The organism is Eubacterium ramulus ATCC 29099, from assembly GCF_000469345.1.
GTDB lineage: Bacteria > Bacillota > Clostridia > Lachnospirales > Lachnospiraceae > Eubacterium_I > Eubacterium_I ramulus.
On sequence record NZ_KI271185.1, the window covers coordinates 5058 to 62728 of the forward strand.

Here is a 57671-nt window from a genome sequence, read left to right on the forward strand (position 1 = left end):
CTGACCGTTCTGTACATACCACCAGCCATACTGGTTCTGTACAAGTCCGTTGTGTGTGAAATCAACTTTACCGTTTTCTACATACCACCAGCCGTACTCATTCTGAGCAAGTCCGGAGATACCGTAAGCAATTTCACCCTCAAGGTAGTAGTACCATGTACCATCTTCTGCCTGAGCAAGTCCTGTGTATGCAGGAGTCTCATCCGGCTGATCAGATACTGTAATGTTCTCGTATGTTTTGCCGGCTTCCAGTTTGATTGCTTTGCCGTTTGCATCTTTTGCGGAACCGTATGTTACAGTTGCGCCGTCTGCAATGGTCAGTTTTGTGATGATAGAGGTACCATCAGCTACCCATGTACCACCTTTTTCTACGTTTACAACTACATCGTTGCCGCCGTTGTAGTAAGGTGTGTTCATTACATGACCGATCTGGTTGTAATCAGCTTCTTTGATCGATGTGTTCTGTGTCTTGCCGCCATCCGTTGTATGTTTGATGGTTGTAGCACTGATTGCACCTGTTACGGAAGCGCCATCCTCGATGTTAACCGTCAGCTTGTTCGCTGCTCCGTAGTAACCGGATCCGTTGTAAATATTACCCTGCAGATCTTTATCTGCGATGTTTAATACAGAAGTATTTGTTCTCTCAGATTTGTTTGCCTCACTCATCCAGCCTTCTGCCTCAGAATACTCAGCATCGCTGAATACAGGACCTGCATATCCTTCCGGGAAGGAAATACCTTTTGCTGCTGCATCTTCGTTATCGATGATCTGGTAAACAACACCGTTCTCTGTTCCGTTGAGTTCTTTCTCTGCCTGAGCATTTACATCTGTTGCTGCATTTACAGTAACGTCTGCACCAAGATTTACCGTAGAGTCTGCGCTCTTAATCAGGAATGCTGCTGATTTTGTATTCATTGTTGTAGCATCGTTTACATTAACAGTAGCCTGCCCCCAGATATCTACACCGAAGTTTTCGGAATTGATAACGGTTTCTCTTGTCTCAGATGCTGTTACTTTATTGTAATCGATGATGGACTGTGTATTGTCTTTCCATACAGCTTTCTGTGTTGTGATCTCCTGCCCTTTTGTTGTAGCACCCATTGTGATAGTATTGTTATCGCCGTTTGCTGCGATGGTCAGGTAAGTCGGTACGTCAAAGGTTGATCCAAGGAAATATTCCTGGGCGTTACCGATTGCATATGTACCGTATCCACTTGCATCCTTGGATGTAGTATCCATAGTGATGTTACTGTTAATTGCATACAGATATGGATTGCTTCCGGAGTCTGTGGATAATGCGCCCCAGCTCTTAGCATATACATCAGAATCCTGAACGATCATAGTAGATCCTTTACCAAGCATATTGGTTGCACGGGAGTTTCCTACAACACCAAGTACCCATGGCGGAGATACCATCTTAACTGTATCCGCTGTATTCTTAAATCCATCGTACAGTGTACCACCGTTTACAGAGATTTCCTGTGTTTTGGAATTGCCATCACCCTTGATGAGAACATCACCACCGTTATCTACTGCTACAGCCGGTCTTGCTACACCATAAGTTGTGATGGATCCTCCATTGGAAAGATCAATATCTGTCTTATAAGTTGCATTTGTATTGGTTGTTCCACCCATCTGGCCGTTTGCATCAGCACCACCGCCAGTTGTTACAGAATCACCGTAAATATTAACTGCAGTACCGTATCCAACGAAGTCGTTGACATCTGCACTACCGTCAGAGTTATTTTTGCCGTTTGCATTACCAACTACGATCACCGGATTATCCAGTGTTGCGTCTGCTTTGTTTACAACAACCGGGTTGAAGTTCTTTGATGTGGATGTTAATACCAGATCAGATAATGTGTTTCCTGTTAATTTACCACCAACACCCGCTGTTCCGATTGCAGCACCGCTGTTCTCACCGATCTGGATACCTGTACGATAATCTGTGTAGGTATAGTTGCTGTTCCATACAGAACCGTAGCCTTCTTTATGGGATAATGTGTAAACTTTTACTGCTTTTTTCGCTTTAACAGCTGTCTTTGCGTCGGAAAGTGAAAGTTCTTTATATCCGTTGCCGTCTTTCATTGTGAAAGTGATGTTGCTGTCATATGCGATCTTGCTTCCGTCTGCTGTTGTAATCAGATTGCTGTTGCTGATACTCTTTACAGTTGTTCCGCTTGTTGCTGCAGTTACTGTGATATTCTCATAAGTATTTCCTGCTTTCAGCTGAATTGCCTGTCCATCTGCGTCGACAGCTGTACCATATGCAACACTTGCACCATCTGCAATGGTCAGTTTTGTGATGATAGAGGTACCATCAGCTACCCATGTACCACCTTTTTCTACATTTACGATTACATCGTTAGAACCGTTGTAGGAAGGTTTATTCATTACATGACCAATCTGATCATAATCAGCTTCTTTGATAGATGTATTCTGCGTCTTACCACCATCTGTTGTATGTTTGATGGTTGTTGCACTGATCGCACCTGTTATAGATGCACCATTTTTAATGTTGACTGTCAGTTCCTGACCATCCCCATAGTAACCAGATCCATTGTAGATGTTACCTTTCAGATCATCGTCAGAGATATTTAATACAGATGTAGTTTTCTGAGCCGCTCCACCCGGTGCTCCATCCGGTGCTCCGCCTGGCTGTCCGTCCGGTGCTTCACCCATGTCTCCGCCTGGTGCTCCGCCCGGCTGCTGTCCACCCTGATCACCGGATGCTGTACTTGCTTCTAACCAGCCTTCTGCCTCAGAATACTCAGCGTCACTGAACACAGGTCCTGCATAGCCTTCCGGGAAGGAGATTCCGGCTGCTGCTGAATCTTCGTTATCAATGATCTGGTATACAACACCATAAGATGTTCCGTTTAATTTGCTCTCTGCTTTTGCATTTGCATCAATAGAAGCATCAATGGTTGCATCTTTGCTGATATTTACAACAGAAGATGCACTCTTGATCAGAAACGCTGCCGATGTTGTATGGAACTCTGTTGCATCATTTACATTAACAGTTGCCTGACCCCAGATATCTACACCAAAGTTCTCGGAGTTTACAACGGTTTCTCTTGTCTCAGATGCGGTAACTGTACCATAGTCAATGATAGACTGTACATTGTCTTTCCATACTGCTTTCTGTGTTGTGATTTTCTGACCTTTCTTTGTAGCACCCAGTGTGATGTTGTTGTTATCACCGTTTGCTGCAATCGTCAGGTAAGTCGGTACATTGAACGTAGATCCAAGGAAATATTCCTGTGCGTTACCAATTGCATATGTACCATAACCACTTGCATCATCCGATGTAGTATCCATGCTGATGTTACTGTTGATGGCATACAGGAACGGATTGCTTCCGGAATCTGTGGATAATGCACCCCAGCTCTTAGCATATACGTCTGCATCCTGAACTACCATCGTAGATCCTTTGCCAAGCATGTTGGTTGCACGGGAGTTTCCTACAACTCCAAGTACCCATGGCGGTGATACCATTTTTACAGTATCTGCTGTATTTTTAAATCCATCGTAAAGAGTACCGCCGTTTACGGAGATTTCCTGTGTCTTGTCGTTTCCATCACCTTTGATGATAACGTCACCACCATTGTCTACCGCTACTGCCGGTCTCGCTACACCATAAGTTGTAATGGAGCCGCCCTCTGTCATATCAATGATTGTTTTATATGTAGCATTTGTCTCTGTCGTTCCACCCATCTGGCCGTTTGCATCAGCACCACCGCCTGTTGTTACAGAATCACCGTAAATATTAACGGCTGTACCATAACCTACGAAGTCATTAATGTCATTTCTTCCCTCAGAATTATCCTTGCCATCTGCATTACCTGCAACAATGGTTGCTCCTTTGATGGTTGCGTCAGATTTGTTGACTACGATCGGGTTAAAGTTTTTCGATGTGGAAACAAGGTTGAAATCCTCCAGCAATGTTCCTGTTAATTTACCACCAACGCCTTCGGTTCCGATTGCCACGTCACTGTCCTCACCGATCTGAACACCGGTACGGTAGTTTGTGTAATCATAACTCTCTGACCATACAGAACCATAGCCTTCTGCATGAGCTTTGGTGTAAACTTTTACTTCCTGTCCGTCCTTTACAGCAGTTTTTGCATCAGCAAGTGAAAGTTCGGAGTAACTTCCATCACTGTTTTTGGTTGTGAACGTTACACTGCTATCATAAGTTAATGACTTTCCATCATAAGTTTTGATGGTATTCTTACCAATGTAAGTTACACTGTTTGCAGCTTTTCCATCTGCGGCAAATGCCTGCGTTGACACTGCCGGAGCTGCCAGCATAATCGCCATTGCTACCGCGCTGACTGCGGATACTGCTTTTCGCATGAATTTTTTCATACTTCTGCTTTTCATATTTTCCTCCTCCACTTCTCTAGTGATTAACTGGTGCATTCATCATACATGTTATAGAACGAGTAGACAATGAAACTTTTTGGGATAAAAGTACCATTTTTTGTGTTTTTTCACATTTTAAACACATTTTTTATCCTTTTGTTTCTTTTCTAAATAGTTTGTCTACCCGTTCTTCCATTTACAAATCCATCGGAATCAGTGTCGCGATTGTCGTGCCATCTCCGGACAATTCCAGATTTCCGCCATTTTCTGCATATTCATAGCTGAATTCACGTTCAAAGGCATTTAAAGTCACTTTGTTTCCATCCAGGCTATAATTTTCTTCCAGAATCAGATAAAAACTTCCATCTGCATGAAACTCATAACGGTATACATCAGAACCATACACTGTATAAATCCCCTCAAACGGTTCCATTGCAGCAATCCCATCTGTTCCATCCATTAGATTCATTGCCACCTGCGTCTCTGCCTCTTTTCCGGAATAGGTGGTCCGGATCATCAGCTGACCATCTTCTTCATCAATAATGTAATTCGTAGGATTCTCCTGCACATCAAATTGCATGGATATCATATCCTCATCCGTACCATCCGTGCTGGCATCATGGGAAAAAGAATAGGTTCCCTTCTGCACGTAATAACAGGTACCCTCACCGTCAAAATAATAAAAAACACCATCCGCATCCTTCAGTCGGTATCGCCCGTAAGGCTGCTCCAAGCTGCCGGCCGCCGCATTTGCTCTCGTCTCATAAGAAGCATCATGTATATAACCTTCTGCATCTGCTCCGGTCAGATCGTGAGAAGGTTCTTTCTCCTCTTCCTGATCCGCAGGTGCATCAGTTTGACTATTATCTGCTTTCTGTGTAGTCTCTGCAGGAGAAGATTCCTCCGCTGCTACAGAACTGTCTGCATGCTGATTTCCGTTTGAAGCACCGCATCCTGTCACACTCAATACCATGCTCAGTACCACTATACTGAGTACATATTTAAATTTACTCATTTCCCTGTTCCTCCTTTATTCGCATTCTGTTTTCAGATCCTTCTGCCCTAACCGTTTCTTCCGAAAATGTCATTCCAATTCCACTTCACCTGATGCCATTTTCTCACACTTCTCTCCTTCCCTAAAGGCAACTTTTTTAGAAAAAAGTACCATTTTTTTTGATATCTGCGCTGAGAAAAAGAAAAAATCGAATAGGAGGGGATTTAATAAATCCCCGACCTCTCACACCATCGTGCGTACCGTTCGGTTCACGCGGTTCAATCAACTTAACAAGTAACACTCCTTTCGGCGTAGTAATCTAACATTGAGACTAATCCAAATTGAGTTATCCCCACTTGCTTTTTTTACATAATACACGCCCCCTTCCTATCTTTTCTTTCTCTTTCATAACAAATCGCTTTGTATTCTTTATGTACTCGGCGAAGAATATAGGAAATTGTGAAAATATATGGAAAAATTTTCCAAAAAATTCAGTCGTTTCACATTTGATATTCCTTGTGGGAAAATGTGGAAAGTTTTGTGTAAAAACACGTTTTTCAGAAAAGAAAAAACCAGCAAACCCTTGAGTTTACTGGCTTTAAGTGAGCGTGCCGGGGCGCTAGAGGTCTGGGAGACCTCTGTTTAGCGCCGACCGTAGCGGAGCGTAGACCGAACCTTGGTTCGAACCTCGGCACAAAAAAAGAACGCTACTGCGTTCTTTAAGAGTGAGCGTGCCGGGGTTCGAACCCGGGACAACTTGATTAAAAGTCAAGTGCTCTACCAACTGAGCTACACACCCATATGAATTTATTGAACTGGGCTAGCTGGATTCGAACCAGCGAATGCAGCAGTCAAAGTGCTGTGCCTTACCGCTTGGCGATAGCCCATTATTTACAACCAAGCAGGAGTGATTTTAAGGTGGATAAAGGGATTCGAACCCTTGGCCTCCAGAGCCACAATCTGGCGCGCTAACCAACTGCGCTATACCCACCATGTCCAAATTTCTTTGGGTATCAGGCAAAACTCCTGACAATGTGCTCGAAGGGATTCGAACCCCCGACCCACGGCTTAGAAGGCCGTTGCTCTATCCAGCTGAGCTACGAACACACATTGTTATGAGATTTTTCATAACAGAGCGGGTGATGGGAATCGAACCCACGTATCCAGCTTGGAAGGCTGGTGTTCTACCATTGAACTACACCCGCATATAAGTCGGGGTGACAGGATTCGAACCTGCGACCTCCTGGTCCCAAACCAGGCGCTCTAGCCAAGCTGAGCCACACCCCGTATTTTTCTTTCGCATCCGCTTCTGTATTACCCGCGACGCAAGAATTATTATATGGCAAACATCGTATTTTGTCAACAACTTTTTTTATTTTTTTTTTAAAACTTTTTTCACACCCACAAAGCCTTTATTTTGCGGCTTTGCGGGTATTTTAGACATATAAAAATCAAAGTATTTCAAAAAAATTTACAAAACTCAAGTTAATAATTATCGTTTTTGACAGTATCTATGGACCAATATTATCTGCTATTCATCCAGATAACGGATCTCGAATGTCGGCTTTTTCCCGTTTTCTTTTTCCATAACAATATAAGAACGCTGCCGCCCTTTTTGTCGCGGATAAGACAGGCTTCCCGGATTCAGCAAGATAAGATCCTCATCTTCCTCTAACATCGGCCGATGAGTATGTCCAAACATCACTGCATCCACGCCCCGTTCAAGTCCCTCTTCCCAAATACGCTGATACCCCATGGATACACCATACATATGACCATGCGTGATCAATGCGCGGAAATCATCGATAAATACGATTTTTTCATCCGGCAGATCAGAAAAGAAGTCATTGTTTCCGGAAACAATATCAATCGGACATTCTGCTAAATCAGCAATATAATCTTCGTATCCTTCTGCATCACCCAGATGGATCAGCCGCTGAAACGGAAATTCCCGCTGGATAGCCTCCTCAATCCCTGCATGTCTTCCATGTGTATCACTCACAATCAAAACTTTCATATATGCTCCATTCTACAACTTTTGCTCAATCTATTCAAGAATGCCCTCGGCATTCTTGTTGCTCACCATCTGCAAAGGGGAGAGTCATCTCACATCTGATATATACTGCTTTAATTCCTCACGCATCGCCCGAAGAGCGTTACCACGATGACTTCTTGCATTTTTCTCTTCCGGTGATAATTCCGCTGTAGAGCAGTTCAGATCCGGTACATAAAAAATCGGATCATAGCCAAATCCATTTTCTCCCGCCGGTTTATCTCCGATATACCCTTCAATGGTTCCACGTACTACAATCGGCTCATGTCCCGGAACAACAGCTGCAATGGCACAGACAAAACGTGCGGTACGTTTTTCCCTCGGTACGCCTTGCAGGCGATCCAGAAGCATCTGATTCTTAATGTCATAAGAAGTATCTTCCCCTGCATAGCGAGCGGAATAGATGCCCGGCTCTTTGTTCAAATAATCAATCTCCAGTCCGGAATCATCCGCCAGTACAATATCATTGCACTGTGCTGCCACTGCTTTTGCTTTGATCAATGCATTTTCTTCAAAGGTTGTTCCATCTTCCACGATATCCAGATCAATGCCGGCTTCTTTCATAGAAAGGATTTCCCAGCCAAGATCTCCCAGAATTTCATGGATTTCACGTATCTTATTTTTATTTCCTGTTGCAAATATAATTCTCTGTTTCATTCTGCCTGTCCTTCTTTTCTGTCGTAACTTCTGTATCATGCCGTGTTCATCCCTTTTTCCACACGCAAAAAAGCAATTATTTTCTACGCTTCCGGCCGTTTCTTCTTTGGCGGTTTCGGACCAATGTACTGATACAGATTGGTCCGCAACATACCATTATAAATTTTCCGTTTCTTGTCTGCTTTCTTACCAATACAACGTTCCGTATCTTCATAAGAAGTAATCAGATATTCTGACCAGCTGTCCAGACCGGCAAATGCTTCCCCAATCTCACGATACAGCTTCGGCAGTGCTTCCTTTTCCTCTAAACGCTCGCCATAAGGCGGATTGGTAATGACAAAACCATATTTTTTCGGATTCTTCAATTCACTCACCGGACGCTGTTGAAAATGGATCAGATGATCCACACCGGCACGCTTTGCATTATCACGGGCTGCACGGATAATCTCCCCGTCAATGTCATATCCCTGGATATTTGTCTCAATATCAGTAGTTACCAGCTCTTTTGCTTCCTCAAAGCTGTCATTCCACAGCTGCATCGGAACCAGATTGTTCCATGTCTGAGCCAGAAATGTCCGTGACATGCCCGGTGCGATATTTGCAGCGATCATCGCCGCCTCGATAGGAATCGTTCCACTTCCGCAAAACGGGTCCACCAGAATGCGGTCAGCTTTCCATGGTGTCAGCATGATCATAGCTGCTGCCAGTGTTTCTGTGATCGGTGCTTTGCTGCTCAACACACGATATCCACGCTTATGCAGAGATTCTCCGGAAGAATCAATTCCGATGGTCACTTCATCTTTATTCAAAAATACACGCAACGGGTAAGAAGAACCTGTCTCTTCAAACCAATTCACACCGTAGTGCTGCTTCAATCGTTCTACAATTGCTTTTTTTACAATAGACTGAATATCAGATGGACTAAACAGCTTGCTTTTTACAGAAGATGCCTTTGTCACCCAGAACTTTGCATCCACCGGCAGATAATTCTCCCATGGAATTGCTTTTACTGCTTCAAATAATTCATCAAAAGTCTCTGCATGGAACTCTCCAACCTTTAAAAGTACACGCTCCGTTGTCCGCAAATGAATATTTGCCCGGCAGATTGTCTCCATGTCACCTTCATATGTAACCCTGCCATCTTCTACTTTGACAATATCATATCCCAGATCATAAATTTCCCGTTTAAGAATTGCCTCCATACCGAAATGACAGGGCGAAATAAATTGCTGTAATTCCATCACTTTTCTCCTGCTATCTTTTGTTATTTGTAAATATTATAATCGTTTCTTATTTATGCTGTCAATATAACTCTTCTCCTCGTGTAATACTTTCCCCTTGTACAGTTGCAGTTCACACGCACGATACGCATCGATACCGCCTGCGACTGAACAGATCCGGTATCCACGTTTTACATACCGGCATCCTTCCTGAATGCTTGTATTACCATACTGGCAGTAAAAAATCACCAGTCTGCTTTTTGGAACCTGCTCCATAAATAATTCCAGTTCCTCCAATGGCACATTCTGTGCTTCCGGTATATGCCACTGGCGGTAAGCCTTTGGATTCCGCAGATCGACTAGCATGGCATTCCACCTGCGCCGATATTCACTGATTTCTTTCGAGCTGATCAGACATAATCCCATATCTCCTTTCCCCTTTCTATTTTTATGCTATAAAACTCGATTTATTTTCGTCAATGAACGAAAAAAAGGCAGACCGTCATGCAGCCCGCCTTTTCTCTGCTTTCTAACCGCCTTCGGTTATTTTATCATATGCCTTTTTTCAGCAGTTTGTACCTTGTCCTGACTAACGGCAGTTCCTGTTTGCATTAGAAGAATTCTTGCCACAGTTTTCGGAATAATTCGTACTGTTCTTGTTCTGAGATTTATTCTGAGCCTTATTCTGCCCCTTGTCAGTTGCCTTATCTGCCTCATTTTTGGCGTATCCATTTGTGTAGTCAGCATTTTTGTAATCATTTTCAGACATATATTTTTTTGCCATTGTATGATTCCTCCTGTTTTGTTTTTACAGGTGTAGTATGCTAACTTTTTCTTTTTCTATTCATGGAAAAATTTGCCTGAAATTTAAGTGAATTTCGCAGAAAAAGTTTGTTAAATTATTTGCAATTTCTTATCAAATGCTATATAATTCAAATTGAAAAGAATCTTCCCTTCAATATTCTTTTCAATTATACCCCTTATTAATTATTTATACTCCCCTTAAAATGACCAATGTTTCCCATTGGTCATTTTATTTTTCATTTTGTTATTTTATTAACATTTTGTAAAGCGGACATTCGCAATCCACTTTCGCTACTTGCTCATGAACGCAGTTGCTTTGCGACCTGTCAGTGGGAGCTTTTAACTCCCACTGACATAAGCATCCCCCTTACCCACCGCTTAGTGCTCTACGCACTTGAAGCGGGGGAATGCTTATTCTGCGTTCAATTTCTCGCTTATACACTATTTTCTATTTTTTAGTCATCATATGACATTTCATTCTATAAAAGCCACCAGATATTTTTTTCGATTTTAATGCATGATTTCTGATATCAGAATAGAAATTCCAAGAACTGCTCCTAAAATAATCAGTGTTCCATACCATGTATTTAGTTTTAGTTTTCCAATCCGGACATCCCATCCTTCATTTTCAATAAATTCTGCATGAAATCCATGTTCCGGATTCTGTACATTGGCATTGATCTCATCCGCGGTCATATTCCCAATGTTTTCCCGCTGCTGCTGTCTTTCCAGCTTCTCATAATGTTCTACGATCATATCCGCAACTTTTTCCGGATCTCCAAGTTTGCGCATAACCTGTTCCATTGTCTTGCCGCCTGCCAGCTGTTCCTGAATATAATCCTCATAAATATGCATCTGATCCGTAATCTGCTCATCACTCAGCCGTCCTTCCAGCTGCAGTTTCAAAATGTATAAAAAATCGTCCAATTTCTCTTCCTCTTTCTATTTCACTTTATCGCTTTGTTTGATATCTGTCAGCAAGTCTTGCAAAATATTTTCCTGATATCCGCACAGTCCTCTATTTTTCATCACTTTTGCTGTTGTTTTATATTACGTATCCACTTCGATATAATATAAGGTATCCGTATCCACATCATAAAGCGCAATTGAAAAATTAAGGGATGCCCGCTCCATGATCTGTGCATCGCTGTGCTGCATTTCTGATTCAGCCTGACGATCCACAAAATAATAATAACCGTTCTGAATCTGCGGCAGCTGCTCCTCAGAAAAATCAACACATGGACCAATTTCTGTTATAGATAACCCGGTATCATAAACTACGCCGTAAAGCAATGCTTCTAAGTTGTCCGTCATTGGCAATTCTTTCCAGTCAGGATCTGTCAAAATCTGTTCTAATATAGAATTATCATCAAACTTCCAGACTGTCAACGACTGTCCATCTCCATGAAAGCCACCATGCGTATCTATATTTTCAATCATTACCCCCTGCGCCAGTGCAACCTGTAAAGTCTGTGACATATTCGCCGTACTGAACTGATTTGCCAGCTGTCGACTGCCAGATATGCCCAAAAGCAAGGACAGTATTACTAAAATAAAAGCTCTCATCCCCTGTTTCCCCTTTCAGATTTCTAAAAATGTACAGACAAAACTTCTTCCCAACAGCGATTATTTTCTTTCACTTTTCCTCATCACCTGTAATAATGGAAGAAATCTTAGGCTGAAATTGTATTTTTCTTATAAATCATCTACATTATAGAAAATACAACTTAGATTTCATAAAGGAGAAAACTTAATTTTTCTTTAATTTTCAAAATATTCTGTCATTGGCACAAGTTTACATAATCATCAAACCGTTCTAATTGTTCCGTAAAATCGTTCATTCGCAATCCTCTTTACTACTGGTTCTTTAAGTCAAACACACATGAAACTTGGAGCGTGATTCCGGGAAGCGTATGTCAGCTTACGCTTCTCACAATCACTGCACATCTATACTTCGTTTGGCCGGTGCAAAACCATGCTCAAATTGCCAGCAGATTTTTAATAGCTTCCATATAAATCAGAACCGCTTCTTCCATTTCAGATACCAGAATAAATTCGTCAGCGCTGTGAATATGATAATCTATATCCAGTTTTTCCGGTCCAAACGCAATGATATTTTTCAGAGATTTTGCATAGGTTCCACCACCGATCACCATCGGTTCATGCTCTGTATCCCCTGTCACATCCACATATGCTTTGTACAGCGCTTCTACCAGTGGGGATTCCCGCGGGAAAAACAACGGATCACCGATTTCTTCTATCTCAATTCGACCATTTTCATCTTCTAATTTTCCTTCGCACATTTTGCGCACATCTGCCTCTTGTAAAGTAACCGGCACACGGATGTCAATGCTGCAGGAAATCACACCATTCTCTGTTTTTACAATTCCATTACAGAACGTCAGGTTGCCGTAGGCATCCTCACATTTCAAACCAACTCCGGCTCCATCACAGGAAGTTCCAAGGTGTGTATTATAGAATTTTACAAAATCATCTTCAAATCCGGCTTTTTCCAGACACTCAAATGTCACACCAGCTGCATTGATACCAAGTGCCGGTGTACTGGCATGCGCCGGAACACCTTTTGCATAAATTTCAATCTGACCATTCTCTTCCGTTACTTGATACTCCTGAAGCTTTGTATCAGCAAGTGCTGCTTCCAATTTTTCTTTCAGACCGATGTCTGCCGGGATCACGGTTGTACAACTATCGCACACCGCATTGGATACAAAGCCGCCATTCATAGAAATAATTTTGGTATGTTTTGAATATGCCATCATGGACATATGGCCCTTTTCACCATGGATACATGGGAAATTCGCATCCGGTGTAAAACCGCAGGATAACTCTTCGGCAACTTTATTATAATGTTCCATACATTTAGAACCGGTCTCCTCATTACAGCCCATGATCAGACGTACGCGTTTATTCAGCTTAACTCCGGAATCACGCAGCAATTTCATTGCATAAAGTGCCTCGATCACCGGACCTTTATCGTCTGTCGTTCCACGACCATACACATAATCCCCCTTACGCGTCAGCACAAAAGGATCATAACTCCAGTCTCCACCTACCGGTACAATATCCAGATGCCCTGCAATTCCTACAATTTCCTCGCCTTCGCCCATTTCCGCATAGCCACAATAGTTATCCAGATTTACAGTATAAAACCCGAGTTCTTCCGCTATTTTTAATCCTACACTGAGCACTTCAGCCGGTCCTTCTCCAAATGGCTTCCCTTCTTCCGGTGTGCCAAGTTGGGAATCAACCGCTACCAGCTTTCCTAAGTTTTCAATCATCTCTTCTGATAATACATGAATTTGTTCTTTGATATCCATAGTTCCTCCTACTATTTCAAAACTACGTTTGAATTTTTCCCTTTAGCAAAACAGACATTTGCAACCCGCTTTTGCTGCTTGCTCATATAATAATTTCCTGCAGAATTTTTTTCACTAATCTGCATTTTATTTTTATAAATTAAAATAATCATTTTGCTCTGCGCTTCTTACGTCTGATGCAAAGCAGTATTTATAACATAAAGTTTTATGCATCAAAATCTACTTCAAATGTGCCTTCCGGGGTGCGCATTGTCAGGATTCCAAGATTAAAATCCTCGTCACGGATTGTAATATGGTATTCAAAAATCACATCTTCCTCAAATTTTGATAAAAGGAGATATATGCCATTCTCCTTGCCCTCAATCTGATCACAGATATCATTGTATACCGCTTCCCCGGAAATCTCTCTCGGATAACCTGACTCCTTTATTTTTTGCTCAATCAATTCATATAATTCGTTCATACTTATCCTCTTTTCTATCTGTTTTTCCAAAACTACTTTTTGGTCAGCATACATTTTTCGTTTGTTACAATTGCAATTATATTGAAGTACAGAAATATTATGCTATATGCAAAACAGAGATTTGTAACATACTTTCACTACTTTCTTATTTCTTATAAATACAGTTGCTTGGCTTTCTCTATCAGTTTCGTATATACATGTTCCACGAACCACGGCTCCGTAGATTTTGCCAATGCCTCTTCCGGTGCAAACCATGCCACACCACTATTTTCATCTGCCTTTATCGAAACTGCTTCTTCTGAATCAGCTTCCAATAAATATGTCACATTAAAATGCAGGTGACTTGATACGTATTTTCCATTTTTCCAATGCCCGTCTACCGTAAGCGATTCTAAAGAAAAAATATCCTCAGACACTGGAAGCACATTAGAAATACCAGCCTCTTCTTTTACTTCGCGAATTGCCACGGATAACAGATCTGTCTCACCATCTGCATGACCGCCTAACCATGACCAGGAATTATAAATATTATGATATACCATCAGTACTTTACTTCTGTCCGCATTTACCACCCAGGCAGATGCTGTTATATGTGCCACGGTATTTTCACGCAAAAATGCATTGTTATTATTTTTTATCCACTCCAGAATGAGCGATTTATCCATTTCTTCCTGCACGTTATATGGCTGATATTGCTCGATACTGGCAATCAGCTTCTGTTGTGTCATAATATGATCCTTCCTTTTTTATCTGTACTCATCTATCTTAAATCCACAAGCTTCAAATGCAGCTTTTGAGTTCTGTTCCAGTTTCAGCATTCTTCCTTCAGAATACGCAATACTTTGATATTTTTCACTGCCAAAGAACGCTTCTTCCTTTGTCGTCAGCTCTGGATTTTTGTCTAACAACAGGTCTGTATACCACTGTTGCATAATGATCGTCTGTGGCTCACCATTTATCTCCAACATGATTTTTACATCATCATTTGTCACGGTTGATGTATAACGAACACCGTTATACATCACATCATAATTCCAGGAAGCCGCATTATAATCTTCCAGACCATTAAATACAAACCAGTAACCCTCATCCAGATTATATTTATCCAGACATTTTGCCACAGTCTCAGGAGACACGGTTAATTCAATCGTATCGCTGCCATTGTTTGCCTCTTTCACAGCAGTTTGAAGCGCAGATTTTTTACCAGCAAGTTCCTGCAAATAAGATTCCGCATAAATACTTTCATAGGTTGTCTCCAGACTCCATGTAAATTTATACCATTTTTCATCCTCGCCGTCTACCTCTACCAGCTCGTAATCCGGCTTATAAGCAAAAAGATCATTCAAAATCTCATCGTCAAATACTTTTCGAAATACTGGTGCTGTATCACCTAATGCAGTTCCATTCTCATCTATACATGGTGCGCCAACAAATGCTACCGGCTCCATTGCACCATCTTCAGTTACATTATCGAATACTCCTTCATTTCTGGCAGTATCTAAATCAATGGCACCTGCAATACCGCATAGTGAAGCCATCAATTGCTGCAACACTGTTTCTTTATCTCTATCGTCACACACATTCTGATTTGTGTAATTTTCTGTATTAATATATGTCTCATTACCATCGGAATCCGTTGTTGCTTCCAAGTTATCTGCAGTTACATACAATTCTTTTGCATCTATGATTCGATACTCCGCCTGAATGTAATCTATCTGATCTTCCTTTTGTTCCGCTTTGGGACTATTTGTATTATTTGAAGTATCTGTTTCACTAATTGATCCCGCAGATACATTATCTTTATCGTTTGCTTTATCTGAATTTCCACATGCTGTCAGACTAACTACAGCCATTGCTACACATAATAAAATTGCCACCATTCTCTTTTTCAAATTTTTGTCCCCCCTCCACAGAAATATACCTGCCCTCTATATTGTAACCCAATACACTGTTTTTTTATCTTTTTAATTTCCTATTTCTTATCATCATTTATATTCTAACATACGCATTCTAAAAATGCTATCTCGCTTATTATTAAGCAGTAACAATATGTATTATTTCTATTCTAATAACTGATGTTTCAAAGCATCTATGCTCTTTACCCAAGTAACTGTCAATAAACTACTGAACGTTTAAAGCATTTTATTGTAAAAAATTAGTATCATTTTCGTATCAAAAAAAGGACTCCCATTTCTGGAAGTCCTTAATTTATGCTTATTCGTGATTACTCGATGATTGTAGCAACACGTCCTGATCCTACAGTACGTCCACCTTCACGATATCAGACCGGTGTATTGCGGTGTGCAAATGGTGATTTTTCGTGTGATTTGTGTGGGAAAATCCGGATTTTCCGTTGTGTCCGTGTGGTTTTGGGAAATTTTGTTATCATGGTGTTATCACTGCATTTTTTATCAACAAATTTTTTACTTCCTGATATAAATCGTATAAGTGCAGTAAAGACATATCTAAAATAGGTTCAAACATAAATGAATTTAAATGGATATTCTCTGGTGTCAACATAGCAACTTGCTCCAGAATTTCCATTGCATTATCATTTATATTTTTTTTATATTCTTTATACAGCCAAGCACTCTGATTCCTTTTTTGGTATATATCGTTTATAATAGCTGTTCCATTTGTTACTTTACTAGATATTTTTTGAATCATATATTCATCAGATTTGAGTCTGATTGCCATAGATAATATAAGCTTGCTTTCTATCTCCAGTTTTTCAACAGGCACAATTGCATCTGCTTCTTTGATAATAATATCATATATATGATCCGTTTCTCTATTTTTAGCGAAATTTACATTTGAACTTTTACACCAATATTGATTATATATTTTTTCAATCTCGCCTAGTTCAATAGTTGTTGTATCCGGTTTATAATGTAACAGACTTGTCAGTTTAAGATATTCTGGATTCGAATCTCCCTCCGTATACTCTATTAAATTTCTAACAAATGGTATCGATGCAACAACTATATTATCTTTATTTCCTTTTGCAATCTCATCTTTATAATATCCAAATAAATTTCTAGTATACTGTCCTTTTTCAAAATTTATCTTTCCTCCATCAGTATATGCAATATATGAATTTCCCCGTTTAGTAATACGTGAAGCAACTGTTCGGTAAAAATCAAAATTATGAGTAAGTAAGATTACTTTGAATACTTTTTCTCCCTGCGAACTAGTATACTCGGCGATATCACTGATATATTCTATTATTGCATGCTTATTTTTATAATCAAAAGACTCTGATATATCATCTAAAATAACAAGTTTTTCTCGCCCATCTTTTTGAGCAACCAAAATTTGAAATATTAGGTTCAAGATGTAATATGCTCTCTTTTCCCCTGTGCTCAAAACATCTAACAAATCTTCCTTCGAAACTTCTTTAGACCCCCTATTATCCTCAAAGATATATTTAAAACTTGGCAAATCTAAATTTAATATAACATCCTCTTGATTCGCCGGTTCTATTGAGAATGGAACAAAAATCTTTTTTTAAATAAATCCAACGCCCTATTCCAATCAGTTGTTTCACTTTTCGCTTTATCTCTTAATTGTTTTAAATCATTTTGCGCCTTATCATAATACTCCAGCAAATCATGTAATTCTGCTTGATATATGTCAAAAACTTTTACCCATACTTTCTTTTTGAATTTATCAATGTCTCGATATTCTGCAACTACATCCGGATGCTGTTGTAAATATGCATTAAATGCTTGTGTGTCTTTATTTTTACTAATAGCCTTATTAATTTTTTCAAATAAGTCTTTTAATTCCTTAGTATTTAACACCTGTTCTTTTTCTTTTTTTATTAACTCATTCAATTCACCCTGCGTTCTCAGCGTTACTGATGTACTTCCATCTTTTGCAACAAGTCGAATTTCATTTTTTGCCCCAAAAAATCCATTATTCCCCAAAGAGTCACTTATATTAGCATAATTATTATGATCTATTACACCTTTTTGCATATATAGAGATTTTTCTAACAGTTCGCTATACTTCTTCTCGTACTCTTCAATCAGTTCAGAAGTTTTTCCGGAAGTAACCATAGAATATACTTTGGAATTGAATAACGTATTATAATCCAATTCCTCTTCCTTTAGAGAACATTGTAATTCCGAATTATTTAATTTATTTTCTATCTCTTTTAGGCACAAAAATAAATCTTTCTTCGTATATCCCCAATCATTTAACATACTACTTTCTGCATCAAAACTACTTCTACTCGAATATTTTAATGAGGCTTTTATTTTTCCGAACATTGCTTCTCTGCTTTGGTCAATACTTTTATAAATTTGTATATATTGCCTTCTTAATGTTTCGTTTGCCATCAATGTTCCTTGATTTTCATATGCATTTTCATCAAATGGGTTAATAACCATTATTGACTCTGGGCTAATTGCTGTTGAAGTCTCATCTGTAATTGAATATTTACTTTTGCAACCATAAACTTTTTCTTCTACGGTTTTTCCATCTCTAATTGCTTCAAATGTTTTAGCAAATGAAGACTTCATCGTTCCGTTTGGAGCATAAATAACTGCCACATTATTTTTAGAAAAATCAATATCCTGTTGAATTTTTTGAATTCCGTAACAATTTTCCATTTCCAGCTTTAATGTATTCATGCAACCCCTCCATTTCTATATTTTTCGCACGAATTGTTAGCACTTCATCTTGTTGAGTGCTATTTTTTCTTTATTATAATCTGGACACATTTTCTTGTCAATTCTAAAAAATGGACAATCCATCTTAGACTGTCCATTCTTTCTATCTTACCCTTCCAATTCATCAATTTTAGCTTGCGCTTTATTTATTTTTTCTTTAGCCTTTTCCGCATTCTTTTTTTGCTTTTCTATATCATCCTGTATTTTACCAACTTTACCCACATTATTTTTTTCTTGCTCTACATGCAATTTTTGATGATACAGTTGTATTCTCTCTTTAATTTTCTCATACTGATCTGTTGCCTTTGCCAAATCACTTTTTGCTTTTTCTAACTTCCTAACAGATTTTAAATCATATTTATCTTTTATCTCAGACCATCTCGGAATACTAAGATCAATCCCCGTTTCCTGCTTATAACTTCTCAAAAAAGCAGCTTTCCAAGTTCCTGCGTTATTATGTGTCTTAGGATTTTGAAAAACTGCCTCTTCTATAGCTGAAATGAAATCTTCAAGTGATTCAAAAACTGTATAGTCTGTTCTTGCTGTATCCTCCGCATACCAAATTCCTGGCCTTATTTTATGTACAACATTATCTTTGATTTGTAAATTAATAGGCCAATCTTCCATTCTTCTTGTAATTTCCCAAACCTTTTTAAGCCATACATCTTTTATTGTAACAACTCCATCGTCATTCATATCATATCCAAAAATCAAGTAATCCACATTTAACATATATGGTTTATTGATTATTTCTTCTTCATACATTCTAAAATCAGCAATATCAAATCCTGGTCCACGATTTCGGTTAAAGGCTTTTACTTCCAACAAATTTTTGGTTTTATCATCTGGATTTAAGAAAAAATCTGGTGGCATCTGAGTATTTTCACTTGGAGCATACTCTATTCCTCTCTTATCCAGCCAACCTTGCAACCATTCCTGCATGATATTTCCCACAACATCTCTCTGCTTTACAATAATGTTCACATCACCTAAATAAAATTTTATCTGTCCTTCTAACTGTAAAATTCCATCTTCATTTACCAATTTATCATATACTTCTTGTGCTGTTAATCTCATGTACTTTCCCCTTTCTACATTTTTCCCCGATTCTTTTTGATATAGCTTTTATAACAGGAACACAGACTGTATTTCCTAATAAATCAAATGCCTCTTTTTCATTCACAATAGATAAATCATATTCTTCTGGATATCCGCAAAGTCTCTGTCCCTCACGTATTGTTAATCTTCGAAGGCCTCCATTATCAATTATTCCTAACTTAGAAACATCCATTGCTACTAAAGTTGGTGCGAGTTCATTAGGATCTAATATTTTTGAAAATTCAAATGACAATTTACCTGCAACAATATTATATCCTTTTTTCTTTGTTTCGTCTGGTATCCGTCTTCCCTCTTCCAATTTTCTCGGATATTCGTATGTCAAATATCCTTTCTTTTTTAAATCCTTTAACATCGTATGCAATTCTGGATTATCATAAAAAGTTTTAATTTGCTTTTCTGTTAAAGGCATTCCGTCCATCCAGTCAATTCCTATCTCCTCTGCCCATTTCTTTTTTCTCCGTTCCCTTAACATCAAATTCAGTAATGTTCTCTCTTCTTTACTTGTAGAACCTTTTAATTCAATTTCCCATGAATGTATGTTATTTTCTCCTCCCCTTTTATCTTTAATGGATTTTCCAACAACTTCTTCCGGTGTATAATTTTTAAATAATTTCTTCGTGAAATTGCTCTCTACTGTAGGCAATCCATGTTCTAACACTTCTCCAAGCGTAACTGTTTTCTTTTCAAAATTATCCAAATTAATTTTTGCATCTAACATACCAACAATATACACTCTTTTTCTACTTTGCGGTAAACCAAAATATTGTGAATCTATAAGTTTATAATTTACATTATATCCCAATTTTTGTAGGTGATCCACAATTACTGCTAATGTATTACCTCCATCATGATTTACCAATCCCTCAACATTCTCTAACAAAAACCCTTTTGCAGCCTTACCTGCATCCATTTTCTCCTTTAAAATTCTTTCAATTTCAAAGAACATCGTCCCCCTTGTATCAGCAAATCCCAAGCCTTTTCCTGCTGAACTAAATGGCTGACATGGAAATCCTGCTAAAAGAAAATCAAAATCCGGTATCGTATCTGTCTCTATCTGTGTTATATCCCCATATACCTTTTCATTTCCAAAGTACCCCTGATACGCTTTAATTGCATATTTTTTAATTTCAGATGAAAAAACACATTTTGCTTCAAGTCCTACTTCACGCAAGCCTTCTTCAAATCCAAGTCTAATACCACCTAATCCAGCAAACAAATCGATAAATCGAATTGTGCTATCAAAGGATTCTTTTTCTTCTTGAATTCTTTTTGCAATAAGGTTTGCACACTTTTCTGAGAATGAAGCTCCTACTCCATAATAATTTATTTCTTCTTGTAATTCTGGTGTTAAATAAACTTTAAAACCAACCTTTTTTTCTTTCAATGACACGGATTTTCTTCCAGCATTAACCCTTTTTCCGCCTTGCATATTAGTCCTCCATAACAAATATAAACGTTATTTTTATTATATCAATTACATTTGATTTTTCAACCCTTAAAATTCATTTTTCAAGGAACCAAAAATATGTATTTTAAAACTCCTTATTGAAAAAAAGAAACTCCCCTGATAAAATCAATCAATAAAGGTAGGTGATAGTATTGACCCGCACATCCGCTACTGTTTCAAACAATATGCGTAAGATCCACAGTAAAGATACTTCCATAGAACTATTGCTCCGAAAAGCTCTATGGCACAAAGGTTATCGCTATCGAAAAAATTATAAAGCTCTCCCTGGTTCTCCTGATATTGTTCTTACCAAATATAAAATTGCTATTTTTTGCGATAGTGAATTTTTTCACGGAAAGGATTGGGAGATTCTCAAACTTCGGCTTGAAAAAGGAAAAAATCCAGATTTTTGGATCAAAAAAATCGAGCGAAATCGTAATCGTGATTATGAAAATGATAAAAAGCTTCTATTCCTAGGCTATACTGTTCTTCACTTTTGGGGGCAAGATATTTCCAAACATACAGATGAATGTTTACAAGCCATTGAAGAAGCCATTTGGGATACAAAATTTTCTGATACAACCACTGACTATGATATATCTGAAGAATAACCCCTCCTATACATGAGGCTGTCCACAACTCCTGCAGACAGCCTCTTTCCTACATAAAGATTATATTTTTATATACTATTTCTTCAGCAGTTGCTTGAATATTATTCTTCCTCCTCACCCATTCCATCTGATCCTGCATCTTCAATTCTTCCGTCACGCCCCACTGTTCAGCCATCTGCTCCACCAGTATCTCGACTTTTTCTCTCGCTTCCTTATCAACCTGATTCAGATGCTCCGTCAGCTTCCCGGTCAGTACCAGATACTGATACCTTGCACTCCGGTGCTCTTTCAGAAACTTCTTTCGCATTATTCCATATTTCCCATATGTAGGTTCCTCCTCATTGATTTCCAGGTCTGGCAGATAATAATCTCCATGCAATGTGTAGCTCAGTCCGTTCTTTTCATCATAAATCTGTTTCGTCATATTCTTACAACTCCATTCCTCTGTACTTTGCTTTATTCTTCTTAATTTGTGCATTGTGTTCTTCACTTCGTTCTCTTGCCCATTGTATGCGGTCACCTATTTTTTTCGGCATCTGCTCTTTCTGTTTTTTCGCTTCAAGTTCCGCCTGCATCCGGATATCGTCCTGCACCAGTCTTTCTACCATATCTTTCCCCAACATGCGTAAAAGTCGGTTATATCTGTCTGCAATTCCCTGCAGTATTTCTTTCTCACCAGACAATTTCTGATAATCTTTCTGAACTTCTGCCAGTTCCTTTTTTGTTTTTTCATGCTCTTGTTTTTTCTTCTGAAACTTACTTTTCCAACTATCTCTTTCTCTTGTGAGTTCTTTCACCTGTGCAGCCATCGCACCGATTTTATTTTTCATTTCAATGAATAATGGTTTTATTTTCTTATCCCGGTAAGTTACCGCACGTTCCAATGCTGTAGCTTCCGGAAGAAATGTTTTAATCATTCCATACTCTTTTATTTCCTTGCTGACATTATCCATCACCGGTTGCAGGAATTCTCTTCTGTCCTCCAGTTTTTTCAATTCTGTTTCTGCTTTCTTCGCACGTTTTTCCGCTGTTTCTTTATCTTTCTGGAACTGAATTTTTTCTTCTTCCAGCAGCTTAATGTCTGCTCTTGCTTCTGCAACCTGAGAAGTCAGTCCCTTATTCTCTGCTGTCAGATTTTCTTTTTCCTGTTCCAGTTCCTGCACTTCCTTCTTACGCTCTTTCTTCTTAAAATTATAAACATCCAAATGTTCTTCATGTGTACCTTTCTGCTCCCATTCGATTCCATGTTGCTTTGCAATTTCAGCCAGCACTTCTTTCTCATGATTTATCCACTGATTCAGCTCTGTATCATGCTTATTTCCACCTTGAAAACCAAGACTTTTCAATGCCTGTTTCAATGAAACTCTGGTATCCATTCCTTTTCCCTTCCAGTTGGTCACATAAGGAACAAAGTCAATATGCAGATGAGGAGTAGCTTCGTCTTGATGCAGATAGCAGTTAAATACCCGAAGTGTCGGATTCCGCTTCTGGAACTCTTTCACATATTCGTCCAGTACCTTTACAGCCTGATTTCCTTCTGACGTTCCCACTGCCATATCCTCACGATTTCCTATCTGGAAGATCACTTCATGGAACAGCTTCTCCTGTTTGCCCTGTCGGATTTTTTCATAATAATTTGCAATTTGCCGATCCTTTCTTTTCCCGACATTGTATCTCTCCACCGCATCATCAAACAGTTCTTTATAGACTTCTTTCAGATTCTCATTCTTATAACAAATGTTCAGTTGTACTCTGTCTGGATTTACATTTTCTGCTACAAAATCCCGTCTGTTATGAGCCAGTGAGCCGGCTCCGATCATGCCACTGATTGTTCTTTTCATCATAAATTTTCTCACCTCTTTTCTGTTTGAGTGCCAGATATGGCACATAATTTTTATTTACGCCAGACATGGCGATATTTAAGAAACTTTCGCCGGATACGGCGGTTTTGTTACTTTTGTCAAAAGTAACGCAAAAGCACTTTCGACAGCCGTACCGTCCATCAAAAGTCCCCTTGCGCCCTGCCGGGGGCATAACGTCCGGTGGACGTCTGCTTTACACCAGCCGAAGCGGATCATAGACCTATTTATCCAGGTATCCTTGCCTGCACATATTCCAGATCTCCACAATAAGGTGTCCCCACCAGATACCATTCTCTTGCCAGATTCATCTCCATTCTGGTCTGTACCCATTCATCACCTACCAGCACTTCCAGTCCTTCTCCACAGTGAAATCCTGTATCAATCCATAAGTCTGATGATAATAATCCATATCTTCCATTACTACTGTTGTATCCTAATCTTCCCTGTTTCATCATTTTCTGCTCCTTTCCAATTTGTAAACGGAATTTGTAAACGGGGTTCAAAAGATTTTAAAAGTTAACTTTTTAAGTTTTTCCTTTAAGTTCCGTTTACATCGTTTACAATAATCTTTACTCAAACGGTATCTCCAACTGTTCCGGTACTTCCATAAAGCCGTCTTTATCTTTCTTCACAGAATCTTCCATCCTTTTCCATGAACGCTGTATTCCATATTCCTTTCCGAACCGATGTGTACCATGTGGTTTCCAGCCTTCAATTGCATTGTTCATAATATTAGCAATCTCTTTACCTTCCCACTGTTTCATTTCTCCGGTTCGATGAAGCGCTTCATCGAACAGAATTCTGGTACATACATACTCGTCATCGTAGTCATCAAGAAATGCCTGTATGATTCCGGCATTGGTATCTTCCGGCATAAATTCTTTTTGCAGACGCTTTGCCTCTTCCTCAATTTCCTTTGTGAATCCTAAGAACACATTTCCCTGTCGATACAGTACCATTGCCTCTGCCCAGGCCTGTTCGATATAGGCTTTGCTCTCTGCCTCATTGTCCAGAATATGAACTTCTGCTTTCGACATATCTGTCATCACCGGAGCAAATCGTCTGTTTCCGGTTCTGTCCAGAGGAAGAAAATTCAGATCATTTGATGTTCCGCAAAATACACACTGTCTCGGTCTGTCTTCCGGGTGAACTTCATAAGGCACTTTATAAGTTTCTTTCTGTCTGCTCAGAAACGATTTTATCTGTTCAATATTCTTTGCTGTGATAGTTGCCTTCATTTCTCCCATTTCGATAATCCAGTGGTTCTGCAGTTTTCTGTAAATATTTTCATCGTCCAGATGATCCAGATTGTCGCTGAACCATTCTTCTTTTATCGCTAGATATTTGAAAAACGTGGACTTTCCGGCTCCCTGGCTTCCAACCAGACACAGCATAATATCATATTTTATTCCCGGTTCATAAATTCTTGAAATCGCTGCCAGCATGTGCATTTTCATTACTCCGATTGTGTATTTACTCTTTTCTGCTCCCAGGAAATGCGGAAGCATATTTTCTATTCTTGGAATCCCGTCCCAGACCAGACTTTCCAGATAATCTCTGATTGGATGATATTTATTTTCATTGGAAACAATATCTACTCCTGCTTTGATCACACGCTCACTTGTCAGTTCATAATTTTCTTCCAGATACATTTTCAGATTATTTTCATCAGTATCTGTAACCGTAGAACTGTTATTTCTCCGTTCCCAAGGCACCTCTTTCACAATGTCCATTCTTCCAGAAAGCTCATTTCGTTTAATCGCTTTTTTCAGCACTGGATCTTTTTGTAATACGGTTACACAATTTCTAATTGTCTGCTTTGTTCTTCCTTTATCCGTATGCTCCAACATATTATTGACATCTTCTGTTGTAAGCATTTCCTCGTTCACAATATCTTCTAATTCCATCAAGGACTTCTCGCTGATATTCGTTAATTCTTTTTTCAATTTTTTCAACCTCCCTTCTCTTCATCTTGAAAAACTCTACAATCTCTTCTCCTGTTCCAAACATCAGCACGTCCAGATAGTCATTTATCTTTCTTTCATTTGCCAATGCCTCCGTAAATAATTCGTGCCACTCTTCATCTGGTTCTGGTTTGTAAAACTCTTTCCAGAACTGAATCCATTTCAGATATCTGATCAGCACGTCTGTTGCATGTTTCAACCACTGCTCCAGTTTTTCTCTGATCATCACAACTTTAGGTTTCTTTGATATCAAAGTATTCCTGCTTTGGTGCGTCCTTTTGTATTTGTTTCTGTCTTCGATTTTTATATCCAATCCAAAATCTTCTATCATCTTTTTCGCAGCTTCATACTGTGATATTCCAAATAACCTTGCTGTAAAATCTATCGCATCACCGCCCACTCCACATGCAAAGCAATGATATATTTTATCTGCCTTCATACTTGGGTGTCGGTCTTTATGAAACGGACAACATGCCATTCCATTTCCCTTTACTTTAATCCCGTAATGCTCCGCAGCCTGTCTCGCTGTCACACATCCTTTTACCTGTTCAAATAATGTCACTTCTACCTCCTGCCCCTCCGGGCAAGTCTCTGATGAACAGATATTCGGGAATTGTTGTATCTTTCAATTCGTGATATACTTAATCTGCCAAGATGGTATATCAGTGAATCTGATTATCAGAGAACTTGCTCAGATATTTTGTCTGGGCTTTTTCTTTTTGTCTGTCAGTAGTCATAGCTTTTGCTCCTTACACAAATCTCCTTGTAGGAATAATGATGATTTCAAATTTGCTTCCGTCCTCTAATTCAAGAAGAATCACATAATCTGAATCCCGATCCGGTAAAATGGAACTTATTTTCAGCTTCTTACTGTAGTTAATTGCATCAAATATTTTTCCGACTACTTTCTTTGTTTTCATTTGCTTCTTTTCCTCCGTATTAACGTTTATTGTCCAGCATCTCAGCAACTTTTTTCTGCTGTGACGGGTACAGATGCCCATAAGTGTTCAATGTCATCTGAATGTCTTTGTGCCCCAGCCTTTCCTTGATAATCAGCGGTTCTACGCCCTGGTAGATCAGATATGCCACATGGCTGTGACGGATATCGTGCACTCTGATTGGTTTTACACCGGTCAGTGCTTCATATTTCTTAAGACGTTTCTGCAGTGTTCTCGCCACAATCGGGAACAACCGTTGATCTTCCGGAAATCCATAATGCTTCTTTGCATACTCCTGTACCTCTTCCTTAAGAAAATTAGGAATATCAATGGTACGGACTGAATTTTCTGTTTTAGGAGTATCAATCACATCTCTTTTCCTGATCCGGTTATAAGTCTTATTGATATGCAGGAGATTTCCACTCATCTCAAAATCTGAAAGACTCAATGCCAGAAGTTCTCCTTCCCTGATTCCTGTCCAAAACAGAATTTCAAATATCAGATAATCTTCACTCCCCGGCTCAATCCCGGCAATAAATCTGTCGTATTCTGCCTTCGTCCAGAATTCCAGCTTGTTGGCATCTGATTTCCCCATCTTTTTTACTTTCTTACATGGATTTTCCTTCAGATTGTAAATTTTCTGTGCACTGTTTAATCATGCATTTAACTGATTCTGGATCATACGCTCATAAGTCTTGCTGTATCCTTTTTCCTGAATGGTATTCTGCCACTGGATAATCTCTGCCGGTGTGATCTCATTCATTTTTCTTATTCCAAAATACGGAACAATGTGCTTGTTCATCATGTGCTGCTTATTGCGGATTGAATTTTCTTTCAGTTCATTCTTTTTATCTTCAAAATAGACTTGAATAAAACTGTTCATCTCCATTTTCATATCTGCCGCAGTCTTTCTTATGAATTCCTTTTCATAATTCAATGCTTCTTTCTTGGTCTTGAACCCTCTTTTCAGCTTCTGCGTTTTCTTTCCTGTCCAGTCAATATAGCGGAAACTCACATACCAGGTTCCCTGTGTTTTGTCTTTGTAAGCTGACATCTTAAAACCTCCTTCATACTGCTCTCTGAGAGCATCCATAAAATTTTGTTTCCCAGTAGGGACGTGGAATTTTTCCACGAACTGCCACATATCCTTCCTTTGCCAGTTCATCATTAAGCTGCTTCAGAATGGAATATGCTTTACTGCGTTTCACACCTAATTCTTCCATGACATCATCAACAGTCATCATATAATTAGTTCTCATAGTGTCCTCCTTTCCAGTCACTTTTGTGACTCTTTTGATGTTTTCTACTATAATTCACTTTTGTGACTTTGTCAATATCCTTTTGCGAATTTTATTTTTATATTCCACTCTACATTTTCATACTCTACGAAAATCAACCTCTTTCGTATCATTCACTTTTGTGCTAGAATAGAAGCACAAATATTATTAAGGAGGCAGCATTATGGTTGGTAAAAAAATCCGGGCATTCCGGGAATTTAGAGGATACAGTCAGATACAGTTAGCCGAGCTGTCCGGCATTAACGTAGGAACAATCAGAAAATATGAACTGGGAATCCGGAATCCGAAACCGGATCAGTTAGAAAAGATAGCAACTGCACTGGGATTAAATGTAAGTGTTTTTCTGGATTTTAATATTGAAACAGTCGGAGATGTACTCTCTCTGCTGTTTTCTATTGATGATTCAGTGAACCTCTCACTTGCTGAAACACCTGATCAGAAGGTTGCGCTGACATTCGATAATCCTACAATGCAGGACTTTTTCAGGAAATGGTGTCAATTTAAAAATGTCTATGAAAAGGAAAAAGCTGAAATATTAGCTATTGAAGATAAAAATAAAAAACAAGAAGAACTGGATAAGCTCAACGCTACCCAGGAAGAATGGAAACTACGTGCCATGGGAACTACGATAGGTTGTCATACCATCGTTAAGAAGGGCACTGAAGGTAATGACATTAAGACGTATGATCTGACTTAATCCACAATCACATCTCTGATTTGTGAATAAATTCACTTTATCTGTTATCATATTTGCGAAAATTATATATTTTGTTATCATTCTGTTATCACAAACGGTTGTCAGGACACTCTCCCGGCAACCGTTTTTCTATGCCGTTCGTTATTCTTTTCCGCCCTTTTATATATTTCCAGGCAACAGAAAAACCCGTAGAACCGAAGTTCTACGGGTATCTTACGTTTGGACACAACGTTATCTTGCGATAACAAATCTATATTCAGATTGTATTACTCGATGATTGTAGCAACACGTCCTGATCCTACAGTACGTCCACCTTCACGGATAGCGAATGTAAGACCCTGCTCCATAGCGATTGGGTGGATGAGCTCGATTGTCATCTCTACGTTATCGCCAGGCATGCACATCTCTGTGCCTTCTGGAAGGTTGCAAACACCTGTTACGTCAGTTGTTCTGAAGTAGAACTGCGGACGATAGTTGTTGAAGAACGGTGTATGACGGCCACCCTCATCTTTTGTCAGTACGTAAACCTGAGCTGTGAATTTTGTATGGCATGTTACTGTACCTGGTTTTGTAAGAACCTGACCTCTTTCGATGTCCTCTCTCTTAATACCACGAAGTAATGCACCGATGTTATCACCAGCCTGAGCCTCGTCTAACAGTTTACGGAACATCTCGATACCAGTAACAGTTGTTTTCTGGATCTCCTCTTTGATACCAACGATTTCAACTTCCTCGTTGATGTGAAGAGTACCACGCTCTACTCTACCTGTAGCAACTGTACCACGACCTGTGATTGTGAATACATCCTCTACTGGCATAAGGAATGGCTGATCTGTTGCACGCTGCGGATCCGGAATATACTCATCAACTGTATCCATGAGTTCCATGATCTTATCGCCCCACTCGCCCATCGGATCTTCCAGAGCTTTTAAAGCAGAACCTTTGATGATCGGGCAGTCTGTGAAGTCATACTCTTCCAGAACTTCTGTGATTTCCATCTCTACTAACTCAAGCAGCTCCTCATCATCTACCATATCACATTTGTTCATGAATACAACGATGTAAGGTACACCTACCTGACGGGAAAGAAGGATGTGCTCTTTTGTCTGAGCCATAACACCGTCTGTAGCAGCTACTACAAGGATAGCACCATCCATCTGAGCAGCACCAGTGATCATGTTTTTAACGTAATCAGCATGGCCTGGGCAGTCAACGTGTGCATAGTGACGTTTTGCTGTCTGATACTCAACGTGAGCTGTAGAAATTGTGATACCACGCTCTCTCTCTTCCGGAGCTTTATCGATATTCTCGAAATCTACTTTCTCGTTTCCTTCTACTCTCTCAGCTAATACTTTAGTGATAGCAGCTGTTAAAGTTGTTTTACCGTGGTCAACGTGTCCAATTGTACCAATATTACAATGTGGTTTGCTTCTGTCAAATTTAGCTTTTGCCATTTTTGCGTCCTCCTTAAAATTGTATGCCTTCGGCATTCATAATTCTTAATTGAATCTTATCACTCGATACTTCGATTATATTAAAAAGGTCAAAGTATTTCAAGTTTTATTTTGCTTTTGCGGAAATAATTTTATCCTGTACAGACTTCGGAACCGGCTCATATTTCTCGAAGAACATTGAGTAGTTACCACGTCCCTGTGTTTTGGAACGTAAGTCTGTAGAGTATCCAAACATCTCTGCCAGCGGTACATAACCTCTAACGATCTTTCCACCGCCAAGGTCATCCATACCTTCGATACGTCCACGACGAGAGTTAATATCACCGATTACGTCACCCATGTACTCTTCCGGCATAGTAACTTCTACTTTCATGATCGGCTCAAGAAGAACCGGGCTTGCTTTCTGCATAGCCTCTTTGAAACACATAGATCCGGCAATATGGAATGCCATCTCAGAGGAATCGACCTCATGATAAGATCCGTCGTAAACTGTAGCTTTAACACCTACAACCGGGAATCCAGCAATGATACCAGCCTTAGCTGCTTCTTCAATACCTTCTCCAACTGCCGGGATGTACTCTTTCGGAATGGCACCACCAACAACTGCGGACTCAAACTTGAATGTCTCTTCACCGTTTGCATCCATCGGCTCGAATTTAACTTTACAGTGTCCGTACTGACCACGTCCACCGGACTGTTTTGCATATTTGTATTCCTGATCAACAGGTTTTGTAAATGACTCTTTGTAAGCAACCTGAGGAGCACCAACGTTTGCCTCTACTTTGAACTCACGAAGCAGACGGTCAACGATGATTTCCAGATGTAACTCACCCATTCCGGCGATGATTGTCTGGCCTGTCTCAGTGTTTGTATGAGCACGGAAAGTAGGATCTTCCTCTGCAAGTTTTGCAAGAGCTTCACCCATCTTGCCCTGTCCAGCTTTTGTCTTCGGCTCGATAGCAAGCTCGATAACTGGCTCTGGGAACTCCATGGACTCTAAGATTACAGGATGCTGCTCGTCACAGATTGTATCACCTGTTGTAGTGATCTTAAATCCAACTGCTGCTGCGATATCACCTGAGTAAACTTTGTCCAGCTCAGTTCTCTTGTTAGCGTGCATCTGAAGGATACGTCCAACACGCTCTTTTTTATCTTTTGTTGCATTCAGTACGTAAGAACCGGAATTCATTGTACCGGAGTATACACGGAAGAATGCAAGTTTTCCAACGAACGGGTCTGTCATGATCTTGAATGCAAGAGCGGAGAACGGCTCATCATCAGATGAATGTCTCTCAATCTCATTACCATCCAGGTCAACACCCTTGATAGCCGGAATATCTGTCGGTGCCGGCATAAATTCTACGACAGCATCTAACAGTTTCTGTACACCTTTGTTTCTGTAAGCAGTACCACAGCAAACCGGTACAGCTGTACACTCACATGTAGCTTTTCTTAAAACAGCTTTTAACTGCTCAACGGACGGCTCTTCGCCTTCCAGATACATCATTGTCAGATCATCATCTAACTCGCAGATCTTCTCTACTAACTCGTCATGGTAAAGCTCTGCCTCTTCCTGCATATCTTCCGGAATCGGCTCAATGCTGATGTCTTCACCTTTCTCATCGTTGTAGATATAAGCCTGCATCTCGAATAAGTCGATGATTCCTTTGAAGTCATCTTCTTTTCCGATTGGAAGCTGTAAGCAGATTGCGTTTTTACCTAAACGCTCACGGATCTGATCTACTGCTCCGTAGAAGTTTGCACCAAGGATATCCATCTTATTGATGAATGCCATACGTGGTACATTGTATGTGTCTGCCTGACGCCATACGTTCTCTGACTGAGGCTCTACACCACCCTTTGCACAGAAGACACCAACGGCGCCATCCAGTACACGAAGGGAACGCTCTACTTCTACTGTAAAGTCAACGTGACCTGGAGTATCAATGATGTTGATACGGTACTCTTTCGCACCCGGTGCAGGTTTATTTTCTTTCTGCGGTGTCCAGTGACATGTTGTAGCAGCTGAAGTAATTGTGATACCTCTCTCCTGCTCCTGCTCCATCCAGTCCATGGTAGCAGTACCTTCGTGAGTATCACCAATTTTATAGTTAATACCAGTGTAATAAAGGATACGCTCTGTTAATGTAGTTTTACCTGCATCAATATGAGCCATGATACCAATATTTCTGGTTCTCTCAAGCGGATATTCTCTTCCTGCCATGGTGATTTCCTCCTCTTAGAATCTGAAATGGGAGAATGCTTTGTTTGCTTCTGCCATCTTGTGCATGTCTTCTTTACGTTTTACAGATGCGCCTGTATTGTTAGCTGCATCCATAATCTCATTTGCCAGTCTGTCTGCCATTGTTTTTTCTCCTCTTTTTCTGGAGAACATTGTTAACCAACGCAGTCCAAGTGTCTGACGTCTGTCCGGTCTTACTTCGATCGGCACCTGATATGTTGCACCACCGATACGTCTAGCCTTTACTTCAAGTACAGGCATAACATTGTTCATAGCCTCTTCGAATACTTCGAGAGCCGGTCTTCCGGTTTTCTCTGCAACACGATCAAAAGCTCCGTATACAATTTTCTGAGCTACACCTTTCTTACCATCTAACATGATGTTGTTGATAAGCTTTGTAACTACTACGTTATTGTACATAGGATCTGCTAAAACTTCTCTTTTCTGATTATGTCCTTTACGTGGCACGGTACTTCCCTCCTTAATCATGGTCTTGGCTTGCTGTCTTTCACAGCAGTTTCTTAATCGATTAATTCAACGGTACTCACATGTGTCTTTCTAATGTGTTCATGCTGGGAACATCTATCTTTATCTGTTATCGTCGATAAAAAGAATTCCAACACTTACAATAGTTCTGTTTGTGATACTATTGGTCTTTTACAGGTCCTATTTGCCTGCTTTCGGTCTCTTAGCGCCGTATTTGGAACGAGCCTGACGTCTGTTTGCAACGCCTGCTGTATCCAGTGTTCCTCTGATGATATGGTATCTTGTACCTGGTAAGTCTTTTACACGACCACCACGGATCAGAACAACACTATGCTCCTGTAAGTTATGACCTTCACCCGGAATATAGCTTGTTACTTCGATTCCGTTAGAAAGACGAACTCTGGCGATTTTTCTAAGAGCTGAGTTAGGTTTTTTCGGGGTTGCAGTCTTAACTGCTGTACAAACACCTCTCTTCTGCGGAGAAGATGCATCTGTAGGTCTCTTCTGTAAAGAGTTGTAACCTTTCTGTAATGCAGGTGCTGTAGATTTTTTTGCAGTTGTCTGACGACCTTTTCTTACTAACTGATTAAATGTTGGCATTCTATTCACCTCCTGTATATTTTGTAAAAAAGTTTCCTGTGCACTTTTATGCACACTAAAATAGTATAGTGACTGACTTCGCACTTGTCAAGCATCTTTTTTAAATTTTACCATTTTTTCTGTTTTTATACATAAACATATACAATTCATGTGTTTTTCTATCAGAAAGACAGAAAAAACGGTGTCATCTCCGACACCGCTTCTTCTATATAGTATATATAGTATTATTTTTGTTCTGCTTACTCTTCTGTCACTGTTTCTTCCACAGGAATCTCATCAGTAACATCGTTATCAGAATCTAAATCTGTCTCATTGATTTCCACATCTTCTTCAGTGAAAATATCTTCACCCATTAAATCGTCTACATTAAGTTCTGCATTCTCATCAATATCGGAATCCAGATGAATGGAACGATATCTCTTCATTCCTGTTCCGGCCGGAATCAGTTTACCGATGATTACATTCTCTTTCAGACCGATCAATGGATCAATCTTACCTTTGATTGCTGCCTCTGTCAGAACTTTTGTTGTCTCCTGGAAGGATGCAGCTGACAGGAATGAGTTGGTAGCCAGGGAAGCTTTGGTAATACCAAGCAGTACCTGTTTTCCTTCTGCCGGCTCTTTTCCCTCTGCAGCTAACTTTTCATTTTCTTCCTCATATTCAAGGAAATCAACCATTGTTCCCGGCAGGAAATCAGAATCTCCGTTATTCTCAATACGGATCTTCTTCAACATCTGACGAACAATAACCTCAACGTGCTTATCATTGATTTCTACACCCTGCAGACGATATACACGCTGAACTTCCTGAAGCATGTAATCCTGAACTGCACGAACACCTTTGATTTTCAGGATATCGTGTGGATTTACGCTACCTTCGGTAAGTTCATCACCAGCCTCAAGGAAAGCACCGTCTGTGATCTTGATTCTGGAACCGTAAGGAATAAGGTATGCTTTTGTCTCACCTGTTTCCGGGCTTGTAACGATGATCTCACGTTTCTTCTTTGTATCTTTGATATTAGCAACACCGGCAAACTCTGTGATAATGGCAAGTCCTTTCGGTTTTCTTGCCTCAAAAAGCTCCTCGACACGAGGAAGACCCTGTGTAATATCATCACCTGCAACACCACCGGAGTGGAATGTACGCATCGTAAGCTGTGTACCCGGCTCACCGATTGACTGAGCAGCAATGATACCTACTGCCTCACCAACCTGTACGGCCTGACCGGTTGCCATATTTGCGCCATAGCATTTTGCACAAACACCGACTTTGGAACGGCAGGTAAGGATTGTACGGATTTTAACTTTTTCAAGCGGTTCTCCGTTCTCATCTACACCTTTACTCATAACCAGAGCTGCACGTTTCGGTGTAATCATATGATTTGCTGCCACCAATACGTTTCCATCTGCATCGCAGATATCTTCGCAGGCAAAACGTCCTGTGATACGCTCCTGAAGGCTTTCGATTTCCTCTTTTCCATCCATGAATGCACTCACATACATTCCTGCAATCTCACTTCTGTCTGTACAGCAATCTGTCTCACGAATGATCAGATCCTGTGATACATCAACCAGACGTCTCGTCAGGTATCCGGAATCGGCAGTACGAAGTGCTGTATCGGACATACCTTTACGAGCTCCATGTGCAGACATGAAGTACTCCAATACATCCAGTCCCTCACGGAAGTTTGATTTGATCGGCAACTCAATTGTCTTACCAGTTGTATCGGCCATCAAACCACGCATACCAGCCAGCTGTTTGATCTGTTTATCAGAACCACGGGCTCCGGAATCAGCCATCATGAAGATGTTGTTGTATTTATCAAGTCCGGATAACAGCTCATGTGTAAGCTCATCATCGGTTTCTTTCCAAGTCTCAACAACCTCTTTGTAACGTTCTTCTTCTGTGATAAGTCCGCGCTTATAGTTCTTTGTAATCAAATCCACAGTATCCTGAGCCTGTTTGATCAGTACCGGCTTCTTCTCCGGTACGGTCATATCGGAAATGGATACGGTCATAGCAGCTCTTGTAGAGTATTTATAACCCATTGCTTTGATGTCATCCAGAACCTCAGCGGTTGTGGTAGCACCATGAATGTTGATAACTTTCTCAAGGATCTGTTTCAATCCTTTTTTACCTACATGGAAATCAACTTCCAGAACCAGATCATTCTCCGGAATGCTTCTGTCCACAAAACCAAGATCCTGTGGAAGAATCTCATTAAAAATGAAACGTCCCAATGTGGACTCAACCGTTCCGGTCTTTTCTGTTCCATCTGCCATTTTCTTTGTTACACGTACATGGATTCTGGAGTGTAATTTTACATAGCCATTCTCATATGCAAGAATTGCTTCGTTCAAGTTTTTGAAGTAATGTCCCTCACCAAGAGAATCTGGTCTCTCCTGAGTCAGATAATAAATACCAAGTACCATATCCTGAGAAGGAACGGCTACCGGACCTCCATCGGACGGTTTTAACAGGTTGTTTGGTGACAGTAACATAAACCGGCACTCTGCCTGCGCTTCCACAGAAAGAGGAAGATGAACAGCCATCTGATCACCATCGAAATCGGCATTGTATGCGGTACAAACGAGCGGATGCAGTTTAATTGCTTTACCCTCTACCAGAATCGGTTCAAATGCCTGAATACCAAGTCTGTGCAGTGTAGGAGCACGGTTCAGCATAACCGGATGCTCTTTGATAACTTCTTCCAGAACGTCCCATACTTCTGTCTGAAGTTTCTCTACCATTTTCTTAGCGCTCTTAATATTATGTGCTGTTCCGTTTGCAACCAGTTCTTTCATTACAAATGGTTTGAACAACTCGATTGCCATCTCTTTCGGCAAACCGCACTGATAAATCTTTAATTCCGGTCCAACTACGATAACGGAACGTCCGGAATAATCAACTCGTTTACCGAGCAGGTTCTGACGGAAACGTCCGGATTTACCTTTCAGCATATCAGACAGAGATTTTAATGCTCTGTTTCCAGGACCGGTAACAGGTCTTCCACGACGACCATTATCGATCAGTGCATCAACAGCTTCCTGAAGCATACGTTTCTCGTTGCGCACAATAATATCCGGTGCACCGAGTTCTAACAGTCTTCTCAGACGGTTGTTACGATTGATGATTCGACGATACAAATCGTTCAGATCGGATGTCGCAAAACGTCCACCATCCAACTGTACCATCGGACGTAAATCTGGTGGAATAACCGGAATAACTGTCATGATCATCCACTCCGGTCTATTGCCAGACTCGCGGAATGCTTCTACAACTTCCAGTCTTTTAATGATTCTTGCACGTTTCTGACCTGTAGCAGTCTTTAATGCAGCTTTCAGTTCTACAGAATCTTTCTCCAGATCAATTGCTTCCAGAAGTTCTTTGATAGATTCAGCTCCCATACCCACACGGAATGTATTTCCGTATTTCTCGTATGCTTCCTGATATTCCGCCTCGGACAGAACCTGCTTATACTGCAGGTCTGTCTCGCCTTTATCCAGAACGATGTAAGAAGCAAAATACAGAACTTTCTCCAACGTACGAGGAGAAATATCAAGGATTAATCCCATACGGCTAGGAATACCTTTAAAGTACCAGATATGAGATACCGGAGCAGCCAGCTCAATATGTCCCATACGTTCTCTACGAACATTGGATTTTGTAATCTCAACTCCGCATCGATCGCAGACAACGCCTTTGTAACGGATTTTTTTATATTTACCGCAGTGGCATTCCCAATCTTTGCTCGGTCCAAAAATACGTTCACAGAACAAACCGTCTTTTTCTGGTTTTAAAGTTCTATAATTAATGGTTTCCGGTTTTTTTACTTCGCCCCGGGACCATTCCAATATTTTTTCCGGTGAAGCCAATCCGATGCGGATGGCATCGAACGCTATGTTTGTGCCGACTTCTTTATTGTTTGTTTCTGGCATTTACAACGCTCCTTCCTCTTATTCTTCATCAAGAATGCTATCGTCAAATGCATCCATAAAATCATCTGTATCGGAATCATCCTGATTTTCTTCCACATCAACCAGTTCTTCATTTTCATTAAATTCCTGTTTTGAGAAGCCCATTGCTCCAAAAGATTCTTTTTCTTCATAATTGAAGTTTCTATCTCCGGAAATAATAGCATTCAGGTCTGTATTTCCATATTCGCTTGTTTCAAGCAGTTTTACTTCCTCACCATTTTCGTCTTCCAGAGTCACATCCAGACCAAGAGACTGTAACTCTTTCAACAATACCTTGAAGGACTCAGGAATACCCGGTTCAGGAATATTATCACCTTTGATAATTGCTTCGTAAGTTTTTACACGGCCAATAACATCATCGGATTTTACTGTCAGGATTTCCTGCAGTGTGTATGCTGCACCGTAAGCCTCAAGTGCCCATACCTCCATCTCTCCGAAACGCTGTCCACCGAACTGAGCTTTACCACCCAGAGGCTGCTGTGTAACAAGAGAGTAAGGACCGGTAGAACGTGCATGGATCTTGTCGTCTACCAAATGATGCAGTTTCAGGTAATGCATGTGTCCGATAGTTACCGGGCTGTCAAAATACTCACCGGTACGTCCATCACGCAGTCTTACTTTTCCATCACGAGAAATCGGAACACCTTTCCAGAGTTCACGATGTTCTCTGTTTTCATACAGGTAATCAAGAACTTCCGGAAGCAGTTCCTGCTCATGTTTCTCTTTGAACTCTTCCCATGTTAAGTTGACATAATCATTTGCCAGATCCAGAGTATCCATGATATCAGTCTCTTTTGCACCGGCAAAAATTGGTGTTGCAACATTAAATCCAAGTGCTTTTGCTGCAAGACTCAGATGGATCTCCAGCACCTGTCCGATATTCATTCGGGAAGGTACACCCAGCGGATTTAATACGATATCCAGCGGACGTCCATTCGGCAGGAATGGCATATCTTCTACCGGAAGTACACGGGAAACGACACCCTTATTACCATGACGGCCAGCCATCTTATCACCAACAGAAATTTTTCTCTTCTGAGCGATGTAAATACGAACAGCCTGGTTCACACCCGGTGATAACTCATCACCATTCTCTCGGGTAAATACTTTTGCATCTACAACGATACCGTACTCACCATGTGGTACCTTTAAGGAAGTATCACGTACTTCTCTGGCTTTTTCACCAAAAATTGCACGAAGCAGTCTCTCTTCAGCTGTCAGTTCAGTCTCTCCTTTCGGAGTCACTTTACCAACCAGAATATCACCGGCACGAACCTCGGCACCGATACGGATAATACCTCTCTCATCCAGATCTTTCAGTGCATCGTCACCGACACCCGGAACGTCTCTTGTAATTTCTTCCGGTCCGAGTTTTGTATCACGAGCCTCAGCCTCATACTCTTCAATATGGATAGATGTGTAAACATCATCCTGAACCAGACGCTCACTTAACAGTACAGCATCCTCGTAGTTATAGCCTTCCCATGTCATAAATCCAATCAACGGGTTCTTACCAAGACCAAGTTCTCCGTTTGAAGTAGACGGACCATCAGCAATAACCTGTCCAGCCTCTACATGATTTCCTTTGAATACAATTGGTCTCTGGTTATAGCAGTTAGACTGGTTGCTTCGAGAGAATTTTGTCAGTTTAATGGTCTCTTTGCTTCCATCATCATCGTATTTGATTGTAATTTCATTGGAGCATGCACGTTCAATCACACCGGCGCGTTTTGCAACAACACAAACGCCGGAATCGACAGCAGCCTTCGGCTCCATACCTGTACCGACAACCGGTGCCTCTGTAGTCAGAAGCGGTACAGCCTGACGCTGCATGTTTGCTCCCATTAATGCACGGTTCGCATCGTCGTTCTCAAGGAACGGGATCAGTGCGGTAGCAACTGAGAATACCATCTGCGGAGATACATCCATGTAATCAAATAATGTCTTGTCGTACTCCTGTGTTTCTTCTCTGTAACGACCAGATACAGAATTACGAACAAAGTATCCATTTTCATCCAGTTTCTCATTCGCCTGTGCTACATGGTAATTATCCTCTTCATCCGCTGTCATGTATACAACCTCATCTGTTACACGCGGGTTCTTAGGATCTGTTTTATCAATTTTACGATATGGTGCCTCAACAAAACCATACTCATTAATTCTTGCATAAGATGCAAGAGAGTTGATCAGACCGATGTTCGGTCCCTCAGGAGTCTCTACCGGACACATTCTTCCATAATGAGAATAGTGAATATCTCGAACCTCGAATCCTGCACGGTCTCTGGACAAACCACCTGGTCCCAATGCAGACAGACGACGTTTGTGAGTCAGCTCACCAAGAGGGTTGTTCTGATCCATAAACTGTGACAGCTGGGAAGAACCAAAGAATTCTTTGACAGCAGCTGTAACCGGTTTGATATTGATCAGACTCTGTGGTGTGATTGTCTCAAGATCCTGAGTAGTCATTCTTTCACGAACTACTCTCTCCAGACGGGAAAGACCAATTCTATACTGGTTCTGAAGCAGCTCACCTACCGCACGGATACGACGATTTCCAAGGTGATCAATATCGTCATCATTACCAATACCATACTCAAGATGCATATTATAATTAATAGAAGCAATAATATCTTCTTTTGTAATATGTTTCGGAATCAGATCATGGATGTTTCTGCGGATTGCATCCTTGATTTCTTCCAATTCTGCATTTTCTTCCAGAATCTGTGCCAGCACTGGATAATAAACCAGCTCTGTAACACCGACTTCTTTCGGATCCACATCTACATAATGGCGCAGATCAACCATCATATTGGACAGAACTTTTGCGTTACGCTCTTCTGTCTGAATCCAGACATACGGAACTGCCGCATTCTGGATTGTATCTGCCAGTTCACGGTCAACTTTCTGACCTGCTTCTGCCAGCACTTCACCTGTACTCGGATCCACAACATCCTCTGCCAGTACATGTCCGTTGATGCGGTTTTTCAGCATTAATTTTTTATTAAATTTATATCTTCCAACCTTTGCCAGATCATATCTTCTCGGGTCGAAGAACATAGCCATGATGAGACTCTCTGCACTTTCTACAGAAAGCGGCTCACCCGGACGGATTTTCTTATATAATTCCAAAAGACCTTCCTGATAATTTGTAGAAACGTCTTTTCCGAAACTTGCAATAATCTTTGGTTCCTCACCAAAAAGATCAATAATTTCCTGATTTGTACCAATACCAAGTGCGCGGATCAGAACTGTGATCGGCACTTTACGGGTACGGTCAACACGAACATAGAAGACATCATTAGAGTCTGTCTCATATTCCAACCATGCACCACGGTTTGGAATAACAGTGCAGGAATACAATTCTTTTCCAATTTTATCATGGGCGATTCCATAATAAATACCCGGGGAACGAACAAGCTGACTTACAATAACACGCTCAGCACCGTTAATTACAAATGTACCTGTCTCTGTCATCAGCGGCAGATCACCCATGAAGATTTCATGTTCGTTGATCTCGTCTGCTTCTTTATTATAAAGTCTTACCTTTACTTTTAAAGGAGCTGCATATGTCGCATCACGCTCTTTACACTCTGGAATGGAATATTTTACATCCTTTTCGCACAATGTAAAGTCTGTAAATTCCAGACTCAGATGTCCACTGTAATCAGCAATCGGCGAAATATCCGCAAACACTTCTTTGAGTCCTTCTTCCAAAAACCAATTGTAGGAATTCTTCTGAACCTCAATCAGGTTTGGCATTTCCAGAACCTCTTTTTGTCTCGAATAACTCATACGCAAACTTTTTCCGTTTATGACCGGACGTATCCTGTTTTTCTCCATTGACGCTTCACCTCTCGTTTTCTTTTTCTATCCCTGAAAAGGGCGCACAAAGCCCCATCAAACCACAATAGTGCATTTACCATAATAGCACATGCCCTTTTTCTAGTCAAGGATTATTTTTACTTTTCGGACAAAAAAACACCAACCGGTTTCCCGGTTGGTGCGAATAATTTTTATAAAATTATTTAAGAGTAACTTTAGCGCCTTCAGCCTCAAGTTTAGCTTTGATGTCCTCAGCTTCTGCTTTATCAGCACCCTCTTTAACCATCTTCGGAGCCTCGTCAACAACAGCTTTAGCTTCTTTTAAGCCTAAACCTGTTAACTCACGAACAACTTTGATAACTTTAACTTTGTTCGGGCCAACCTCTGTTAACTCAACGTCGAACTCTGTTTTCTCCTCAGCTGCGCCTGCTGCGTCTCCGCCTGCTGCTGCAACTACAACGCCTGCTGCTGCAGATACGCCAAACTCTTCTTCACATGCTTTTACAAGATCATTTAACTCTAAAACAGTTAACTCTTTAATCGCTTCAATAAATTCTGCGGTTGTTAATTTTGCCATTATTCTTTACCTCCAATTTTCGATATTTTCATCTTTTTTTGTTTTCATATTTTAAGCTGCCTGATGCAACTTAGTGACCGGATTATTCTGCCGGTGCTTCTTCTGCTGCCGGAGCTTCTTCTGCTGTTTCTTCAGCAGCTGCTGGCTCACAGTTTGCAGCGCCACCCTGCTCTGCGATCTGATTGATAACGCGAGCGAAGTTTGTGATCGGAGACTGGATGCTTCCAAGTAATTTAGAAAGAAGATCCTGTCTGGACGGAACGCTTGCGATTGTCTGCATTCCTGCTGCATCATAATAATCGCCTTCTACAACACCAGCTTTAATCTCAAGTGCCGGAGCTGTTTTAGCAAATTTTGCAAGAATTCTTGCCGGAGCTGTTGCATCTTCTTTTGAGATTGCAATTGCGTTTGGTCCTTCAAGAACCGGTGCAAGTGCTTCAAAATCAGTGCCTTTGAATGCGAAATTCATTAATGTATTCTTATATACTTTATAAGAAACACCAGCTTCTCTTAATTCTTTACGTAACTGTGTGTCCTCAGATACGGTAAGTCCACGGTAGTCTACAACTACAACAGACTGTGCACCATCAATCTGAGCTGCGATTTCCTGAACGATAGGCTGTTTCAGTTCTACTTTTGCCACGAATCGTGCACCTCCTTCTTAAATTTTGTTTCCTCAGACGAAAACGGGAATCCATTCACATAGGAAGTAATCACTTTCCATGCTACATAAAAAAATCCCCCTGCCATGCAGACAGAGAGAGAATCATCATTTTACATAAACATATCATGTTTTGTAAATTCCCTCGGCAGGTTCTGCGTTTACGCCACAATGGCACCTGCTGTCTTCGGCAATTTTGTAATCTTTCGATTACACACCGTCATGTTTTCACACAACGGTGTGATTATATCATTGTATTAACGTGATGTCAACAACAATTCAAAACTTTTTACACATATTTAGCAGTGTTTAATTTAACACCAGGTCCCATTGTTGAAGTCATTGTTACGCTCTTCAGATACTGACCTTTTAATGCGCTTGGTCTTGCTTTGATGATGGCATCCATAAGGGTCTGGAAGTTGTCCGCTAATTGCTCTTCTGTAAAGGATGCTTTTCCAATTGGCACATGGATAATATTTGTTTTGTCCAGTCTGTACTCAATCTTACCTGCTTTAATATCGTTAACAGCTTTTGTAACATCCATAGTTACTGTACCAGCTTTTGGGTTTGGCATTAATCCTTTCGGTCCAAGTACACGACCAAGACGTCCAACAACACCCATCATATCCGGTGTAGCTACTACTACATCAAAATCAAGCCATCCTTCGTTCTGGATCTTCGGAATCAATTCCTCTCCACCAACGAAATCAGCACCTGCTGCCTGAGCCTCATCTACTTTTGTGCCTTTTGCAAATACCAGAACACGAACGGTTTTACCTGTTCCGTGCGGCAGTACAACAGCACCACGGATCTGCTGCTCAGCGTGACGTCCATCACAACCTGTACGGATGTGAAGCTCGATGGTCTCGTCAAACTTTGCTGTAGCGTTTTCTTTTACAAGTTTGATTGCATCTGCACTCTCATACTGAACTGTTCTGTCGACTTTTTTCGCTCCATCGACATATCTTTTTCCTCTTTTCATGAATTATAACCTCCTGTGGTTGTATCGGGAGAGGACCCTCCCACTTATATTTGTTAATTAGTCCTCAGCTACAGTAACACCCATACTTCTTGCTGTACCTTCGATCATGCTCATAGCACTCTCTAAGGATGCTGCATTTAAGTCTGGCATTTTCAGCTCTGCGATTTCTTTAATCTGAGCTTTTGTGATAGTAGCAACTTTAGTTTTGTTCGGTACGCCTGAACCAGATTTGATTCCGCATGCTTTCTTAATCAGAACCGGTGCTGGCGGAGTCTTTGTAACGAAGCTGAAACTTCTGTCTGCATATACTGTAATAACTACAGGAATGATCAGATCACCCTGATCAGCTGTCTTTGCGTTGAACTGTTTTGTAAACTCTACGATGTTTACGCCGTGCTGTCCAAGTGCAGGACCAACTGGAGGAGCCGGTGTAGCTTTACCAGCAGGAATCTGCAGTTTGATATATCCTTCTACTTTTTTTGCCATTTGAGATTGCCTCCTTTGAATTTTTCGTAATCGTTCCTTTACTTACGCTTACATTTTCTTCACTTCTGCGAAACTTATTTCTACCGGTGTTTCGCGACCGAAAAGCTCTACATTGATAGTTACGATCTGTTTACTCTCATTCATGCTCTGAATCACACCTACAGTGTCTTTCCATACGCCACCAATGATCGTTACCATATCGCCTTCTTTGAAGTCAACTACCACATTTTCCTCTTTGATTCCCAACGGTCTCATCTCGGCTTCCGTGAGTGGCACCGGCTTCGACCCCGGACCTACGAACCCGGTAACACCTCTGGTATTTCTGACAACATACCATGTATCGTCATTCATTACCATATTGATGAGCACATATCCAGGAAACATTTTTTTCTGAACCTGCTTCTTCGCACCGTTCTTCATTTCAACAACATCCTGCATCGGGATACGAACCTCAAGGATCTCATCCTCCAGATGTCTGTTTTCAATTGTTTTCTCAATGTCTGCTTTTACCTTATTCTCATATCCGGAATAAGTATGAACCACATACCAGTTCGCCTCAGCCATAAAAACTCACCTTTGCCTTCCTACAGATTTACAAGGAAATCAACGCCATACTGAATGCCAAGATCCAGTACTGCAATAATCGCACCCAGGATCACGGAAACGACAAGTACTGCTACGGTCTGTTTCCCAAGTGACTTTTTGTCCAGCCAGACAATTTTCTGGAATTCAGATTTCAGACCAGCGAACCAGTTCTTTTTCTGAACATCATTCTTTTTGGTTTCTTCCATTTTGTCACATCCTTTGCATCGCCGGATTATTTGGTTTCTTTGTGTAATGTATGCTTTCTACAGAATTTGCAATATTTGTTTACTTCCATTCTTTCAGGATGAGCTTTCTTATCCTTAGTCAGGTTGTAATTACGCTGTTTGCACTCTGTGCATGCCAATGTAATCTTTACGCGCACAACTTTCCACCTCCATTAACTTTCTTTGCAACTGTGTGTCCATGAAAAATCATGTACATTCAATTTTAGGCATAAAAAAAAGACCTACTTCCATCGCTCATCTAATATAGCACAAGTATCCGCATCACGTCAACCATTTTTCCAATAATTTTTCCAGATAAAATTAACTTAAATTGATTACTTAAACTGATTTGTGTCTTTGGAAGACTATGCCTGCTGCCAGTAACACTAATCCACAAATAAGAACTCCATAAACTTTCCACCCTCTTCTGCCGGTAAACGGCATTTCCAGAATCGCTGTATTTCCTATGCAATATGTCAGATCATAAAAACAGTATTTTCCGGTCATAACATCATAAACGGCATCCTCTTCCTTTTGTCCGTTTTTAACCAGATCTTCAAGGTTCATCTCCATCGGCAGTTTTACCTCGATACTGTCCTGCAACAGATTTTTCCCTTCTGCGGTTTTCACCTCTGTAATCACATACACTTGTGGTGCAAGGTGATCCCATACTACTTTGCCATTTTCGTCTGAGACTGCTGTATAGGTATCCTGATCTGTCTGACCAGTCATATGAAATTCAACGCCGGACAGTGGTCGCTTCTTTCCGTCCGCAGTTGTTTTATACAGAGTAATGGAACCATAGTGCAATTTGTCATAAGCATGGACAGACAGATTCTGTATCAAAATCTCCCCATGGGATTTTTTCCCCATTGTATATAATTCTGCTGATGCTCCGGAATACGGCTGACGCAGCACCGCGTCTAATCCTGTCTTTACATCCGGGCAGACGTCAGTATTTTCAACAAAATGCATATTCCCTTCTAATTTAAAATATTTTGGTGCAGAAATCTCTCGTATACGATAGGTACCAATTGGATAAAACACGTTTCCATTTTCTTCTCTGTATAGTTCATCCGACCATAACACACTGCCATCACTTTCTGTCAGTTCCGGCACCAGATACGCTTCCCCTGTACTGTAGATCTGTCCATTATTATCTGTCTGATAGTACCAGGTGCGGACGGGCGGCATATTATCATGCAAAGGATCTGTCGTTGCATAATATTCCAGTGCAAACACTGCACCCTGCAAAGAAGCTGTTCCCGGACCTACCGTCATTCCATGCTCCTGTTCATATTTTTGCAAGTTCAACAGCAGCGTTTTTCCTGCCGGTTCTTCCACACACCTCACTTCGGTTGTCTCCTCACTTTTCACTGTTACACGATGGATTCCTTCGGGAAGTCCGATTTCTGTCTGCTCCGCACAGTACTGATACCCTAATGATGCAGTTACTTCTTTTATATAGTAAATTCCCGCACATATTGTCTGCATATCGGATGCACCTGTTGCATCTGTTTTTAATGTCACGATTCTTCCCACATCCTTCTGCGCATCCTCCAGACACTGATATACCCCATACTCTGCTCCTTCCAGGCTATAGCATGGATTATGCTTTGTTATTTCCGGATTTCCGGATACTTTCTGCAATTTGAGATAACCATTTTCCGGCACATTTGTATACTGAACTTCCACTGCCAGTGTATTCAGATCAAATGTCTGTTCCCAGACTTCTTCATTTCTGGCATATCCCTCCGGTGCCTGCACTTCTTCCACCCGCCAAATATGAGTAGTTGCAGATTTCAACTGTGTCACAGCATCCTGTACCTGCTGCTTCACATCACGACGCGCAGCTTCATATGCACTTTTCCAGTCAGAAAACATATTGACTGGCTGTACACTTTCATAATAAGAAGTATACAACACTTCTCCTCTCCAATGATAAGCTGCTTTTCCTTCTGCATCTGTCACAACAGATGCCACTTTCTGACCATCCATAGATATTTCAAAGACAGCTCCTGCCAGATTTTTTCCTGTCTGGGCATCCGTTTTTTGAATATGAAGATCAATGGAAGGTGCCACTGCATCTCTGGCCTCATACCTTGCATTCAAATAAGAATCCCGTTCGCAGATAATCCGAAAACTTCCATAAGTTGGTGATATTGCACCAGACCACATTCCCACTGACTGCCGCTTCTTATCCGTAGCTCCATACACCAATATCCCCTCTGATCCTGCCGGAATTTCATTTTTATACAGATTCACTGTTACGGTACGTCCCGCAAGGCTCTCATCAGCCTTCAGCCAGATACCGCCATGATTCTCATGCCATCCAGGTATCACCTGTACACCATCCGGAACAATGAAACTTGTTTTATCTGTCACGCCATTTGTATCCGGAATCCAGCAGGTCTGACCCGGCATCACTGAAATAGTTTTCCCCTGATAAGATGGCAATGTATTATACGCATAGAACTGCTGCCAGACTGCCTGGATCGCCTCATTCACTTTTTCTCTTGTATTCAGATGCTCACACTGATATGTAGTATTCCCTGCACCGTTCGTCAGAAGATAATATCCTGTTTCACCTGCATCTTCATAGGGCTGAATCTCAGACCAGATCAGATCTTGTACCAATGCATATCCACACAGACCATGATCTCCAAAATACTGCTTTGCAAAACACACAGCTTTTGCCAGATTATTAATTTTGTTCCAACTCCACCCGTATCTATTCTGCAGCCACTGCGCCGCATCCCCCGGATCTACCAATGCATATGTAATTCCTTTTCCGACATTTCCGACCAGTTCGGAAGGTTCCAGGCACCACACCACCTCCTGATTCAGATATAACACTGATTCCTGACCGTTGAATGTTCCATCTGCGTAATAAGCCGCAAACATCTTCTGTGGGCTTTTGGTCAGTGTCATTGTCTGCAATGCCCGTTCTATCGTATTCATTTTTACTGCCAGTGCATTTCGCACCCCCATCACTTCCAGTATTTCTGAATGTGCAATATTCTGTTCTTCCTCCAACTCCTCCATATATTCTGCTTGTTCCCTGACCGTTTTCTCCTGACTTTGTATGCTTTCCTGAGTCATCTCAGATTCATCTTCCCCATTGTCTTTATACGTTTCTACCCGCTGTGCTGCTGAAACCATTTGTCCCGAGTATATCACCGAAAACAGTATAACGCCGCTGACAATCATAGCCAGACAAATAAAAAATATACTTTTTTCTTTTGTCTTCATTATATTTTTCTCTCCTTATTGCGCTTTTCCACCTGAAAAATAGTATCCATAAGCCCTTCCATCATACGCCATATCGACACGCCCGTTTTCCACGTACCAGATTCCAAACTCATTTTGGACAGCTCCGCAATATCCAAAGTCTACCATTCCATTTTGCAGGTAATACCATCCGGTCTCATTATATGCCAGACCTGTGTAGGAAAAGTCCACCAGACCATTCCGGATTTTCCACCATCCTGCTTCGTTTGCAGCAATGGTATCCGCATTTGCATCAAAAATACCGCCATGTAGATAAAGCCATCCAGAACCGTCCTTTGTTACTCCGATCGTATCAGGAACAACACCTGTCATTTCTGTATCAAAGCCCCCTGCTTTCATCCAGAAAATTCCATTCTCGTTCTGTGCAAGACCTGTATAGGAAAAGTCGACGGTACCATCTTTTAAGAAAAACCATCCCCCGGGATTGCTTTCCACTGTCTCATTTGCTGTTACTTCCTGTTTTCCACCCACATACTTGTGCCATCCGTCAGCAGTCTCCAAAATTCCATCCGACCAGTCCACCCAGCCGTTCTTTACATGCCACCAGCCTGCAAGATTTGCTGCATTGACAGATGCTGTTTCCTGTACTTTTCCATTCATGACATATCCCCAGCTTCCATCACTGATTTTCGGCAATACCCGGTCTGACATGGTATCATCTGTCTTATCTCCATCATACACATATTCGTTTTTTTCATTAATTTCCTGTGAAACCAGTTTCCAGTTGACAGAGGACTGATTGTCCGCCTTCTTAATAGCCTGCATACGCTCGGGTTGCAATTCCTGGGCATTTGCCGAAAATGCTGCCACCTCCAGCGAGAATAAAATACCCAAAAGCATCAGATATCCCCATCTGACTTTCACTGTCCTGCCATATGCCTCCGGCTGAACACAATTCTTTTTATCTCTTTTTATCCTTCTTTTGCTGTGCAAAATATCCTCCTTTTTTCCTCTCCATATGCTCCTGCTCTGTCCTGTATCTGCATTTCTGAAAAACAGGCCTCCCCTTCCACATACAAAGTACAATCAACAAAATGAATACCAGCATTTTTCCAGCTCGTCGAAAAGCACTCTCCCTCCCAATGTCTGCAACAGAAGTGAGATCTTCCCCACTGTCTTTAGCTGTCTGCATCTCTTCCTTTCGCAGCAGATTCTGTTCATTCCCTGTTCCCGGCAGTTCCGACGACAGCTTCTGTTCATCGTCTGAACGGAAACAATACACTATATACCGGTATTTTCCACCGGAACGATACGGATGACAAGTCAGCAGTGTTATCATATCGTTTCCATATTGTATCTCCAATTTTTCACTGTCTGTCGGCAAAATAATCTCCGTATATGCCACCCGGTAGTGTAGACACCGCCACGGATTTGTCACCAGAACCTCATCCCCCGGCTCAAGTTCTTCTATCCGTTTAAAATATGCTCGATGTTTCCAGCCGCGATGCCCGGCAATTACACAGTTTGTATTCTGTCCGCCCACTGGAAGTGAGGTGCCGCCAAGCACTGCGGCCCCCAAATCCATATGCTGATCAGAACTCCCCAGATACAGCGATATTCTGCAGTCTATTTTTGGAATTTCTATATAGCCAAACATATCGTCACAATATCTATTCAGAAATGCCGGTGCCTTTGTAATATTTTCTGCAGTAAAAACTTCCTGCTGACCACCGGAAGCCAGTTTTTCATTATACGCAAGGATTTCTATTCTAACAGTTTCATCACGTGGGAATATTCCGCCTTGGTTTTCCGAAGTTTCCTCCGGTACAATAGGTTCCGCTTCACTGCTTTGATTTTTTCTTATAATCTCCTCTTCCTGCATACCATTCGAACAATCTTCCGGAGTATTTTTCTGTAAAAAAGCAAGTATCCGTGCTTGTTCCTGACAATCTGTTTTCCAATTTTCATAGTCCGGCAGGATAAGCATCCCGACTCCCATGAAAATCACAATCCAGCCGACTATTTTTTTCCGCATCTCTTTCTTTTCCAATATTCTTTTGTACTTCATCTTGATTGCTCGTTTCTGAATTCTGTTACTTCTGACCGCACATCATATTCTTTCTCTTCCGTATCTGAACGATATGAACACCCCTGCATACACAGTATAGAACAAGCAGTATCCCTACACTGAAACAGACTGCCTTTGCATAACTCGTCATCCACTGGGATTTCCATCCTCTGCGCTGTCTGTTATCTGCTTTATGCGCTACGTCTGTCTGCGCATCGTCTGCAATTCGCTGACCCGTTACAAGAAGCCGGTGCGTATTTTGTCCGTATGGTGTACAGGTCAGCAGCGTTACCAGATCTCGATCCGGTTCTGCTCCCAGTATCTGCGTTTCTTCCGGTAAAACCACTTCTATATCACATACTTCATACACCAGCTTCTGTTTCAGTACATGAAGAAAAAATTCATCCCCCGGCTGCAATTCTGACAGATCACTAAACATCGGTGCTGCATTCATTCCTGTATGTGCAGAAATCACTGCTTTCGTACCAAGACCGCCAATTGGAAGTGAAGAACCTTCCAGATGTCCGGCTCCCAGTTGCAAAACATGCTCTGATGTCCCATGATAAATCGGCAGATATATATGAATCTGAGGAATCTCAATAAATCCCATGAGACCTTCCGCATTCATACACAATACTGCTTCATAAGCTTCATGATTCAAAGACTGCTCCTGTGGTGGATAGATCATCACGTTCTGACGTTTTTTCAGTTCTTCGTTATAATTCTGTGCTGCCAGAATGCAGTTTTGAAGTTCCGTTTCCGTTTTCTCTATAAGTGCCTTTTCATATCCGGCTGCCTGTGAACGAACTGCATGATCATAAAGCCAGTTTCCAATCCACGGATACAGCAACATCATGCTTCCGATAATAATCGGCAGGATTCTGATTATTTTTTTCATAAATTATTTATAATTTACATCTTTGCTTTTTCTCTTTTTCGTGTTACAAGATAGCAGCCGCCTGCCACTGAAATAACACCCACAATTGTTATCAGATAAAGCCCTTTTCCACCGGTCTGCGGAAGCAAAAATTCTTTTGTATTGTTCACAGTAAGTAATACCGCCTGATTCTGATCTGTCATAAGTGCATCCTTATCATCTATTTTTGCAAATGCATTCTGAATCGTTCCGACATACAGATCTGTCTTTCCGATCGTTCTTCCATTGGCAGATTCCAATGCCGGTCCTCCAGCCATAGCCCCTGTCAATTCATCCCGCTGCGCAGTAACCAGATTTCCATTTTCATCATAAATTCCACCCTGATAATGATTCACAACAGCCTCAACTGCTGCTGCATCCATTCCGGTCACCCCGGCAACCGATGCGATAATATCACGATCTGTCGCAGAAATATCGATTTTAATCTGATCTTTGAGCAGATGATATCCCTTATCCGTGGCAATCTCTGTCAATTGATAGCTGTCTGCTTCTGCCCCATTTACAAGCAGTTTCCCGCTGTCTGCATTTGGTATAAATTCAGTGGCCTGCTCCTCATTGACTGTCTTTCCGACAACGTAATACACACCATCCTCTGTTGTTGATTTTTCTGCCATGACATAATAACCATCTGTACTGTTGTACAGTTTGAATTTTACATGCTCAAACTTTCCTTTCTGGTCGGAAAAGGTCTTGGTCAGATCCAGGCCGTATGTATATACATAATTCTGATCCTCCAGCATGTTATAATATCCATCTGAAGTACGACTCCAGACCAGATTTACATGATTTGGATTTCCTTCATCTCCAAGTACAACTGATGCATCGGACTTAACCGTCGCTGTATAGTACACAACCATATAGTAATCCGACAGGCTTTCTATCTGTTTTCCTGCTGCATCCACACCGTTCACTGCCCGCAAACCATCTTCTGTCAGTGCTACCGTCAACCGTGTGGAACCATCTGCATTCTGTACTCCCGTATCCGGGTTCGTAACGGTCACATCCACATAATGCTGTGTATAATCCCCTGAATTCAGATTCCACAGTACCTTTGCATTTTTCGTATTATTTGCATTTGCATCCATGGCATTGTCATAAAATGCAATTTTCACATCTTTGTTGTATGTAATTCCTCCGGATAATGTATCCTGAAATGTATATTCACCCAGGAATGTAGCTTCTGACGTAATATGCGGCAATTTAGAGACCAGAATATAATCCAGCAGATCTCCTTCAGATGCCGTAGTCGTATCCCGGTACATATAATCCGTACTGTATCCACTGCCGTCTTTGCCTGCTGTCACTCCATCTGCTGTATAACCTCCACGGTTTGCCACATAAGCAGCATCTGTCAGATCCGCACTCTGCGCTTCCCGGTTGTATACGATCAATGCCTCAGAATCATTTCCAGCTATATACGCTTCTCCTGCGTGGACGCTTGTATTTTTATCTGTCCCGGAAGGCACCTGTTCATTTACAGATAATGTATTGCTGTATGCGTTTCTGACACTTTTGTCCAGGGTCGGATTTCCACTTTGGTTTTTAGGATAAACATTCATATCATACTGCCACATATCTCCGTCTGCACTGGTAAATGGAAGCTGCACAAACCATGGATTAACCGTGTCGGTCACCTGTTCCGGCACTTCTGTTTCCACAAACAGATACAGACCGAGTTCCAGATTGTCCAAATGGGTATAACCGTTTTTATCTGTCTTTGGCAGGTTACAAACACCGGAAGCTTCCTTTTGATCTGTAGTGGCATCCAATGTCCCATAATCATACAAATAGTGTTCTAACGCATTTTTCGCAGCTACTTCATCCGCTTTTAAAATAGCTTCCAGTGCATCTGAAATCTGCTGTCCGGTATAATGCAGCACCCCGGTATTGTGGCAGGGATATGCCTCCCCCTGTTTGCTCATATCAACCGCATTTTCCTTCATCAGCTTCAAAATATCTGCCAGTTTTTCCGGAATCTCATAGATCAGTTCCACGGATGTCTCTGTTCCTTTCTGAACACTGTGTGTCTCAATATTACCTACTCTCAGACAGGAAAACTGCACACCTTCCATGGCATAATCTGCCAGTTTCTGTTCAGCCACCGTATCTTTTTCTCCTGTTGCCACATACATATCCTCCGAATAATCTCCTGCTGCCTGTGCTGCTGTCATATCATATTTTCGGATAGCAACAGATCCTTTTTTCAGACTGTCAATAATATCAGCATGCTCCAGTGCATCCTGCTTTGCTTTCTGGCTGATTGAGACAGGAAGTCCCGCCGCTGCCACATTCTGTACCACTGGAGCAGTACCCAGAAGCAGTGCAAGGGTCATGGCTCCAAGCATAATCGTTAACTGTTTTTTCTTCATTCTAGTTCCTCTTTTTCTTTCTGTTTTTATTCTGTCTCTCCTTTTTTCGTCGATACAGAATGTCAAATCTTCATTTCTTTTCGCTCTTATATGCGATTTTTATTTTTATTTATGTCAATTATAATTACATATGGGTTCACCTCGTTCCTTCGGTTTCGAAAATACGATCCAGTTATCCTGATAGTAAAGCGGACCTTCGCATTTTCCTCCGTTTTTCACTTCATCAAAAATGGGTTGTTGCTGCCAAACCGGCCAGATTAAAGAATTATCTGCATTCATGGATGCAGATCGGATATATATAACAGATAGAATATCCGTACAGGCAGATAGAAAACAGAATGTTTCATGCCTGTGATTTTGATGTATCCTCAGTATAGTGAGCAATCTGTGCGCTGTCAATCCTGATTTTTCCACTTTTTTCCTGCCTGTACAAATTGCACAAAACCTGGAAATTCCTTATATCATAAGATCTTAGCTCAGAAAATCACCTGTTTTAATATGAGTGCCTCCTCCTTTTTCAGATACATTTTTGTGTATTATTATGTTACAATACAGACAGTTATTTTAAAGATTGTGGGAGTGCAAAGCACGGAGCAATCCGTGTATTCAAGTCGAACGCACGTGAGACTTGGTGCGTGATTCTGGTCAGCGAAAGCTGACATATTCTTTTCAGAATCACCGCACATCCTCGCGGAGCGTTTATCTCAGTCGGAGATTGTACTCCCACTGAGAAAGACTTGTTATTACTCACCACTTGCAGAAGTGGGAGTCTCAACTCAGACTGAGATGAATTTTTTGGTGTTTTGAACCCTAATCACATTTAGGAAGAGTTTACTGATTATGAAAACATATTACCCGAGCTATTATAAAAATTTTATCTGCATTGCAGACAAATGTCCCATCACCTGCTGTCAGGAATGGAACATTGGCGTTGATGACACGACCTATGACCGCTGGTGCCATACAGCACCCCCAAATGATATGCCATACCTGCACAAAGTGCTGTCTGATTACACATTTCTCAGAGAACACCAGCATATAATTACTCTGAATGAGGAGAAAAAATGTCCTTTTCTATGCAAAAATAAACTCTGCCGTCTTGTTCTGCATCACGGAGATGACATTCTTTCTGAAACCTGCACAATGTTTCCGCGCGAATATCACCATTTCGCCACCCATACAGAAGCCTCTCTGATGCCTGGCTGCCCTGCGGTTCTGGATCTCTGGCAGATGCAGCCACAACTTCTGTTTCCAAAAATTTCTGAGATTGTCACGCTTTCCCCGGAAGAACAGATTCTGTTTCAAGTACGGGATCACATTCTTCAGATTGTACAATGTCCGGATTACAGCCCGGAGCTGTCATTATTGGAAAGCTTTTATATATTGTCTGAACTTCCGACAACTGCTCTGTCCGGGATCTTACTGGCAGACTACTTTTCCACCGAAACCCAGACACAACTTTCGGCTGCCATTACTAACATGGCGTTTTCTACGGAAGACATGCTGTATGAATGTAATGAACTGCTACAAGATCTGGCTGTCAATTACCAGAAAGAAGGTCTTTATGAGGAATTTCTGACACCGCTTCTAGATCTTGCCGGCAACATTTCCACAAATAGTTATCCGGCTGATCTGTCTCAAAAATGGAAACTGTTCCGAGCGCACTGGGACAAGCACGCACCTCTGCTGCGGGCATTTCTGTCCAATGAAATTTTCGCAGATCTTCTGCTTCCGGACAATGATCTGAACGGCATGCTGATCCATCTGCAATGGATTGGAATGGAATACGCAGCCATTCGATACAGCATTTTTCTGTCCTGGCTGCTTTCCGGTGAGCATACCCTGACATACAACGATATCCGTGATGCCATTGTCATTCTGACGCGCATGACCGGCTATGATGATGATGATATTTATGAGTATCTGGAAAACAGTTTTGAATCCCTGTATTGGGAATGGGGATATTTTGCAATGATTCTTGCAGATGTGTAAAAAGACAAAATTTAAGCCCGATCGATAATTTTCTTTCCGACCGGGCTTTTAATGAATTTCCAGTAATTTCATTGTCTACACCTTCAACTTTCTCAGATTATAAATTTATTGTTTATGTTCCTTTTGGACTGTACCTCCTGTTCTTAAATTATGAATTTTCCATTCTCATTTCATTGGTCTGTACCTCTGTTTCTTAGTTCTTTTGTTGAGATTATAGTAACGCATCTCCACTTATTTGTCAATACTTTTCTGTCATTTTTTTATTTTATCAAGTATTGTCAGTTTATTTGCATTTGTATTGAGCTTTATCTGTTTCGAAAAGATAAAAAGGGTGCATGAAAAACTTTCCGTTTTTCACACGCCCTTTCATTGAAACATTTTTAACTATTTTTTCAAAAACAGCAGTTTTTTTACAACCGCAGCAATCCCAACAACAATTATCCAGACACCACCCAGCAAAAACAAAATCACAGCCAGACCGGTTCCCGCATCCGTCCCCATCAACGGTGCATAGAAATCTCCCATCAACACAATAAACTGTGAAACTGTCAGAAGCAGCGCAGTGATTGCCTGTGCAAACAGACCGGAATGATTCTTATACAGCTGGCGATACAGCAGAAACATCAATGCGATCACAATTACCAGCACAGCCAGAAAGCCAAACAGCTTTCCTGCGCCGGAATCAGATGATACAGAACGTGTTCCTGCACGAACTCCTGCCACCGCTCCGACCAATATAACGGTCTGCAATGTTCCTGTTTTCTTTTTCTTCATACCACGTTTTTCATCCAGTACACGATAAAGCTTTGCTGCTCCTTCATACATATCTTCCGGATTCAGACCGCGAAACCGGTAATAATCAATGATATGATCGTAAATTACCGGCTTAAGCCGGCTATTTTCCAAAAGTTCTGCAAACATTCCCATATATACCGGCTGTTTCAGGATCTCCTGGTACTCTGCTTTTCGAAAATATTCCTGAAACAGTTTCACCTTATTGCAATATTGTGGTTTCAGCAGCATTTCCATTTCTATCAATGCTTTCTGGATAAAATAAATCTGTTTCTGCTCTTCCTCACGCTGTTCTTCTTCTATCACTTCATCAAAATCATACTGTGGAACAGCTTCCGATTGCTCTGGATTTTCTGTTTGTTCTTCCAGTTCCTGTTCTGCAGGCACGCCGGAACTTGTTTCCGGATCAGCTTCCTCTGTCACGTTGACCTCAACCGATTGTAACTCTGTTTCCTCTAATGCATTAATATCCGCTGATTGTGAATCTGCTTCTTTTGTTCCTGTAACAGTAACCGGGTGTATTGTATGCTGCCGTTGTTCCTGTCTGCGCAGCATTCTATATGCATCATGAATCTGTTGAAATTCTTCCGGATATTCCTCTGGATGATATTGTCTGGACAGCGCTGCATACGCTTTTTTGATTTCTTCCTCGGTACATCCCGGTTCTATGCGTAAAACGGCATAGGCCTGAGCTTTATCCATTTCTTATTCCTCCATACATCTCTGCTTTCTTTTATTTTCACTTCTGTCTATAAATCGAGTTCCCTATCTATTCCGATCCGCATCTATTCCGATCAGCCTTCTCCTTCATCTTCTTCCTTCCACTCAGGGAATTCCATCATTCCTTCGAAAGGGTCATATGTTTCCAGGGAAACAATGACCTGTTCCAGTAATTCCCGATAACGTCGGATCCTACGTGGATCCTGACTGGCAAGAATCTGATCAAAATACTCAATATAAGAGAGAATCCTCTCCCTTGTCTCCGGAAGTGATTCTTCAAAAAGAACCTGTAACCGTTCCTTCATCAACCTGTTTTCTGTCATATCCTTTGGATGAATTTTCAGTTTCTGTAACTGCTGCATCCGCTTTTCAATTTCTTTTTCATCCATATTCTGTGACAGGATTTTTGAAACCTTCTTTCCGTTGGAAACAACCGTTACCTCCACTTCCAGAATGCCATTAATGTCGTAAGTAAAACGGATATCAATGCATTCTTCCCCTTTTTTCTTTTTCGGAATCGGTACCTTGAGCACTCCCAGCTGCAGATTATCCTCCGCATAAGGTTCCTCCCCCTGCCGGATATCAACCTTTACCTCGGACTGATAATCCGACACCGTATAATACCGCTGCACCCGCGAGCAGGGCAGCACAGTATTCCGCTCAATGATTGCACTCATATAGGGATGCTGATGATCCGCATCATTATTTACACTGGTTCCCAGCGTAAACGGACAGATATCTGTCAGTACATAATCCCTGACCTCATCTTTTCGTTCCATCACACCGCAGACAAGACCAAGCCCACGGGCGATCAGCTGATCACTGAACCCGGTTACCAGTGGCGTCTGTTCAAACAGCTGTTCCATATAAGATTGCACCAACGGCATTTTCCCCGATCCGCCCGCTAAAATTACCGCATTGATCTCCTCAAGACTCACTCTGCCATCCTGCAGGGCA

General features: G+C 41.0%; 52 protein-coding genes, 6 tRNA genes and 1 other annotated feature (1 of these 59 only partly in view). Of the genes, 5 read left to right on the top strand and 53 right to left on the bottom strand.

The annotated features are described in order from the left end of the window. Together HMPREF0373_RS14180 and HMPREF0373_RS14185 are read right to left on the bottom strand one after the other, a co-directional pair. A partial coding sequence (locus tag HMPREF0373_RS14180) for a beta strand repeat-containing protein (protein ID WP_044964728.1) occupies positions 1 to 4386 on the bottom strand: 4386 nt, incomplete at its 3' end. Between the two features lie 178 nt (positions 4387 to 4564). Further along, the gene (locus HMPREF0373_RS14185) at positions 4565 to 5383 is read right to left on the bottom strand and encodes a hypothetical protein (RefSeq protein ID WP_021740465.1); all 819 of its coding nucleotides are present in this window, start codon (positions 5381 to 5383) and stop codon (positions 4565 to 4567) included. 448 nt (positions 5384 to 5831) lie between these two features. Between HMPREF0373_RS14185 and HMPREF0373_RS16835 the strand changes: the two genes are divergently transcribed. Continuing rightward, complete coding sequence (locus tag HMPREF0373_RS16835; RefSeq protein ID WP_021740467.1) at positions 5832 to 6008, top strand: hypothetical protein; 177 nt, start codon at positions 5832 to 5834, stop codon at positions 6006 to 6008. Between the two features lie 80 nt (positions 6009 to 6088). On the opposite strand, the gene HMPREF0373_RS14190 is transcribed toward HMPREF0373_RS16835, so the two are convergent. From HMPREF0373_RS14190 to dcm, 22 genes are all read right to left on the bottom strand, one after another. After that, positions 6089 to 6161 (bottom strand) — tRNA-Lys (locus HMPREF0373_RS14190). A gap of 16 nt (positions 6162 to 6177) precedes the next feature. After that, positions 6178 to 6249: transfer RNA gene (locus tag HMPREF0373_RS14195), tRNA-Gln, on the bottom strand. Between the two features lie 30 nt (positions 6250 to 6279). Then, positions 6280 to 6353 (bottom strand) — tRNA-His (locus HMPREF0373_RS14200). Between the two features lie 42 nt (positions 6354 to 6395). Continuing rightward, positions 6396 to 6469 (bottom strand) — tRNA-Arg (locus HMPREF0373_RS14205). Between the two features lie 27 nt (positions 6470 to 6496). After that, a tRNA-Gly gene (locus HMPREF0373_RS14210) sits at positions 6497 to 6567 on the bottom strand. A 7-nt stretch (positions 6568 to 6574) separates the two neighbouring features. Continuing rightward, positions 6575 to 6649 (bottom strand) — tRNA-Pro (locus HMPREF0373_RS14215). Between the two features lie 244 nt (positions 6650 to 6893). After that, the gene (locus HMPREF0373_RS14220; RefSeq protein ID WP_021740468.1) at positions 6894 to 7379 is read right to left on the bottom strand and encodes a metallophosphoesterase family protein; all 486 of its coding nucleotides are present in this window, start codon (positions 7377 to 7379) and stop codon (positions 6894 to 6896) included. Between the two features lie 84 nt (positions 7380 to 7463). Next, positions 7464 to 8072 carry an XTP/dITP diphosphatase gene (locus HMPREF0373_RS14225; RefSeq protein WP_044964730.1) on the bottom strand — a complete coding sequence of 203 codons (609 nt, stop codon included), beginning with the start codon at positions 8070 to 8072 and terminating at the stop codon, positions 7464 to 7466. 83 nt (positions 8073 to 8155) lie between these two features. Then, entirely contained in the window at positions 8156 to 9313 is a 1158-nt protein-coding gene (locus HMPREF0373_RS14230; protein WP_021740470.1) for a THUMP domain-containing class I SAM-dependent RNA methyltransferase, read from the bottom strand. Positions 9314 to 9349: 36 nt separating this feature from the next. Continuing rightward, on the bottom strand, positions 9350 to 9718 hold the full coding sequence (locus HMPREF0373_RS14235) for a rhodanese-like domain-containing protein (protein WP_021740471.1): 369 nt from the start codon (positions 9716 to 9718) through the stop codon (positions 9350 to 9352). A 163-nt stretch (positions 9719 to 9881) separates the two neighbouring features. Then, positions 9882 to 10076, bottom strand: a complete 195-nt coding sequence (locus tag HMPREF0373_RS14240) for a hypothetical protein (RefSeq protein ID WP_021740473.1) — start codon at positions 10074 to 10076, stop codon at positions 9882 to 9884. A 530-nt stretch (positions 10077 to 10606) separates the two neighbouring features. Continuing rightward, complete coding sequence (locus HMPREF0373_RS14245) at positions 10607 to 11023, bottom strand: HAAS signaling domain-containing protein (protein ID WP_021740474.1); 417 nt, start codon at positions 11021 to 11023, stop codon at positions 10607 to 10609. A 123-nt stretch (positions 11024 to 11146) separates the two neighbouring features. Continuing rightward, the gene (locus HMPREF0373_RS14250; protein WP_021740475.1) at positions 11147 to 11662 is read right to left on the bottom strand and encodes a hypothetical protein; all 516 of its coding nucleotides are present in this window, start codon (positions 11660 to 11662) and stop codon (positions 11147 to 11149) included. A gap of 413 nt (positions 11663 to 12075) precedes the next feature. After that, the gene (locus tag HMPREF0373_RS14255; RefSeq protein ID WP_021740476.1) at positions 12076 to 13434 is read right to left on the bottom strand and encodes a M20 family metallopeptidase; all 1359 of its coding nucleotides are present in this window, start codon (positions 13432 to 13434) and stop codon (positions 12076 to 12078) included. A gap of 11 nt (positions 13435 to 13445) precedes the next feature. Then, positions 13446 to 13586 (bottom strand): hypothetical protein, encoded by a 141-nt coding sequence (locus HMPREF0373_RS16840; protein WP_021740477.1) that lies wholly within the window; start codon positions 13584 to 13586, stop codon positions 13446 to 13448. A gap of 53 nt (positions 13587 to 13639) precedes the next feature. Beyond that, complete coding sequence (locus tag HMPREF0373_RS14260) at positions 13640 to 13897, bottom strand: hypothetical protein (RefSeq protein ID WP_022035446.1); 258 nt, start codon at positions 13895 to 13897, stop codon at positions 13640 to 13642. A gap of 152 nt (positions 13898 to 14049) precedes the next feature. Beyond that, positions 14050 to 14625: an NUDIX hydrolase gene (locus HMPREF0373_RS14265; protein ID WP_021740479.1), complete on the bottom strand. Its 576-nt coding sequence runs from the start codon at positions 14623 to 14625 to the stop codon at positions 14050 to 14052. 18 nt (positions 14626 to 14643) lie between these two features. Continuing rightward, positions 14644 to 15789: a hypothetical protein gene (locus tag HMPREF0373_RS14270; RefSeq protein ID WP_147597903.1), complete on the bottom strand. Its 1146-nt coding sequence runs from the start codon at positions 15787 to 15789 to the stop codon at positions 14644 to 14646. A 493-nt stretch (positions 15790 to 16282) separates the two neighbouring features. Then, positions 16283 to 17275 (bottom strand): hypothetical protein, encoded by a 993-nt coding sequence (locus tag HMPREF0373_RS14275; RefSeq protein WP_147597904.1) that lies wholly within the window; start codon positions 17273 to 17275, stop codon positions 16283 to 16285. A gap of 101 nt (positions 17276 to 17376) precedes the next feature. Next, on the bottom strand, positions 17377 to 18534 hold the full coding sequence (locus HMPREF0373_RS14280) for a hypothetical protein (RefSeq protein ID WP_021740482.1): 1158 nt from the start codon (positions 18532 to 18534) through the stop codon (positions 17377 to 17379). A 147-nt stretch (positions 18535 to 18681) separates the two neighbouring features. After that, positions 18682 to 19650 carry an NgoBV family restriction endonuclease gene (locus HMPREF0373_RS14285; protein ID WP_021740483.1) on the bottom strand — a complete coding sequence of 323 codons (969 nt, stop codon included), beginning with the start codon at positions 19648 to 19650 and terminating at the stop codon, positions 18682 to 18684. Further along, positions 19622 to 21121, bottom strand: a complete 1500-nt coding sequence (gene dcm / locus HMPREF0373_RS14290; protein WP_021740484.1) for a DNA (cytosine-5-)-methyltransferase — start codon at positions 21119 to 21121, stop codon at positions 19622 to 19624. The genes HMPREF0373_RS14285 and dcm overlap by 29 nt, the downstream gene beginning before the upstream one ends. Positions 21122 to 21291: 170 nt before the next feature. On the opposite strand from dcm, the gene HMPREF0373_RS14295 reads away from it, so the two are divergent. After that, on the top strand, positions 21292 to 21750 hold the full coding sequence (locus HMPREF0373_RS14295) for a very short patch repair endonuclease (RefSeq protein ID WP_081695281.1): 459 nt from the start codon (positions 21292 to 21294) through the stop codon (positions 21748 to 21750). 49 nt (positions 21751 to 21799) lie between these two features. On the opposite strand, the gene HMPREF0373_RS14300 is transcribed toward HMPREF0373_RS14295, so the two are convergent. The 9 genes from HMPREF0373_RS14300 to HMPREF0373_RS14330 all read right to left on the bottom strand — a co-directional run bounded on the left by HMPREF0373_RS14300 (position 21800) and on the right by HMPREF0373_RS14330 (position 27773). Beyond that, positions 21800 to 22174 carry a TnpV protein gene (locus tag HMPREF0373_RS14300; protein ID WP_021740485.1) on the bottom strand — a complete coding sequence of 125 codons (375 nt, stop codon included), beginning with the start codon at positions 22172 to 22174 and terminating at the stop codon, positions 21800 to 21802. Positions 22175 to 22178: 4 nt separating this feature from the next. Then, positions 22179 to 23594 carry a plasmid recombination protein gene (locus HMPREF0373_RS14305; protein ID WP_021740486.1) on the bottom strand — a complete coding sequence of 472 codons (1416 nt, stop codon included), beginning with the start codon at positions 23592 to 23594 and terminating at the stop codon, positions 22179 to 22181. Between the two features lie 242 nt (positions 23595 to 23836). Next, entirely contained in the window at positions 23837 to 24064 is a 228-nt protein-coding gene (locus tag HMPREF0373_RS14310; protein WP_035124999.1) for a DUF5348 domain-containing protein, read from the bottom strand. A 117-nt stretch (positions 24065 to 24181) separates the two neighbouring features. Beyond that, complete coding sequence (locus tag HMPREF0373_RS14315; protein ID WP_341348902.1) at positions 24182 to 25489, bottom strand: virulence-associated E family protein; 1308 nt, start codon at positions 25487 to 25489, stop codon at positions 24182 to 24184. Continuing rightward, complete coding sequence (locus HMPREF0373_RS14320) at positions 25464 to 26054, bottom strand: CHC2 zinc finger domain-containing protein (protein ID WP_341348903.1); 591 nt, start codon at positions 26052 to 26054, stop codon at positions 25464 to 25466. The genes HMPREF0373_RS14315 and HMPREF0373_RS14320 overlap by 26 nt, the downstream gene beginning before the upstream one ends. A 271-nt stretch (positions 26055 to 26325) precedes the next feature. Next, positions 26326 to 26496 carry a hypothetical protein gene (locus tag HMPREF0373_RS17080; protein WP_009243121.1) on the bottom strand — a complete coding sequence of 57 codons (171 nt, stop codon included), beginning with the start codon at positions 26494 to 26496 and terminating at the stop codon, positions 26326 to 26328. Positions 26497 to 26515: 19 nt separating this feature from the next. After that, positions 26516 to 27109 carry a site-specific integrase gene (locus HMPREF0373_RS17420; RefSeq protein ID WP_021740492.1) on the bottom strand — a complete coding sequence of 198 codons (594 nt, stop codon included), beginning with the start codon at positions 27107 to 27109 and terminating at the stop codon, positions 26516 to 26518. Positions 27110 to 27169: 60 nt separating this feature from the next. Beyond that, a complete protein-coding gene (locus HMPREF0373_RS17425) occupies positions 27170 to 27568 on the bottom strand; it encodes a tyrosine-type recombinase/integrase (RefSeq protein ID WP_242831220.1) in 399 nt (132 codons plus the stop codon). Between the two features lie 13 nt (positions 27569 to 27581). Next, entirely contained in the window at positions 27582 to 27773 is a 192-nt protein-coding gene (locus tag HMPREF0373_RS14330) for a helix-turn-helix domain-containing protein (RefSeq protein ID WP_009243123.1), read from the bottom strand. A 202-nt stretch (positions 27774 to 27975) separates the two neighbouring features. Here HMPREF0373_RS14330 and HMPREF0373_RS14335 point away from each other — a divergent pair, with 202 nt between their 5' ends. Beyond that, complete coding sequence (locus tag HMPREF0373_RS14335) at positions 27976 to 28509, top strand: helix-turn-helix domain-containing protein (RefSeq protein WP_021740493.1); 534 nt, start codon at positions 27976 to 27978, stop codon at positions 28507 to 28509. A 266-nt stretch (positions 28510 to 28775) separates the two neighbouring features. Here HMPREF0373_RS14335 and tuf read toward each other — a convergent pair whose 3' ends face one another. From tuf to HMPREF0373_RS14425, 18 genes are all read right to left on the bottom strand, one after another. After that, positions 28776 to 29963, bottom strand: a complete 1188-nt coding sequence (tuf, locus tag HMPREF0373_RS14340) for an elongation factor Tu (RefSeq protein ID WP_044964739.1) — start codon at positions 29961 to 29963, stop codon at positions 28776 to 28778. A gap of 106 nt (positions 29964 to 30069) precedes the next feature. Further along, a complete protein-coding gene (gene fusA / locus HMPREF0373_RS14345) occupies positions 30070 to 32187 on the bottom strand; it encodes an elongation factor G (RefSeq protein WP_021740495.1) in 2118 nt (705 codons plus the stop codon). 15 nt (positions 32188 to 32202) lie between these two features. Then, positions 32203 to 32673: a 30S ribosomal protein S7 gene (gene rpsG, locus HMPREF0373_RS14350; protein WP_022035452.1), complete on the bottom strand. Its 471-nt coding sequence runs from the start codon at positions 32671 to 32673 to the stop codon at positions 32203 to 32205. 198 nt (positions 32674 to 32871) lie between these two features. Beyond that, entirely contained in the window at positions 32872 to 33291 is a 420-nt protein-coding gene (gene rpsL / locus HMPREF0373_RS14355) for a 30S ribosomal protein S12 (RefSeq protein WP_022035453.1), read from the bottom strand. A 239-nt stretch (positions 33292 to 33530) separates the two neighbouring features. Next, on the bottom strand, positions 33531 to 37229 hold the full coding sequence (gene rpoC, locus HMPREF0373_RS14360; RefSeq protein ID WP_021740498.1) for a DNA-directed RNA polymerase subunit beta': 3699 nt from the start codon (positions 37227 to 37229) through the stop codon (positions 33531 to 33533). Positions 37230 to 37247: 18 nt separating this feature from the next. Beyond that, on the bottom strand, positions 37248 to 41108 hold the full coding sequence (gene rpoB, locus HMPREF0373_RS14365) for a DNA-directed RNA polymerase subunit beta (RefSeq protein WP_021740499.1): 3861 nt from the start codon (positions 41106 to 41108) through the stop codon (positions 37248 to 37250). Positions 41109 to 41289: 181 nt separating this feature from the next. Then, a complete protein-coding gene (rplL, locus tag HMPREF0373_RS14370) occupies positions 41290 to 41667 on the bottom strand; it encodes a 50S ribosomal protein L7/L12 (RefSeq protein WP_021740500.1) in 378 nt (125 codons plus the stop codon). A gap of 82 nt (positions 41668 to 41749) precedes the next feature. Further along, positions 41750 to 42310: a 50S ribosomal protein L10 gene (gene rplJ / locus HMPREF0373_RS14375; RefSeq protein WP_021740501.1), complete on the bottom strand. Its 561-nt coding sequence runs from the start codon at positions 42308 to 42310 to the stop codon at positions 41750 to 41752. A gap of 80 nt (positions 42311 to 42390) precedes the next feature. Next, positions 42391 to 42537, bottom strand: a sequence feature (ribosomal protein L10 leader region). Positions 42538 to 42617: 80 nt separating this feature from the next. Further along, the gene (gene rplA, locus HMPREF0373_RS14380) at positions 42618 to 43310 is read right to left on the bottom strand and encodes a 50S ribosomal protein L1 (protein WP_021740502.1); all 693 of its coding nucleotides are present in this window, start codon (positions 43308 to 43310) and stop codon (positions 42618 to 42620) included. A gap of 57 nt (positions 43311 to 43367) precedes the next feature. Then, entirely contained in the window at positions 43368 to 43796 is a 429-nt protein-coding gene (gene rplK / locus HMPREF0373_RS14385; RefSeq protein ID WP_021740503.1) for a 50S ribosomal protein L11, read from the bottom strand. 48 nt (positions 43797 to 43844) lie between these two features. Next, positions 43845 to 44360: a transcription termination/antitermination protein NusG gene (gene nusG, locus HMPREF0373_RS14390; protein ID WP_021740504.1), complete on the bottom strand. Its 516-nt coding sequence runs from the start codon at positions 44358 to 44360 to the stop codon at positions 43845 to 43847. A gap of 20 nt (positions 44361 to 44380) precedes the next feature. Beyond that, on the bottom strand, positions 44381 to 44587 hold the full coding sequence (secE, locus tag HMPREF0373_RS14395; protein ID WP_021740505.1) for a preprotein translocase subunit SecE: 207 nt from the start codon (positions 44585 to 44587) through the stop codon (positions 44381 to 44383). Between the two features lie 26 nt (positions 44588 to 44613). Continuing rightward, positions 44614 to 44763 (bottom strand): 50S ribosomal protein L33, encoded by a 150-nt coding sequence (gene rpmG, locus HMPREF0373_RS14400; RefSeq protein WP_021740506.1) that lies wholly within the window; start codon positions 44761 to 44763, stop codon positions 44614 to 44616. 181 nt (positions 44764 to 44944) lie between these two features. Next, complete coding sequence (locus HMPREF0373_RS14405; RefSeq protein WP_021740507.1) at positions 44945 to 47857, bottom strand: MSCRAMM family protein; 2913 nt, start codon at positions 47855 to 47857, stop codon at positions 44945 to 44947. A gap of 15 nt (positions 47858 to 47872) precedes the next feature. Then, positions 47873 to 48829, bottom strand: a complete 957-nt coding sequence (locus HMPREF0373_RS14410) for a hypothetical protein (RefSeq protein ID WP_021740508.1) — start codon at positions 48827 to 48829, stop codon at positions 47873 to 47875. Continuing rightward, positions 48798 to 49871: a class C sortase gene (locus HMPREF0373_RS16165; protein WP_049946850.1), complete on the bottom strand. Its 1074-nt coding sequence runs from the start codon at positions 49869 to 49871 to the stop codon at positions 48798 to 48800. The genes HMPREF0373_RS14410 and HMPREF0373_RS16165 overlap by 32 nt, the downstream gene beginning before the upstream one ends. Positions 49872 to 49929: 58 nt before the next feature. Continuing rightward, on the bottom strand, positions 49930 to 50802 hold the full coding sequence (locus tag HMPREF0373_RS14420) for a class C sortase (RefSeq protein ID WP_021740510.1): 873 nt from the start codon (positions 50800 to 50802) through the stop codon (positions 49930 to 49932). 14 nt (positions 50803 to 50816) lie between these two features. Then, positions 50817 to 53210: a SpaA isopeptide-forming pilin-related protein gene (locus HMPREF0373_RS14425; RefSeq protein WP_021740511.1), complete on the bottom strand. Its 2394-nt coding sequence runs from the start codon at positions 53208 to 53210 to the stop codon at positions 50817 to 50819. 66 nt (positions 53211 to 53276) lie between these two features. On the opposite strand from HMPREF0373_RS14425, the gene HMPREF0373_RS17885 reads away from it, so the two are divergent. Further along, positions 53277 to 53471: a YphA family membrane protein gene (locus HMPREF0373_RS17885; RefSeq protein ID WP_423245059.1), complete on the top strand. Its 195-nt coding sequence runs from the start codon at positions 53277 to 53279 to the stop codon at positions 53469 to 53471. 579 nt (positions 53472 to 54050) lie between these two features. After that, complete coding sequence (gene fliB / locus HMPREF0373_RS14430) at positions 54051 to 55202, top strand: flagellin lysine-N-methylase (RefSeq protein WP_044964746.1); 1152 nt, start codon at positions 54051 to 54053, stop codon at positions 55200 to 55202. A 384-nt stretch (positions 55203 to 55586) separates the two neighbouring features. Here the strand turns inward: fliB and HMPREF0373_RS14435 are convergent, their stop codons facing one another. Both HMPREF0373_RS14435 and HMPREF0373_RS14440 read right to left on the bottom strand, forming a co-directional pair. Further along, positions 55587 to 56696, bottom strand: a complete 1110-nt coding sequence (locus HMPREF0373_RS14435) for a DnaJ domain-containing protein (protein WP_021740514.1) — start codon at positions 56694 to 56696, stop codon at positions 55587 to 55589. 92 nt (positions 56697 to 56788) lie between these two features. Beyond that, positions 56789 to 57671, bottom strand: the 3' portion of a protein-coding gene (locus HMPREF0373_RS14440) for an Hsp70 family protein (protein WP_021740515.1). Its footprint extends 848 nt past the window's final position; only the last 883 of its 1731 coding nucleotides appear in the window; its start codon lies off the right edge, out of view; it ends in the stop codon at positions 56789 to 56791.

Coding starts and splice junctions, on each gene's coding strand:
- HMPREF0373_RS16165 (WP_049946850.1), bottom strand. CDS start 49,871: ATGCGGAAAAAAATAGTCGGCTGGATTGTGATTTTCATGGGAGTCGGG.
- nusG (WP_021740504.1), bottom strand. CDS start 44,360: ATGGCTGAGGCGAACTGGTATGTGGTTCATACTTATTCCGGATATGAG.
- HMPREF0373_RS14225 (WP_044964730.1), bottom strand. CDS start 8,072: ATGAAACAGAGAATTATATTTGCAACAGGAAATAAAAATAAGATACGT.
- dcm (WP_021740484.1), bottom strand. CDS start 21,121: ATGCAAGGCGGAAAAAGGGTTAATGCTGGAAGAAAATCCGTGTCATTG.
- HMPREF0373_RS14420 (WP_021740510.1), bottom strand. CDS start 50,802: ATGAAAAAAATAATCAGAATCCTGCCGATTATTATCGGAAGCATGATG.
- HMPREF0373_RS14230 (WP_021740470.1), bottom strand. CDS start 9,313: ATGGAATTACAGCAATTTATTTCGCCCTGTCATTTCGGTATGGAGGCA.
- HMPREF0373_RS14310 (WP_035124999.1), bottom strand. CDS start 24,064: ATGAAACAGGGAAGATTAGGATACAACAGTAGTAATGGAAGATATGGA.
- HMPREF0373_RS14265 (WP_021740479.1), bottom strand. CDS start 14,625: ATGACACAACAGAAGCTGATTGCCAGTATCGAGCAATATCAGCCATAT.
- tuf (WP_044964739.1), bottom strand. CDS start 29,963: ATGGCAAAAGCTAAATTTGACAGAAGCAAACCACATTGTAATATTGGT.
- HMPREF0373_RS14315 (WP_341348902.1), bottom strand. CDS start 25,489: ATGCTTACAACAGAAGATGTCAATAATATGTTGGAGCATACGGATAAA.
- HMPREF0373_RS14405 (WP_021740507.1), bottom strand. CDS start 47,857: ATGAAGACAAAAGAAAAAAGTATATTTTTTATTTGTCTGGCTATGATT.
- rplK (WP_021740503.1), bottom strand. CDS start 43,796: ATGGCAAAAAAAGTAGAAGGATATATCAAACTGCAGATTCCTGCTGGT.
- HMPREF0373_RS14305 (WP_021740486.1), bottom strand. CDS start 23,594: ATGATGAAAAGAACAATCAGTGGCATGATCGGAGCCGGCTCACTGGCT.
- rpoC (WP_021740498.1), bottom strand. CDS start 37,229: ATGCCAGAAACAAACAATAAAGAAGTCGGCACAAACATAGCGTTCGAT.
- HMPREF0373_RS14240 (WP_021740473.1), bottom strand. CDS start 10,076: ATGGCAAAAAAATATATGTCTGAAAATGATTACAAAAATGCTGACTAC.
- HMPREF0373_RS14235 (WP_021740471.1), bottom strand. CDS start 9,718: ATGGGATTATGTCTGATCAGCTCGAAAGAAATCAGTGAATATCGGCGC.
- HMPREF0373_RS14425 (WP_021740511.1), bottom strand. CDS start 53,210: ATGAAGAAAAAACAGTTAACGATTATGCTTGGAGCCATGACCCTTGCA.
- HMPREF0373_RS17420 (WP_021740492.1), bottom strand. CDS start 27,109: ATGGGGAAATCAGATGCCAACAAGCTGGAATTCTGGACGAAGGCAGAA.
- secE (WP_021740505.1), bottom strand. CDS start 44,587: ATGGAAGAAACCAAAAAGAATGATGTTCAGAAAAAGAACTGGTTCGCT.
- HMPREF0373_RS14220 (WP_021740468.1), bottom strand. CDS start 7,379: ATGAAAGTTTTGATTGTGAGTGATACACATGGAAGACATGCAGGGATT.
- HMPREF0373_RS16835 (WP_021740467.1), top strand. CDS start 5,832: ATGGAAAAATTTTCCAAAAAATTCAGTCGTTTCACATTTGATATTCCT.
- fliB (WP_044964746.1), top strand. CDS start 54,051: ATGAAAACATATTACCCGAGCTATTATAAAAATTTTATCTGCATTGCA.
- HMPREF0373_RS14320 (WP_341348903.1), bottom strand. CDS start 26,054: ATGGCATGTTGTCCGTTTCATAAAGACCGACACCCAAGTATGAAGGCA.
- fusA (WP_021740495.1), bottom strand. CDS start 32,187: ATGGCAGGAAGAGAATATCCGCTTGAGAGAACCAGAAATATTGGTATC.
- HMPREF0373_RS14285 (WP_021740483.1), bottom strand. CDS start 19,650: ATGAGATTAACAGCACAAGAAGTATATGATAAATTGGTAAATGAAGAT.
- rpsL (WP_022035453.1), bottom strand. CDS start 33,291: ATGCCAACATTTAATCAGTTAGTAAGAAAAGGTCGTCAGACAACTGCA.
- HMPREF0373_RS14335 (WP_021740493.1), top strand. CDS start 27,976: ATGGTTGGTAAAAAAATCCGGGCATTCCGGGAATTTAGAGGATACAGT.
- HMPREF0373_RS14255 (WP_021740476.1), bottom strand. CDS start 13,434: ATGGATATCAAAGAACAAATTCATGTATTATCAGAAGAGATGATTGAA.
- HMPREF0373_RS14300 (WP_021740485.1), bottom strand. CDS start 22,174: ATGACGAAACAGATTTATGATGAAAAGAACGGACTGAGCTACACATTG.
- HMPREF0373_RS14185 (WP_021740465.1), bottom strand. CDS start 5,383: ATGAGTAAATTTAAATATGTACTCAGTATAGTGGTACTGAGCATGGTA.
- HMPREF0373_RS14250 (WP_021740475.1), bottom strand. CDS start 11,662: ATGAGAGCTTTTATTTTAGTAATACTGTCCTTGCTTTTGGGCATATCT.
- rplA (WP_021740502.1), bottom strand. CDS start 43,310: ATGAAAAGAGGAAAAAGATATGTCGATGGAGCGAAAAAAGTCGACAGA.
- HMPREF0373_RS14435 (WP_021740514.1), bottom strand. CDS start 56,696: ATGGATAAAGCTCAGGCCTATGCCGTTTTACGCATAGAACCGGGATGT.
- rplL (WP_021740500.1), bottom strand. CDS start 41,667: ATGGCAAAATTAACAACCGCAGAATTTATTGAAGCGATTAAAGAGTTA.
- HMPREF0373_RS14260 (WP_022035446.1), bottom strand. CDS start 13,897: ATGAACGAATTATATGAATTGATTGAGCAAAAAATAAAGGAGTCAGGT.
- HMPREF0373_RS14330 (WP_009243123.1), bottom strand. CDS start 27,773: ATGAGAACTAATTATATGATGACTGTTGATGATGTCATGGAAGAATTA.
- HMPREF0373_RS16840 (WP_021740477.1), bottom strand. CDS start 13,586: ATGATTATTTTAATTTATAAAAATAAAATGCAGATTAGTGAAAAAAAT.
- HMPREF0373_RS17425 (WP_242831220.1), bottom strand. CDS start 27,568: ATGTCAGCTTACAAAGACAAAACACAGGGAACCTGGTATGTGAGTTTC.
- HMPREF0373_RS14280 (WP_021740482.1), bottom strand. CDS start 18,534: ATGAATACATTAAAGCTGGAAATGGAAAATTGTTACGGAATTCAAAAA.
- HMPREF0373_RS17080 (WP_009243121.1), bottom strand. CDS start 26,496: ATGAAAACAAAGAAAGTAGTCGGAAAAATATTTGATGCAATTAACTAC.
- rpoB (WP_021740499.1), bottom strand. CDS start 41,108: ATGGAGAAAAACAGGATACGTCCGGTCATAAACGGAAAAAGTTTGCGT.